The 54319-nt window shown below is 69.5% G+C and carries 56 protein-coding genes (2 of these 56 running past the window's edge); 34 read left to right on the forward strand and 22 right to left on the reverse strand.

Annotated features, from left to right (window positions below):
• The 6 genes from murB to lpxC form a co-directional block, all read left to right on the forward strand.
• Positions 1 to 902, forward strand: the 3' portion of a protein-coding gene (murB, locus tag BM214_RS07100; protein WP_090485177.1) for a UDP-N-acetylmuramate dehydrogenase. Its footprint begins 4 nt before the window's first position; the window shows 902 of its 906 coding nt (coding positions 5–906); the start codon falls outside the window, past its left edge; it ends in the stop codon at positions 900 to 902.
• Positions 899 to 1834: a D-alanine--D-alanine ligase gene (locus BM214_RS07105; protein WP_090484952.1), complete on the forward strand. Its 936-nt coding sequence runs from the start codon at positions 899 to 901 to the stop codon at positions 1832 to 1834. The genes murB and BM214_RS07105 overlap by 4 nt, the downstream gene beginning before the upstream one ends.
• Before the next feature lie 62 nt (positions 1835 to 1896).
• Positions 1897 to 2613 (forward strand): cell division protein FtsQ/DivIB, encoded by a 717-nt coding sequence (locus tag BM214_RS07110; RefSeq protein ID WP_244887887.1) that lies wholly within the window; start codon positions 1897 to 1899, stop codon positions 2611 to 2613.
• Between the two features lie 63 nt (positions 2614 to 2676).
• A complete protein-coding gene (gene ftsA / locus BM214_RS07115) occupies positions 2677 to 3912 on the forward strand; it encodes a cell division protein FtsA (RefSeq protein WP_090484956.1) in 1236 nt (411 codons plus the stop codon).
• Positions 3913 to 4017: 105 nt separating this feature from the next.
• Positions 4018 to 5232, forward strand: a complete 1215-nt coding sequence (ftsZ, locus tag BM214_RS07120; protein ID WP_090484958.1) for a cell division protein FtsZ — start codon at positions 4018 to 4020, stop codon at positions 5230 to 5232.
• A gap of 221 nt (positions 5233 to 5453) precedes the next feature.
• The gene (lpxC, locus tag BM214_RS07125; protein ID WP_090484960.1) at positions 5454 to 6371 is read left to right on the forward strand and encodes a UDP-3-O-acyl-N-acetylglucosamine deacetylase; all 918 of its coding nucleotides are present in this window, start codon (positions 5454 to 5456) and stop codon (positions 6369 to 6371) included.
• Positions 6372 to 6383: 12 nt separating this feature from the next.
• Here the strand turns inward: lpxC and BM214_RS07130 are convergent, their stop codons facing one another.
• Entirely contained in the window at positions 6384 to 6791 is a 408-nt protein-coding gene (locus tag BM214_RS07130; protein ID WP_177217612.1) for a DUF721 domain-containing protein, read from the reverse strand.
• A 177-nt stretch (positions 6792 to 6968) separates the two neighbouring features.
• On the opposite strand from BM214_RS07130, the gene secA reads away from it, so the two are divergent.
• Genes secA through BM214_RS07145 form a run of 3 tightly spaced genes read left to right on the forward strand, consistent with a single transcriptional unit; the run spans position 6969 to position 12047 of the window.
• Entirely contained in the window at positions 6969 to 9785 is a 2817-nt protein-coding gene (gene secA / locus BM214_RS07135; protein ID WP_090484964.1) for a preprotein translocase subunit SecA, read from the forward strand.
• Positions 9786 to 9793: 8 nt separating this feature from the next.
• Positions 9794 to 11011, forward strand: a complete 1218-nt coding sequence (argJ, locus tag BM214_RS07140) for a bifunctional glutamate N-acetyltransferase/amino-acid acetyltransferase ArgJ (RefSeq protein WP_090484966.1) — start codon at positions 9794 to 9796, stop codon at positions 11009 to 11011.
• Between the two features lie 58 nt (positions 11012 to 11069).
• Complete coding sequence (locus tag BM214_RS07145) at positions 11070 to 12047, forward strand: Nudix family hydrolase (protein ID WP_090484968.1); 978 nt, start codon at positions 11070 to 11072, stop codon at positions 12045 to 12047.
• Positions 12048 to 12108: 61 nt separating this feature from the next.
• Here BM214_RS07145 and zapD read toward each other — a convergent pair whose 3' ends face one another.
• The 8 genes from zapD to BM214_RS07185 all read right to left on the reverse strand — a co-directional run bounded on the left by zapD (position 12109) and on the right by BM214_RS07185 (position 20772).
• Positions 12109 to 12951 carry a cell division protein ZapD gene (gene zapD / locus BM214_RS07150; RefSeq protein WP_177217613.1) on the reverse strand — a complete coding sequence of 281 codons (843 nt, stop codon included), beginning with the start codon at positions 12949 to 12951 and terminating at the stop codon, positions 12109 to 12111.
• 27 nt (positions 12952 to 12978) lie between these two features.
• Positions 12979 to 13620: a dephospho-CoA kinase gene (coaE, locus tag BM214_RS07155; protein WP_090484972.1), complete on the reverse strand. Its 642-nt coding sequence runs from the start codon at positions 13618 to 13620 to the stop codon at positions 12979 to 12981.
• Positions 13620 to 14498: a prepilin peptidase gene (locus tag BM214_RS07160; protein WP_090484974.1), complete on the reverse strand. Its 879-nt coding sequence runs from the start codon at positions 14496 to 14498 to the stop codon at positions 13620 to 13622. Before BM214_RS07160 ends, coaE begins: the two co-directional genes overlap by 1 nt.
• The gene (locus tag BM214_RS07165) at positions 14495 to 15703 is read right to left on the reverse strand and encodes a type II secretion system F family protein (protein ID WP_090484976.1); all 1209 of its coding nucleotides are present in this window, start codon (positions 15701 to 15703) and stop codon (positions 14495 to 14497) included. Before BM214_RS07165 ends, BM214_RS07160 begins: the two co-directional genes overlap by 4 nt.
• Before the next feature lie 3 nt (positions 15704 to 15706).
• Entirely contained in the window at positions 15707 to 17422 is a 1716-nt protein-coding gene (gene pilB / locus BM214_RS07170; RefSeq protein WP_090484978.1) for a type IV-A pilus assembly ATPase PilB, read from the reverse strand.
• A gap of 68 nt (positions 17423 to 17490) precedes the next feature.
• Entirely contained in the window at positions 17491 to 18834 is a 1344-nt protein-coding gene (locus tag BM214_RS07175; RefSeq protein WP_090484981.1) for a sigma-54-dependent transcriptional regulator, read from the reverse strand.
• A gap of 21 nt (positions 18835 to 18855) precedes the next feature.
• A complete protein-coding gene (locus BM214_RS07180) occupies positions 18856 to 20496 on the reverse strand; it encodes a sensor histidine kinase (RefSeq protein WP_090484984.1) in 1641 nt (546 codons plus the stop codon).
• A 36-nt stretch (positions 20497 to 20532) separates the two neighbouring features.
• Positions 20533 to 20772 (reverse strand): PP0621 family protein, encoded by a 240-nt coding sequence (locus BM214_RS07185; protein ID WP_090484986.1) that lies wholly within the window; start codon positions 20770 to 20772, stop codon positions 20533 to 20535.
• Positions 20773 to 20899: 127 nt separating this feature from the next.
• Between BM214_RS07185 and sucC the strand changes: the two genes are divergently transcribed.
• The 4 genes from sucC to BM214_RS07205 all read left to right on the forward strand — a co-directional run bounded on the left by sucC (position 20900) and on the right by BM214_RS07205 (position 25131).
• Positions 20900 to 22063, forward strand: a complete 1164-nt coding sequence (gene sucC, locus BM214_RS07190) for an ADP-forming succinate--CoA ligase subunit beta (protein WP_090484988.1) — start codon at positions 20900 to 20902, stop codon at positions 22061 to 22063.
• 68 nt (positions 22064 to 22131) lie between these two features.
• Positions 22132 to 23001, forward strand: a complete 870-nt coding sequence (gene sucD, locus BM214_RS07195; RefSeq protein WP_090484989.1) for a succinate--CoA ligase subunit alpha — start codon at positions 22132 to 22134, stop codon at positions 22999 to 23001.
• Positions 23002 to 23105: 104 nt separating this feature from the next.
• Positions 23106 to 24740, forward strand: a complete 1635-nt coding sequence (locus tag BM214_RS07200) for an NAD+ synthase (protein WP_090484991.1) — start codon at positions 23106 to 23108, stop codon at positions 24738 to 24740.
• A gap of 52 nt (positions 24741 to 24792) precedes the next feature.
• Positions 24793 to 25131, forward strand: coding sequence for a P-II family nitrogen regulator (locus BM214_RS07205; protein WP_090484993.1), 339 nt, complete (start codon positions 24793 to 24795; stop codon positions 25129 to 25131).
• Between the two features lie 12 nt (positions 25132 to 25143).
• On the opposite strand, the gene BM214_RS07210 is transcribed toward BM214_RS07205, so the two are convergent.
• Both BM214_RS07210 and BM214_RS07215 read right to left on the reverse strand, forming a co-directional pair.
• A complete protein-coding gene (locus BM214_RS07210; RefSeq protein ID WP_090484995.1) occupies positions 25144 to 25665 on the reverse strand; it encodes a nitroreductase family protein in 522 nt (173 codons plus the stop codon).
• 25 nt (positions 25666 to 25690) lie between these two features.
• Entirely contained in the window at positions 25691 to 26479 is a 789-nt protein-coding gene (locus tag BM214_RS07215) for an outer membrane protein assembly factor BamD (RefSeq protein WP_090484998.1), read from the reverse strand.
• 92 nt (positions 26480 to 26571) lie between these two features.
• On the opposite strand from BM214_RS07215, the gene rluD reads away from it, so the two are divergent.
• From rluD to mgtE (BM214_RS07235), 4 genes are all read left to right on the forward strand, one after another.
• Positions 26572 to 27543 carry a 23S rRNA pseudouridine(1911/1915/1917) synthase RluD gene (gene rluD / locus BM214_RS07220; protein WP_090485000.1) on the forward strand — a complete coding sequence of 324 codons (972 nt, stop codon included), beginning with the start codon at positions 26572 to 26574 and terminating at the stop codon, positions 27541 to 27543.
• Positions 27544 to 27941: 398 nt separating this feature from the next.
• Positions 27942 to 28316 (forward strand): magnesium transporter MgtE N-terminal domain-containing protein, encoded by a 375-nt coding sequence (locus BM214_RS07225; protein ID WP_090485001.1) that lies wholly within the window; start codon positions 27942 to 27944, stop codon positions 28314 to 28316.
• Positions 28317 to 28421: 105 nt separating this feature from the next.
• Entirely contained in the window at positions 28422 to 29777 is a 1356-nt protein-coding gene (gene mgtE / locus BM214_RS07230; RefSeq protein ID WP_090485003.1) for a magnesium transporter, read from the forward strand.
• A 61-nt stretch (positions 29778 to 29838) separates the two neighbouring features.
• On the forward strand, positions 29839 to 31188 hold the full coding sequence (gene mgtE, locus BM214_RS07235; RefSeq protein ID WP_090485179.1) for a magnesium transporter: 1350 nt from the start codon (positions 29839 to 29841) through the stop codon (positions 31186 to 31188).
• A 270-nt stretch (positions 31189 to 31458) separates the two neighbouring features.
• Here the strand turns inward: mgtE (BM214_RS07235) and BM214_RS07240 are convergent, their stop codons facing one another.
• Positions 31459 to 32391: a carbohydrate kinase family protein gene (locus BM214_RS07240; protein ID WP_090485005.1), complete on the reverse strand. Its 933-nt coding sequence runs from the start codon at positions 32389 to 32391 to the stop codon at positions 31459 to 31461.
• Between the two features lie 305 nt (positions 32392 to 32696).
• Here BM214_RS07240 and trhA point away from each other — a divergent pair, with 305 nt between their 5' ends.
• Positions 32697 to 33356, forward strand: coding sequence for a PAQR family membrane homeostasis protein TrhA (gene trhA, locus BM214_RS07245; protein WP_090485007.1), 660 nt, complete (start codon positions 32697 to 32699; stop codon positions 33354 to 33356).
• Here trhA and BM214_RS07250 read toward each other — a convergent pair.
• Both BM214_RS07250 and BM214_RS07255 read right to left on the reverse strand, forming a co-directional pair.
• Positions 33326 to 34354: a PA2778 family cysteine peptidase gene (locus tag BM214_RS07250; protein WP_177217614.1), complete on the reverse strand. Its 1029-nt coding sequence runs from the start codon at positions 34352 to 34354 to the stop codon at positions 33326 to 33328. The genes trhA and BM214_RS07250 overlap by 31 nt on opposite strands.
• Before the next feature lie 25 nt (positions 34355 to 34379).
• Positions 34380 to 34778, reverse strand: a complete 399-nt coding sequence (locus BM214_RS07255) for a DUF6627 family protein (RefSeq protein ID WP_090485011.1) — start codon at positions 34776 to 34778, stop codon at positions 34380 to 34382.
• Between the two features lie 180 nt (positions 34779 to 34958).
• Here BM214_RS07255 and BM214_RS07260 point away from each other — a divergent pair, with 180 nt between their 5' ends.
• The 3 genes from BM214_RS07260 to BM214_RS07270 all read left to right on the forward strand — a co-directional run bounded on the left by BM214_RS07260 (position 34959) and on the right by BM214_RS07270 (position 37157).
• Complete coding sequence (locus BM214_RS07260) at positions 34959 to 36257, forward strand: MFS transporter (RefSeq protein WP_090485013.1); 1299 nt, start codon at positions 34959 to 34961, stop codon at positions 36255 to 36257.
• Positions 36258 to 36287: 30 nt separating this feature from the next.
• Positions 36288 to 36767, forward strand: coding sequence for a pantetheine-phosphate adenylyltransferase (gene coaD / locus BM214_RS07265; protein WP_090485015.1), 480 nt, complete (start codon positions 36288 to 36290; stop codon positions 36765 to 36767).
• 135 nt (positions 36768 to 36902) lie between these two features.
• Positions 36903 to 37157: a YfhL family 4Fe-4S dicluster ferredoxin gene (locus tag BM214_RS07270; RefSeq protein WP_090485017.1), complete on the forward strand. Its 255-nt coding sequence runs from the start codon at positions 36903 to 36905 to the stop codon at positions 37155 to 37157.
• 81 nt (positions 37158 to 37238) lie between these two features.
• Here the strand turns inward: BM214_RS07270 and mutM are convergent, their stop codons facing one another.
• From mutM to rpmB, 5 genes are all read right to left on the reverse strand, one after another.
• The gene (gene mutM / locus BM214_RS07275; protein WP_090485019.1) at positions 37239 to 38054 is read right to left on the reverse strand and encodes a bifunctional DNA-formamidopyrimidine glycosylase/DNA-(apurinic or apyrimidinic site) lyase; all 816 of its coding nucleotides are present in this window, start codon (positions 38052 to 38054) and stop codon (positions 37239 to 37241) included.
• Positions 38047 to 39036: a chorismate transformation FkbO/Hyg5 family protein gene (locus tag BM214_RS07280; protein ID WP_090485182.1), complete on the reverse strand. Its 990-nt coding sequence runs from the start codon at positions 39034 to 39036 to the stop codon at positions 38047 to 38049. The genes mutM and BM214_RS07280 overlap by 8 nt, the downstream gene beginning before the upstream one ends.
• Positions 39037 to 39093: 57 nt before the next feature.
• Positions 39094 to 40302, reverse strand: coding sequence for an EAL and HDOD domain-containing protein (locus BM214_RS07285; protein ID WP_090485021.1), 1209 nt, complete (start codon positions 40300 to 40302; stop codon positions 39094 to 39096).
• A 249-nt stretch (positions 40303 to 40551) separates the two neighbouring features.
• The gene (gene rpmG, locus BM214_RS07290; RefSeq protein ID WP_090485023.1) at positions 40552 to 40719 is read right to left on the reverse strand and encodes a 50S ribosomal protein L33; all 168 of its coding nucleotides are present in this window, start codon (positions 40717 to 40719) and stop codon (positions 40552 to 40554) included.
• Between the two features lie 13 nt (positions 40720 to 40732).
• The gene (gene rpmB, locus BM214_RS07295; protein ID WP_090485025.1) at positions 40733 to 40969 is read right to left on the reverse strand and encodes a 50S ribosomal protein L28; all 237 of its coding nucleotides are present in this window, start codon (positions 40967 to 40969) and stop codon (positions 40733 to 40735) included.
• 139 nt (positions 40970 to 41108) lie between these two features.
• Between rpmB and folB the strand changes: the two genes are divergently transcribed.
• Both folB and folK read left to right on the forward strand, forming a co-directional pair.
• Positions 41109 to 41468, forward strand: a complete 360-nt coding sequence (gene folB, locus BM214_RS07300; RefSeq protein ID WP_090485027.1) for a dihydroneopterin aldolase — start codon at positions 41109 to 41111, stop codon at positions 41466 to 41468.
• Complete coding sequence (folK, locus tag BM214_RS07305) at positions 41465 to 41980, forward strand: 2-amino-4-hydroxy-6-hydroxymethyldihydropteridine diphosphokinase (protein ID WP_244887888.1); 516 nt, start codon at positions 41465 to 41467, stop codon at positions 41978 to 41980. Before folB ends, folK begins: the two co-directional genes overlap by 4 nt.
• A gap of 12 nt (positions 41981 to 41992) precedes the next feature.
• On the opposite strand, the gene BM214_RS07310 is transcribed toward folK, so the two are convergent.
• A complete protein-coding gene (locus BM214_RS07310; protein WP_090485029.1) occupies positions 41993 to 42757 on the reverse strand; it encodes a pteridine reductase in 765 nt (254 codons plus the stop codon).
• 105 nt (positions 42758 to 42862) lie between these two features.
• On the opposite strand from BM214_RS07310, the gene BM214_RS07315 reads away from it, so the two are divergent.
• A complete protein-coding gene (locus BM214_RS07315) occupies positions 42863 to 44047 on the forward strand; it encodes a class I SAM-dependent methyltransferase (protein ID WP_090485031.1) in 1185 nt (394 codons plus the stop codon).
• 4 nt (positions 44048 to 44051) lie between these two features.
• On the opposite strand, the gene BM214_RS07320 is transcribed toward BM214_RS07315, so the two are convergent.
• Both BM214_RS07320 and BM214_RS07325 read right to left on the reverse strand, forming a co-directional pair.
• Positions 44052 to 45281, reverse strand: coding sequence for a multifunctional CCA addition/repair protein (locus BM214_RS07320; RefSeq protein WP_090485033.1), 1230 nt, complete (start codon positions 45279 to 45281; stop codon positions 44052 to 44054).
• A gap of 5 nt (positions 45282 to 45286) precedes the next feature.
• Complete coding sequence (locus BM214_RS07325; RefSeq protein ID WP_090485035.1) at positions 45287 to 46216, reverse strand: NAD-dependent epimerase/dehydratase family protein; 930 nt, start codon at positions 46214 to 46216, stop codon at positions 45287 to 45289.
• A 167-nt stretch (positions 46217 to 46383) separates the two neighbouring features.
• On the opposite strand from BM214_RS07325, the gene BM214_RS07330 reads away from it, so the two are divergent.
• From BM214_RS07330 to ruvB, 10 genes are all read left to right on the forward strand, one after another.
• A complete protein-coding gene (locus BM214_RS07330) occupies positions 46384 to 47748 on the forward strand; it encodes an NAD-dependent succinate-semialdehyde dehydrogenase (protein WP_177217615.1) in 1365 nt (454 codons plus the stop codon).
• Between the two features lie 8 nt (positions 47749 to 47756).
• Entirely contained in the window at positions 47757 to 48359 is a 603-nt protein-coding gene (locus BM214_RS07335) for a DedA family protein (protein ID WP_090485039.1), read from the forward strand.
• Positions 48360 to 48473: 114 nt separating this feature from the next.
• A complete protein-coding gene (locus tag BM214_RS07340; protein WP_244887889.1) occupies positions 48474 to 49682 on the forward strand; it encodes a BamA/OMP85 family outer membrane protein in 1209 nt (402 codons plus the stop codon).
• A 44-nt stretch (positions 49683 to 49726) separates the two neighbouring features.
• Entirely contained in the window at positions 49727 to 50173 is a 447-nt protein-coding gene (gene nudB, locus BM214_RS07345) for a dihydroneopterin triphosphate diphosphatase (RefSeq protein WP_090485043.1), read from the forward strand.
• The gene (locus BM214_RS07350; protein WP_090485044.1) at positions 50166 to 50810 is read left to right on the forward strand and encodes an alpha/beta fold hydrolase; all 645 of its coding nucleotides are present in this window, start codon (positions 50166 to 50168) and stop codon (positions 50808 to 50810) included. Before nudB ends, BM214_RS07350 begins: the two co-directional genes overlap by 8 nt.
• Positions 50811 to 50869: 59 nt before the next feature.
• Complete coding sequence (locus tag BM214_RS07355; protein ID WP_090485046.1) at positions 50870 to 51619, forward strand: YebC/PmpR family DNA-binding transcriptional regulator; 750 nt, start codon at positions 50870 to 50872, stop codon at positions 51617 to 51619.
• Positions 51620 to 51650: 31 nt separating this feature from the next.
• Positions 51651 to 52157, forward strand: coding sequence for a crossover junction endodeoxyribonuclease RuvC (gene ruvC / locus BM214_RS07360; RefSeq protein WP_090485048.1), 507 nt, complete (start codon positions 51651 to 51653; stop codon positions 52155 to 52157).
• A complete protein-coding gene (gene ruvA / locus BM214_RS07365) occupies positions 52154 to 52765 on the forward strand; it encodes a Holliday junction branch migration protein RuvA (protein WP_090485050.1) in 612 nt (203 codons plus the stop codon). Before ruvC ends, ruvA begins: the two co-directional genes overlap by 4 nt.
• 39 nt (positions 52766 to 52804) lie before the next feature.
• Positions 52805 to 53527, forward strand: coding sequence for a ZIP family metal transporter (locus BM214_RS07370; RefSeq protein WP_244887890.1), 723 nt, complete (start codon positions 52805 to 52807; stop codon positions 53525 to 53527).
• Positions 53528 to 53600: 73 nt separating this feature from the next.
• Positions 53601 to 54319, forward strand: partial view of a Holliday junction branch migration DNA helicase RuvB gene (ruvB, locus tag BM214_RS07375; RefSeq protein WP_090485054.1) — the 5' portion only. The gene runs 349 nt beyond the window's last position; the window shows 719 of its 1068 coding nt (coding positions 1–719); its start codon is at positions 53601 to 53603; its stop codon lies beyond the right edge, outside the window.

The raw sequence follows: 54319 nt of genomic DNA on the forward strand, positions 1-54319 counted from the left end.
CAGAGACGAACGGGCTGCGCGGGGAGCTGCGCCGCGACGAGCCCATGGTGCGCCACACCCTCTGGCGCGTGGGCGGTCCGGCGGACCGCTGGTACCGCCCCGCGGATACCGAGGACCTGGCCCGCTTCCTGGCCCGGCTGCCCGCCGATGAGCCCCTGTTCTGGTTGGGGCTGGGCAGCAACCTGCTGGTGCGCGACGGCGGTTTGCGGGGCACGGTCCTCACCCCCGGACGGGGCATGGATCAGCTGCAGTTCCTGGAGGGAAACCGGGTCCGGGCCGGGGCCGGGATCGGCGTCCCCCGCCTGGCCCGGCTTTGCGCGGATCGGGGCCTCTGCGGCCTGGAGTTCCTGGTGGGGATCCCCGGGACCCTGGGGGGGGCGCTGGCCATGAACGCCGGGGCCTTTGGCGACGAGATCTGGTCCCGTGTGGAGTCGGTGCTGTGCATGGACCGCCGTGGCGGGCTGCACCGGTACGACCGTGGGGCCTTCACCGCCGGCTACCGCCATGTGCAGGGCCCCCGGGAGGGGGGCTTCGTGGAGGCGGTGCTGCGCCTGGAACCGGGGGACCCCGAGGCGGCGCGCCAGCGCATGCAGGCATTGCTGCAACGGCGCAACCGTACCCAGCCGGTGGGCGTGCCCACCTGCGGTTCGGTGTTTCGCAATCCCGAGGGGGACCACGCCGGGCGGCTCATCGAGGCGGCGGGTCTCAAGGGGCTGGCCATCGGCGGGGCGCAGGTATCGCAACGCCACGCCAACTTCATCGTCAATACCGGCGGGGCCCGCGCCGCGGACATGGAGGCCCTGATGGAAGAGGTGCGCCGGCGGGTGCGTGCGCACCACGGCGTGGACCTGCAGCCCGAGGTGTGCATCCTCGGCGAGCCGGCGGAGGTGTGCGTGCCATGACGCGGCGGGATCCTGCGGATTACGGCCGGGTGGCGGTGCTCATGGGGGGGTGGTCCGCGGAGCGGGCCATCTCCCTGCGCAGCGGCCAGGCGGTGCTGCACTCCCTGCGCACGGCGGGGGTGGACGCCCACGGCGTGGACGCGGACCGGGATGTGCTCCAGGTGCTGCAGCGGGGGCATTTCGATCGTGTGTTCATCGCCCTGCACGGCCGCGGCGGTGAGGACGGGGTGGTGCAGGGGGCCCTGGAACTGGCGGGGATCCCCTATACCGGCAGCGGCGTGGCCGCCTCGGCCGTGGCCATGGACAAGCTCATGAGCAAGCGCCTGTGGCGCGGCGCCGGTCTGCCCACGCCGGAGTTTTGCGTGCTGCAGCCGGGGTTCGATCCGGGGGCGGTGGTGGCGGCCCTGGGCCTGCCGCTCATCGTCAAGCCGGCCCTGGAAGGCTCCAGCATCGGCATGACCCGGGTGAACCGGGCCGAGGAGCTGGTACAGGCCCATGCCACGGCGGCGGCCTGCGGCGGCCCCGTGCTGGCCGAGGCCTGGATCACGGGCCAGGAGTACACGGCGGCGATCCTGGACGGCGAGGCCCTGCCCCTGATCCGGCTGGAGACGCCGCGGGCCTTCTACGACTACGAGGCCAAGTATCTCGCCGGGGACACCCGCTACCTGTGTCCCTGCGGGCTGCCCCCCGAGGAGGAGGCCCGGTTGCAGACCCTGGCCCTGGAGGCCTTTGCCGCCGTCACTGCCAGGGGGTGGGGCCGGGTGGACCTGATGCGGGACGAATCGGGTCAAGCCTGGCTCATCGAGGTGAACACCGTGCCCGGGATGACCGATCACAGCCTGGTGCCCATGGCCGCCCGGGCCGCGGGCCTGGATCTTGAGGACCTGGTGCTGCGCATCCTGGACACCACGTTTGTGCACGGGGAGGCGTGATGGCCCGGCGCGGACAGGGTATGGCTCGGCGCAGGCGGCCCCGCACCCCTTGGTGGCAACGGGTGTCCTGGGGGCGCCTGGGGCGGACCCTGGGGGGGACGGGGCTGCTGGTGGCCCTGGCGGGGACGGTCTGGACCCTGACCGGGTATCTGGACCGGGTGGATACCCTGCCGGTGGAGCGGGTGACGGTGGAGGGGGAGCTGCGCCATCTGCCCCGGGAGACGGTGCAGGAGGTGGTCTCGGCGCACCTGCCCGCCGGGTTCTTCACCCTGGACCTGGCGGCGGTGCGGCGGGACCTGGAGGCCCTGCCCTGGATCCGCAACGCCTCGGTGGAGCGGGTCTGGCCCGATGGGGTGCGCCTGCGGGTGGACGAGCAGGTGCCGGTGGCCCGCTGGGGGGATGCCGCGGTGCTCAATCAGTACGGCGAGCCATTCCGGCCGGGGGCGGGCACGTTGCCCCCGGGGCTGCCGGCCCTGGAGGGGCCGCCGGGACGGGAGCGGGTGCTCATGGAGCGGCTGCTGGCGGTGCAGGCCCGCCTGGCGGATGTGGGACTGGAGGTGGCGGGGCTGACGGAGGACGCGCGCCGTTCCTGGACCGTCTACCTCGCCGATGGCAGCCGGGTGCTCATGGGCCGGGGCATGGACCCGGCGCGGCTGGACCGCCTGGTGCGTATGTATCCGCGCCTGCGGGCCTACCGTGAGGCCCCCATCCGGCGCATCGATATGCGTTACGCCAACGGCATCGCCGTGGCCTGGGTCCCGGCGGGGGTGGAGGGATGAACAAGGTGCAGGTCCCGGTGCGGCAGAGATTCAGCAGGGTCACGTTCGTGGAGATGAGGATTCATGCCCAAACGCTCGGATAGAGGAATGATCGTCGGTCTCGACATCGGCACCTCCAAGGTGGAGGCCATCGTGGGCGAGATCACCGATGACGGGGGCATCGAGATCGTCGGCATCGGCAGCCATCCCTCCCGCGGGCTGAAGAAGGGGGTGGTGGTGAACATCGAGTCCACCGTGCAGTCCATCCAGCGGGCGGTGGAGGAGGCGGAGCTCATGGCCGGTTGCCAGATCCACTCCGTGTTCACCGGCATCGCCGGCAGCCACGTGAAGAGCCTCAACTCCACCGGGGTGGTGGCCATCAAGGATCAGGAGGTGACGCCGGCGGACGTGGAACGGGTCATCGACGCCGCCCGCGCGGTGGCCATCCCGGCGGATCAGCGCATCCTCCATGTCCTGCCCCAGGAATTCATCATCGACGAACAGGAGGGGATCCGCGAGCCGGTGGGGATGTCCGGGGTGCGTCTGGAGGCCAAGGTACACCTGGTCACCGGCGCGGTGTCGGCGGCGCAGAACATCACCAAGTGTGTGCGCCGCTGCGGCCTGGAGGTGGACGACATCATCCTGGAGCAGCTGGCCTCCAGCCACGCCGTGCTCACCGAGGACGAACGCGAGCTGGGGGTGTGTCTGGTGGATATCGGCGGCGGCACCACCGATATCGCGGTGTTCACCGACGGGGCCATCCGCCACACGGCGGTGATCCCCATCGCCGGCGATCAGGTGACCAACGACATCGCCGTGGCCCTGCGTACCCCCACCCAGTACGCCGAGGACCTGAAGATCCGCTACGCCTGCGCCCTGCGCCAGCTGGCGGATCCGGAGGAGACCATCGAGGTGCCCGGGGTGGGGGACCGGCCGCCGCGGCGGCTCTCCCGCCAGACCCTGGCGGGGGTGGTGGAGCCCCGCTACGAGGAGCTGCTCTCCCTGGTGCAGGCGGAACTGCGCCGCTCCGGCTGCGAGGAGATGGCCGCTGCAGGGGTGGTGCTCACCGGGGGCTCCTCGAAGATGGAGGGGGTGGCGGAGCTGGCGGAGGAGGTGTTCCACATGCCGGTGCGTCTGGGCGTACCCCAGGGGGTCACCGGTCTGGTGGACGCCGTGCGTCACCCGGTGCATTCCACCGGCGTGGGGCTGTTGCTTTTCGGCCATCGCAGCCGCCAGGAAGGTTCGGCGGAGGGGCTGCGCGGAGGCGGTATGAAAACGGTATGGGCACGCATGCGCAACTGGTTCCAGGGGAACCTGTGACGGCCCGGGGGAGAAACAAACTCAGTCTACGGCGGCGGGTGACGCCCAGCGGGCGGCCTGCAAATCAATCGGATGCAACGCAAGGGTTGTTAGGAGGTAGCAGTCATGTTTGAACTTATGGATACCTATCCGCAGAACGCGGTGATCAAGGTGATCGGCGTCGGCGGTGGCGGCGGCAATGCCGTGCAGCACATGGTCAACGCCTCCATCGAGGGCGTGGACTTCGTCTGCGCCAACACCGATGCCCAGGCCCTGAAGCGGGTGGATGCCAAGACCCTGCTGCAGATGGGCGCCCACATCACCAAGGGGCTGGGGGCCGGTGCCGACCCGGGCGTGGGCCGCGAGGCCGCCCTGGAGGACCGGGAACGCATCCAGGAGGTGATCGACGGGGCCGACATGGTCTTCATCACCGCCGGCATGGGCGGCGGCACGGGCACCGGGGCCGCCCCGGTGGTGGCGCAGATCGCCAAGGAGATGGGGGTGCTGACGGTGGCCGTGGTCACCAAGCCCTTCCCCTTCGAGGGCAAGAAGCGCATGCAGGTAGCCCAGTCGGGCATGGAGAACCTGGCCAAGTACGTGGACTCGCTCATCACCATCCCCAACGACAAGCTGCTCTCGGTGCTGGGCAAGAACGTGACCCTGCTGGATGCCTTCAAGGCCGCCAACGATGTCCTTCTGGGAGCCGTGCAGGGGATCGCTGAACTCATCACCCGTCCGGGGCTGATCAACGTGGACTTCGCCGACGTGCGCACGGTGATGTCCGAGATGGGTATGGCCATGATGGGCACCGGCACCGCCTCCGGTGGAGACCGGGCCCGGGTGGCGGCCGAGGCGGCCATCTCCAGCCCGCTGCTGGAGGACGTGAACATCGCCGGGGCCCGCGGCATCCTGGTGAACGTCACCGCCGGCATGGACATGTCCATCGGTGAATTCGAGGAGGTGGGCGCCGCAGTGAAGGAGTTCGCCTCCGAGGATGCCACCGTGGTGGTGGGTACGGTCATCGACCCGGACATGAACGACGAACTGCGGGTCACCCTGGTGGCCACCGGTCTCGGCGCCCAGTCTCAGGTCGCCCGCCCGGCGCGGGAGAAGCCCAATGTGAAACTGGTGGAAACCCGCCAGCAGGTGGCCGCCGCAGGGGGCGGTGCCGTGGCCACCCAGGCGGATCCGGAGCTGGAGATGATGGATTACGGCCAGGGCGAGCGCCCCGCGGCATCCGCACGCCGCAGCAAGCCCCAGGGGCAGACCTACGACGGCTCCGGCAAGTCCAACATGGACTACCTGGACATCCCCGCCTTCCTGCGCAAGCAGGCGGACTGAGGATGCCTGCACGCAGCGGCCGCCCCGGTCCGGGGCGGTCCGGCTGTCCCTCCAAAGGCCCCTCCGGGCGGGGCCATCCCCCGGAATGCCTGCATGCTGCGCTGCAACATGGTGACAGCTGTGGTATTGTTACCGACTTTTTACGGGCCAGGTCATGATTTGCCGCGGCGGGAACGGCAGGAGGGCCGTCCAACCCGCTCGCCCATCCGAGGACACATACCTTGATCAGACAGCGTACGCTCAAGAACACGATCCGGGCCACCGGGGTCGGGCTCCATACCGGGGAGAAGGTCTACCTGATGTTGCGGCCGGCCCCGGTGAACACCGGTGTGGTCTTTCGCCGCGTGGACCTGGAGCCTGCGGTGGAGATCCGGGCCCATCCGGAGGGGGTGGGGGACACCTGCCTCTCCACCTCCCTGGTGCAGGACGGGGTGCGTGTCTCCACGGTGGAACACCTGATGTCGGCGGTGGCCGGCCTGGGGGTCGACAACCTCTACGTGGATCTCAGCGCCGCCGAGGTCCCCATCATGGATGGCAGCGCCGGACCCTTCGTCTTCCTCATCCAGTCCGCCGGCATCGTCGAGCAGAACGCCCCGAAGCGCTTCATCCGCATCCGCAAGCGGGTGGAGGTGCGGGAAGACGACAAATGGGCCCGCCTGGATCCCTTTGACGGCTTCAAGGTGGCCTTTTCCATCGGTTTTGAGCATCCCATCTTCAAGGATGGCATCCAGAGCGCCGAACTGGATTTTTCCACCACGTCCTTCGTCAAGGAGGTGAGCCGCGCCCGCACCTTCGGGTTCATGCGGGACATCGAGGCCCTGCGCAGCAAGCGCCTGGCCCTGGGGGGGAGCCTGGACAACGCCGTGGTGCTGGACGACTTCCGCGTGCTGAATGAGGACGGTCTGCGCTACCGGGACGAGTTCGTCAAGCACAAGATCCTGGACGCCATCGGCGACACCTACCTGCTGGGGCACAGCCTCATCGGCGCCTTCACCGGCCATAAATCGGGTCATGCCCTGAACAACTGCCTGACGCGCAAGCTGATCCAGGACCCGCAGGCCTACGAGATCATCACCTTCGAGGAGGAGGGAAAGCGCGTGCCCATCTCCTACGCCCAGCCGGCCGCCGCCCCCATCTGAGCCCGCCCCGCCTCAGCGGTCGGCCAGGCGGCGCAGGCTGCGCCTCAGATCCGGGTCCGCCACCGCCCGCGCGGCGTGCTGCAGGGCCTCCCGTGCACGCGGGCTGAGGGGGGGCGGCGGTGTGCCCTGGCCAGTATCCAGGGCCCGCATGGCCGGCTGCACCCGGATGCGCACCGTGCGTGCCGTGACGCCATGGTGGTCCCGCACCTGCTTGAGGATCTCCCGGCGCATGTAGCGCAGGGGATAGGCCCAACTCCCCCCGTCCGTCACCAGCACCAGTTCCCCGTCCCGCAGATTGCCCACCCAGCAGTGGGGCCGCAGCTGTGGCGGCAACAGTTCGCGCACGCTGCCGGTCAGGGCCTCCAGGCGGCGGGCATGCTCCAGCATATGGGGATCGAGATAGGTCCTGGGGGCTCTCATGGGGCGCGGTGGGGCGGCTTGGGATGGACAGATCGAGTCTAGCAATGCCCAAGGGGGGAACACCATGCCCGCACCCTCCCGCTGTACTGGGGGGCGCCGTCCCGCTGCCCCCTGCGTGGCGGTGTCGGATCGGTTATCATCGTCCCCTGTCTTTGGGCAACCCGACGTAGAGCCTTCATGGTCAAGTCCCTGGTAAGAAAGATCTTCGGCAGCCGCAACGACCGCCTGGTCAAGCGTTACGGCAAGGTGGTGGAGCAGGTCAACGCCTTCGAGGAGGAGGTCCGAGGGCTCTCGGATGAGGCCCTCAAGGGGCGCATGCAGACCTTCCGGGAGCGCCTCGACCGGGGCGAAACCGTGGACGACTTGCTCCCGGAGGTCTTCGCCGTGGTGCGTGAGGCGGCGCGCCGGGTCATGGGGATGCGTCACTTCGACGTGCAGCTCATCGGCGGCATGGTCCTCCACGACGGGCGCATCGCCGAGATGCGCACCGGCGAGGGCAAGACCCTGGTGGCCACCCTCTCGGCCTGCCTCAACGCCCTGCCCGGCCGGGGGGTGCACATCATCACGGTCAACGACTACCTGGCCCGCCGCGACGCCGCCTGGATGGGCCGCCTCTACCACGCCCTGGGGCTGAGCGTCGGGGTCATCAACTCCTCCGGCGGGCGGGGCGTGGACAGCGCCTCCTATGTCTTTGATCCGGAATTCCCCGGTTCCGAAGAGGCCCCGGTCCACCTGCGACCCGTGACCCGGCGGGAGGCCTATGCCGCGGATATCACCTACGGCACCAACAACGAATTCGGCTTTGACTACCTGCGGGACAACATGGCTTTCCGCCCGGAGGACCGGGTGCAACGGGACCTGGCCTACGCCATCGTGGACGAGGTGGACTCCATCCTCATCGACGAGGCGCGCACGCCCCTGATCATCTCCGGACCCACCAGTGAGAACTCGGACCTCTATCTGCGCATGAAGGACATCGTGCCGCAGCTCACCCCCCAGGCCGATGAGGAATCCGAGGGGGATTATTACGTCGAGGAGAAGGTCAAGCAGGTCTTTCTGTCCGAGGAGGGGCAGGAAAAGGCCGAGCGCCTGCTGCGGGAGGCGGGGCTGCTGCGGGAGGACCAGGCCCTTTTCGATGCCGCCAGCATCCCCGTGCTGCATCACCTGAACGCCGCCCTGCGGGCCCATGCCCTGTTCCAGCGGGACGTGCACTACCTGGTGCGGGACAACAAGGTCCTCATCATCGACGAGTTCACCGGCCGCATCATGCCCGGCCGGCGCTGGTCCGAGGGCCTGCACCAGGCCATCGAGGCCAAGGAAGGGGTGCCGATCCAGAACGAGAACCAGACCCTGGCCTCCATCACCTTCCAGAACTTCTTCCGCCTCTACGACAAGCTCTCGGGCATGACCGGCACGGCCGACACCGAGGCCTACGAATTCCAGCACATCTATGCCCTGGAGGTGGTGGTCATCCCCACCAACAAGCCCATGATCCGGGATGACCTCCAGGACGTGGTCTACATGACCCAGAAGGAGAAGTACAAGGCCATCATCGAGGAGATCCAGGACTGCGTGCAGCGGCGCCAGCCGGTGCTGGTGGGGACCGCCTCGGTGGAGGCCTCGGAGACCCTCTCGGGGATGCTGAAGAAGGCCGGCATCCACCACGAGGTGCTCAACGCCAAGCAGCACGAACGGGAGGCCCATATCGTCGCCCAGGCGGGCCGGCCGGGGGCCGTGACCATCGCCACCAACATGGCCGGCCGCGGGACCGACATCGTCCTCGGAGGCAGCCTGGACGCGGAACTGGAGGCCCTGGGGGAGCATCCCGATCCGGCCCAGGTGGAGCGGATCAAGGCCGAGTGGGCCAAGCGCCATGAGGCGGTGCTGGATGCCGGCGGTCTGCACATCATCGGCTCCGAGCGCCATGAGTCCCGCCGTATCGACAACCAGCTGCGGGGCCGTGCAGGCCGCCAGGGGGACCCGGGTTCGAGCCGCTTCTTCCTCTCCCTGGAGGACAACCTCATGCGCATCTTCGCCTCCGACCGGGTGAAGACGGTGATGCAGCGCCTGGGCATGAAGGAGGGGGAATCCATCGAGAACCCCTGGGTGACCCGTGCCATCGAGAACGCCCAGCGCAAGGTGGAGGGGCACAACTTCGACATCCGCAAGAACCTGCTGGAATACGATGACGTGGCCAACGACCAGCGCCGCGTCATCTACGAGCAGCGCCGTGAGGTCCTGGATGCCGACGCCATCTCCGACACCATCGCCTCGGTACTGGACGACGTGGTGGACGGGGTCTTCGCCAGCCATGTGCCCCCGGGGAGCGTGGAGGAGCAGTGGGACGTGCAGGGTCTGACCCAGACCCTGGAGAAGGACTTCGCCCTGCAGGCGGATGTGGCCGCCTGGCTGGAGGCGGACGACGATCTCCACGAGGAGAGCCTGCGGGAACGGCTGCGGGAGCGCTTCAAGCAGGCCTTGAAGGACAAGGAGTCCGTGGTGGGGCCGGAGATGATGCGGCGCATCGAGAAGGACGTGATGCTGCAGGTGCTGGACAGCCACTGGAAGGAGCATCTGGTGGCCATGGACTACCTGCGCCAGGGGATCGGCCTGCGCGGGTATGCCCAGCGCAACCCCAAGCAGGAGTACAAGCGCGAGGCCTTCGCCATGTTCGAGTCCCTGCTGGAACGGGTGAAGCACGACGTCATCTCCATGCTCATGCGCCTGCAGGTGCACTCCGCCGAGGACGCCGCCGCCCTGGAGACCCAGGGCCGCAGCGCCCGCCCCCAGGAGATGGAGTTCCAGCACGCCGAGCCGCAGGCCGCCCTGTCCCAGCAGGCGCAGGAGGAGGCGCCGGAGGGGGCCCGCACCGGGGAAGAGGCGGGTGAACCGGAGCGGCCCTACCGTCGTGAGGGGCCCAAGCTGGGGCGCAACGATCCCTGCTGGTGTGGTTCCGGCAAGAAGTACAAGCACTGCCACGGCCGCCTGGAGTGAGCCAGGCCATGGCCGTGCACCTGCATGAACCCGAGACCCTGCTGCCCGTCCCCGGGGTGCGCCTGTCGGCGGTGGCCGCCGGCATCCGCTACCAGGGGCGGGACGACCTGGTGCTGATGGAACTGGCCCCGGGGACCGCCTGCGCCGCGGTCTTCACCCGCAATGCCTTCTGCGCCGCCCCGGTGCAGGTGGCCCGCAGCCATCTGCAGCACTCGCGCAGCCCCCGCTACCTGCTCATCAACGCCGGCAATGCCAATGCCGGTACCGGCGAGGCGGGCAGGGTGGCGGCCCTGGACTGCTGCCGGGCGGTGGCCGGGGAGGGGGATTGCGCCCCCGAGGCGGTACTGCCCTTCTCCACCGGGGTGATCGGGGAACCCCTGCCGGTGGGGCGCATCACCACGGCGCTGCCGGCGGCCCGGTCCGCCCTGTCCGCCCAGGGCTGGATCCCGGCCATGCGCGCCATCATGACCACCGACACCGTGGGCAAGGGCATCAGCGAGCGGGTGACCCTCTCCGGTGGCGAGGTGACCCTCACCGGCATCGCCAAGGGTTCGGGCATGATCCACCCGGACATGGCCACCATGCTGGCCTTTGTGGCCACCGATGCCCGTGTGCCCGAAGAGACCCTGCAGGACCTGCTCCAGGGCTGCGTGGACACCAGCTTCAACGCCATCACCGTGGACGGCGATACCTCCACCAACGATGCCTGTGTCCTGGCGGCCACCGGGGCCTCCGGGGTGGGCCTGGCGGGAGAGGCCGACGTGGCGGCCTTCGCGGCCGCCCTGGACCGCGTCTGCCGCCACCTGGCCCAGGCCATCGTGCGCGACGGCGAGGGGGCCACCAAGTTTGTCACCGTGCGGGTGGAATCTGCCCGGGACATCGCCGAGGCCCGCCGCGTGGCCACCACCGTGGCCCTCTCCCCCCTGGTGAAGACGGCCCTGTTCGCCAGCGATCCCAACTGGGGGCGCATCCTGGCGGCGGTGGGCCGGGCCGAAGTGGCGGACCTGGACGTGGGGGCGGTGTGCATCCATCTGGACGAGGTGTGCATCGTCCGCAATGGGGGGCGCGACCCGGGATACCAGGAGGCGGACGGGGCCCGGGTCATGGCCCGGGACGAGCCGGTGATCAGCATCCATCTGGGGGGGCGGGGTACGGCCTGCACCGAGATCTACACCTGCGATCTTTCCTTCGAGTACGTGCGCATCAACGCCGAGTACCGCTCCTGAGGGGATCCCCCCATGCCGCGGCGGGTCCGCGGAGCTGCAAAGGCCTTTCTCCATACCCATGACCGCACCCCGTTGCCTTGACGTCGCCATCGGCGTGATCCTGGATCCATCCGGGGCCTGTCTCGTGGCCCGCCGTCCCCGGGATCTGCCCCAGGGTGGGCGGTGGGAGTTCCCCGGCGGCAAGGTGGCCCCGGGGGAGTCACCGGCCCGGGCCCTGGCGCGGGAGCTGGACGAGGAGCTGGGGATCCTGCCCCGGCGGGCGGCGCCGCTGATCACCGTGGCCCATGATTACCCCGAGGGGTGCGTGCGTCTGCACGTGTTCACGGTCCATGGCTACGCCGGCAGCCCCCGGGGCCGGGAGGGACAGCCCCTGCGCTGGGTGCCCGTGCAGGACCTGCCGGGGCTGGAGTTCCCCGCCGCCAACCGGCCCATCCTGCGGGCCCTGAGCCTGCCGGACCGCTACCTGATCACCCCGGATCATCCGGATCCGGAGGCGGTGCTGCGGGGGCTGGCCCGTACCCTGGAGAAGGGGACGGTGCGGCTGGTGCAGTTGCGGGCCCCGGCCTGGACGCAGGCAGAGGTGCTGGCCCTGGCGCGGGAGGCGGTGCCCCTGTGCCACCGCCATGGGGCCCGGATCCTGGTCAATGCCGACCCGCAAACGGCCGCTGCGGCGGGGGCCGACGGGGTCCATCTCAACGGGGTACGGCTGGCGCAGTGGGCGGCAAAGGGGGCGCGCCCCCAGGTGGGGGATGGGCAGCTCGTGGCCGCCTCCGTGCACGACGCGGATTCCCTGGGGCAGGCCCGGGGCCTGGGATGTGATTTTGTCGTAATCTCCCCGGTGGCCCCCACGGCCACCCATCCGGGGGCCAGGCCTTTGGGCTGGAACCGGTTCGCGGAACTGGCGCGGGCCGCGGGTTGCCCCGTTTATGCCCTGGGGGGGATGACCCCGGCGCACATCCCCCGGGCCCGGGCTCGGGGCGGCCAGGGCGTGGCGGGGATCCGCGGCCTGTGGCAGGGGGAAGGGGTCGGCGGGTGATCCCGGGCTACGGGGGCCGCGCCCACGGCCGGGCCCATCTCCGGGGAGGATGCACCGGGGTCTACAGGGCGCAGCAGGTGAGGACGAACTCCACGTCCCGGTTGCATTGCGGGGCGCGGTTGCGCAGGTCCCCGGGTTCCAGGAAACGCACGTTGAACCGCTGCCGGCCGGCGCTGATCTCGGGATAGCAGGGGGCGTTCTGCGGCAGGGCGATGCGGATCATCTGCCAGGGCTGGCCGGGATCCAGGGTCTGCTCGTGGAAGCCCTGGGGCGCCGTCAGCTCCTTGGGGTTGCCGCTCTCGCGCACCAGCTTGAGGATCAGGGCCACCGCCTCCTGCACCACGGAGAAGGGGGCCGCCCATTCCTCCAGCTGCCGCCGGCGTTCCGCCGCCGGGCGCATGAGCCAGAAGTGGTAGGCCGGCAGGTCGAAGTCACAGGTCCCCCCGGGGATGGCCGCCCGCTGGCGGATGCTGTTGAAGAAGTCGCTGCCCTTGACCGCCTGATCCAGCTGGCCGCTCAGGGTGTGGATGGATTCGATGAGGCGGCGCTGCTGTTTCATCACCGACTGCAGCCGCCGGGGGTCCACCCCGGGGTCCTCCCCCAGCCGGCTGAAATGGGCCACCTGGCGTTCCAGTTCCTTCATGAGCTCACGCTTGAGATCCACCCGGTGGGTGAGGTTGATCAGTTCGATCAGGGTGAGCAGGCAATGGTGGGTGTCCGGACCGCTGTCCTGCTGCAGGCTGTGCCGGAAGCGCTGCATGAGCACCTCCAGGCGCATGAACAGACGCATGCGCTCATGCAGGGGCTGTTCGTAGATGACGGAACCCTTCACGGCTGGACCCGCTGGCGGTGGCTGGGGCGCATGATCTCTATTTTCCGTTCTGCGTCCGAAATTCACAAACATGTCGTCCCCTCGGCCCGGGGAGGGCGGTCATGGATCCCCGGCGGAGGCGGCCCGTTCCAGGTAGCGGCGGTGCAGGGCCTCCACCCGCGGCTCCAGTTCGCTGGGTGGGCCGCTGTTGTCGATGACATCATCCGCGGCCTGCAGCCGGAGTTCCCGGGGGGCCTGGGCCTCCAGGATGGCCTGGATCTGCTGCGGTGATACGCCGTCCCGCGCCCCGGCCCGCTGCCGCTGCAGGTCCTGGGGACAATCCACCACCAGCACCCGGTCCACCCGGTGCTGCATCCCGGACTCGACCAGAAGGGGGGCCACCAACAGGCAGTAGGGGGCCTTAGTTGTTGATTTTTGGCGATCTATTGCCTCCCAGATCATAGGGTGAAGGATTCCCTCCAGTCTGTGACGGGCTTGGCTGTTCCGGAATACCCGGTCCCGGAGGGCGGCCCGATCCAGCTGTCCCCGCGGATCCAGGATGTCCTCGCCGAAGGCCTCCACCAGGGCCCGCAACCCGGGGGTGCCCGGGGCCACCACCTGCCGGGCCACCCGGTCGGCATCGATGATCCCGGCGCCGCGGGCCTCGAACAGGCGGGCCACGGTGGACTTGCCGCTGCCGATGCCGCCGGTGAGACCGACGGTGAAGGGGGCCGTGGGGGAGGCGGCGGGTGTGGGGATCATCACCAGGCCAGGCCCGCACCGCGCAGGTAGGCCGTCACCAGGGGGTCGCCCCAGAGCAGGGCGATCCAGCCGGCGGCGGCCAGGTAGGGACCGAAGGGGATGGGCAACTCCCGGTCGCGTCCGCGCAGGACGATGAGGGCGATGCCCACCAGGGCCCCCACCAGGGAGGCCAGGAGGATGACCAGTGGCAGCATCTGCCAGCCCAGCCAGGCCCCCAGCAGGGCGAAGAGCTTGAAGTCGCCATAGCCCATGCCTTCCTTGCCGGTGAGCAGGCGGAAGGCCTGGTACACGCCCCACAGGCTGAGATAGCCGATCACCGCCCCCAGGAGGCTGCTGGTGGGGTCGGTGAAGAGGGTCCCCAGATTGACCAGCAGCCCGAGCCAGAGTACCGGCAGGGTGAGGGCATCCGGCAGCAGGGAGGTGCGCAGGTCGATCACCGCCAGGGCCAGCAGGCTCCAGGTGAGGGCCAGGGCGGCCGCCCCGGCCCAGGTGACCCCGAAATGGGCCACCACCACCACGGACAGCACCGCCGTCACCCCCTCCACCAGGGGGTACTGGGGGGAGATGCGGGCGCGGCAGGCGGCGCAGCGTCCGCGCAGCACCAGATAGCTGAGCAGGGGGATGTTCTCCAGGGGGCCGATGCGGTGTCCGCAGGCGGGGCAGCGGGATCCGGGCACCAGCAGGTTGAAGGGGCCATGGGCCTCTTCCCCGGCCGCGTCCTCGTTCCCCAGCCAGGCGCGGGCCTCGCGCTGCCATTGGCGTTCCATCATCACCGGCAGGCGGTGGATGACCACATTGAGGAAGCTCCCTATCACCGCCCCCAGCAGGGCGGCGGCAGCGAGGATCCAGGCGGGGTGCAGGCCGAGCAGATCCGTCATACCACCGACCCCAGCTGGAAGATGGGCAGGTACATGGCGATCACCAGGCCGCCCACCACGATCCCCAAAAAGGCCATGATCATGGGCTCCATGAGGCTGGAGAGGGCATCCACCATGTTGTCCACCTCCTCCTCGTAGAAGTCCGCCACCTTGCCCAGCATCTCGTCCAGGGAGCCGGATTCTTCACCGATGGCCACCATCTGCACCACCATGTTGGGGAATACGTTGGTGTCGCGCATGGCCTGTTGCAGCTGGGTGCCGCCGGCGGTCTCATCGCGCATGCGCATGGTGGCCTCGTAGTAGAGGGCGTTGCCGGTGGCCCCGGCCACCGACTGCATGGCCTCCACCAGGGGGACGCCGGCGGAGAACATGGTGGCCAGGGTGCGGGCGAAGCGGGCGATGGCCGCCTTGCGCAGCAGTTCCCCCACCACCGGGATGCGCAGGGAGAGCAGGTCCAGTTGCCGGCGAAAGCCCGGGGAGCGCTTGCGCGCCTGGGTGAAGGCGACCCCGGCCAGGGCGATGCCGCCGAAGACGGCCCACCAGTAGGCCTGAAAGAACTCGGAGATGCCGATGACAAAGCGGGTGAAGACCGGCAGGTCGGCGCCGAATCCCCGGAACAGGTCCTGGAACTGGGGCACCACGAAGATCAGCAGGATGGCGGTGACGATGAAGGCCACCACGATCACCGCCGCCGGGTAGAACATGGCCTTCTTGATCTTGGCCTTGAGGGATTCGGTCTTCTCCTTATAAGTGGCGATGCGGTTCAGCAGGGTCTCCAGGGCCCCGGACTGCTCGCCGGCGCTCACCAGGTTGACCACCAGGTCATCGAACTGCAGGGGGTGCCTGCGCAGGGCGCTGGCGAAGGTGGAGCCGCCCTCCACATCCGACTTGATGCGGATGATCAGCTCCTGCATGGAGGGGTTCTCGTGCCCACGCCCCACGATCTCGAAGGCCTGCACCAAGGGGACGCCAGCACTCATCATGGTGGACATCTGACGCAGGAACACGGCCACGTCCTTGGGCGTGATCTTCTTCTTGGCGCCGAACAGGGGCTTGGGTTTCTTTCGGATCTTCAGGGGGTTGATGCCCTGGCGCCGCAGCTCGGCCTTGGCCAGGTTCTCGCTGGTGGCGCTGGTCTCCCCCTTGACCCGCACCCCCTTCTTGTCCACCCCTTCCCAGATGAAGATCGTGGTTGACTCGGCCATGGTTTAATCCTTGGTGACGCGGTTGATCTCTTCGAGGCTGGTGATGCCCGCCTTGACCTTGAGCAGCCCGGCGCGGCGCAGGTCGTCCACCCCCTCGCTGCGCGCCTGTTCCGCCAGCTGCATGGCGTTGCCCCCCTCCAGGATCAGACGCTGCATGGACTCGGACACGGGCAGGACCTGGTAGATGCCCACCCGGCCCTTGTAACCCTGGGTGCAGCGGTCGCAGCCCACGGGCTTGTACAGGGTGATCCCCTGTTCCACTTCTTCCTCGGTGAAGCCCTCCTCCAGCAGCACCTCCTTGGGCACCTCCTCCGGGGCCTTGCAATGATTGCACAGGCGCCGTGCCAGACGCTGGGCAATGATCAGCAGGATGGAGGAGGCGATGTTGTAGGCGGGCACGCCCATGTTGGCCAGCCGGGTGAGGGTCTGGGGGGCGTCGTTGGTGTGCAGGGTGGAGAGCACCAGATGTCCCGTCTGCGCCGCCTTGATGGCGATTTCCGCCGTCTCCAGGTCGCGGATCTCCCCCACCATGATCACGTCCGGGTCCTGGCGCAGGAAGGCGCGCAGGGCGCTGGCGAAGGTGAGCCCCACCTTGGTGTTGACGTTCACCTGGTTGATGCCGGGCATGTTGATCTCCGCCGGGTCCTCGGCGGTGGAGATGTTGCGGTCCGGGGTATTGAGGATGCCCAGGCCCGTGTACAGGGACACGGTCTTGCCCGAACCCGTGGGGCCGGTGACCAGGATCATGCCGTAGGGCTTGCTCAGGGCATTCATGTAGAGCTCTTTCTGGTGGGGCTCGTAGCCCAGTTCGTCGATGCCCAAAAAGGCGCTGGTGGGGTCCAGGATACGCAGCACCACCTTCTCGCCGTAGAGGGTGGGGCAGGTGTTGACGCGAAAGTCGATGGCGCGGTTGCGCGAGAGCTGCATCTTGATGCGCCCGTCCTGGGGGATGCGCCGCTCGGAGATGTCCATGCGGGAGAGGACCTTGATGCGGGCGATGATGCGCGGCGCTAGGTTCACCGGGGGATGGGCCACCTCGGTGAGCACCCCGTCCATGCGAAAGCGCACCCGGAATTCCCGCTCGTAGGGTTCGAAGTGGATGTCCGAGGCCTTCTTGTTGATGGCATCCAGCATGACCTTGTTGACGAAGCGCACCACCGGGGTGTCGTCCAGCTCGCTCTCGGAGACCTCCGGTCCCTTGTCGTCCTCATCGCTCTTGAGCTGGAGGTCGTCCAGGTCCTCGTCCATGAGGCCTTCCATCATGCTGCGGGAGTCGTTGAGGCTGTCTTCGATGAGCCGGGTGAGCTTGTCCTGTTCCACCAGCACCGGCTCGGTGGCGATGCCGGTGTTGAACTTGATCTCATCCAGGGCGGTGAGGTTCATGGGATCGGCCAGGCCCACGAACAGCCGGTTGCCCCGGCGGTACAGGGGCAGGGCCTGGTGCTGGCGCACCAGCTTCTCGTCCACCAGGTTGCGGGGCAGGTGCTCCCGGTCCAGGGCCTCCAGGTCGAATACGGGGGTGCCGAATTCCTCCGAGGCCGCCTGGGCCAGGTCGCGGGCGTTCACCAGCTTCTCGTCCACCAGGCAGGCCACCAGGGGGACGCGCTTCTTGCGCGCCTGTTCCATGGCCCGGTTGGCGTCGGATTCGTTGAGGAGTCCGTCCTGGACCAGTCTGCGGGCGAGGCCGCTGAGGGGCAGGGAGCTGGCGGGTGTCGACATGGTGGACCGTTCTGGGTATGGATTGGGGGCGGGGGCTTCACACGGCCGTGGTCGCGTGTCCGGCGGCGTCAGTCATGGTGAAGCCCCAACTGTCTCAGGCGAAAACGCATCTGGCGCCGGGTCAGGCCCAGCAGACGGGCCGCGGCGTCGGCCTCGCCGCCACTGCGCTCCAGGGCCTGGAGGAGGGCCTGTTTCTCCTCCGATGCCAGCCGTGCCTCCAGGGGTTCCCCGCAGGCCCGGGCAGGGGGGGGCTCCACGGCACTGGGAAACTGCAGGTCCTGGGGGCCGATGAGCGCCCCGTCCGAGAGGGTAGCCGCCCGCTCCAGGATGTTTTCCAGCTCGCGCACGTTGCCGGGATAGTCGTAGCGCTCCAGCCGCGCCAGGGCCTCGGGGCTGAGCCGCCGGCGCCCCTCCGCCGCGCGTTGCGCCAGGCGCTCCAGGATATGTTCCGCCAGTTGCGGCAGGTCCTCCATGCGCTCCCGCAGGCTGGGCACCCGCAGCTCGATCACATTGAGCCGGTAGAAGAGGTCCTGGCGGAACCGGCCCGCCTGGACCTCCTGGGTGAGGTCTTTGTGGGAGGCGGAGAGGATGCGCACGTCCGTGGCGGTCTCCGTCTGGGCCCCCACCGGCCGCACCGCCCGTTCCTGGATGGCCCGCAGGAGTTTCACCTGCATGTGCAGGGGCAGTTCCGCCACCTCGTCGAGGAACAGGGTACCGCCGTGGGCGGCCTGGAAGAGCCCGGGCCGGTCGGCGGTGGCCCCGGTGAAGCTCCCCTTGACGTGGCCGAAGAACTCGCTCTCCATCAATTCGGTGGGGATGGCGCCGCAGTTCACCGGAACGAACGGCTGGTCCGCCCGCGGACCCCGGCGGTGGATCTCCCGGGCCACCCGCTCCTTGCCGCTGCCGGACTCCCCGAGAATATAGACCGGGGCCTGGCTGCGCGCCAGCTTGGTCAGGGTCTCCTTCAGCCGGCGCATGGCCGGGGCATCCCCCAACAGGGGTTCCCCCTCCCCCTCGCCGGGCGATGGCGTGCCCTTCCCTTCCCCGGAGAGCTTGAGCGCCGTGTGCACCAGGTCCCGCAGGGTCTTGAGTTCCACCGGCTTGGAGACGAAATCGAAGGCCCCGGCCTTGAGGGCCTGTACCGCGGTGTCCACGCAGCCGTAGGCCGTGATCACCGCCACCGGTAATCGGGGATGGCGTTCCTGGATGTATTGCACCAGTTCGATGCCGTCCCCGTCCGGCAGGCGCATGTCGGTGAGGCACAGGTCAAAGTGGTCGCTCTCCAGAAACCCCCGGGCTTGGGACAATGAGTTGGCGGCGCGGGTCTGCAGTTTCATCCGCCCCAGGGTGATCTCCAGCAACTCCCGGATGTCGGGTTCGTCATCGATGATCAGAACGTTGCGGATGCCCATAGGGGTGACGTCGGCCTTGGCTCAGGCGGGCGGGACGGACCCGCGCGGCTCCTGTGCGGGGAAGCGGATGCGAAAGCAGCTGCCGCCCGTGGGCAGCGGGAGGTATTCCAGTGTCCCCCCGTTGTTTTCGCACAGCTCCCGGGCAATGTACAGACCGAGTCCCGTACCCCGGGTGCCGGAGGTGACGAAGGGCTCGAAGAGCTGGCGCAGGATGGCGGGGCGGACCCCGTGGCCTGCGTCCTGGACGTCCACGAAGGGGCGGGAAGCGGGGGTGTCCATGCCCCCCTGGATACGGATCTGTGGCGGCTCCCCATCCCGGGTGCCGTAACGCAGGGCATTCAGGCACAGGTTCCAGAGCACCTGGTGCAGTTGTTCCGGGTCGAAGCGCGCCTGCAGGACCTCGGGCCCGAGGCGCACCTCCAGCTGGGCCGGTGTCAGGTGATGATGGGCGCGGAAGTCCCGTGCGAAGGTCTCCAGCCAGGGGCCCAGGTCCAGGGTCTCCGAGCGGGGGGCGGCGCGCCGCGACAACCCCAGGACGTTCTCGATGAGGCGGTTCATGCGCCGGCTCTGGTCCTGGATGATCCCCGCCAGCCGGCGGTCCGGGGCCTCCAGGGTTTCGGACTCCCCCAACAGCTGCGCGGCGTGGCTGATGGCCCCCAGGGGGTTGCGGATCTCGTGGGCGATGCTGGCGGTCAGGCGCCCCAGGGAGGCCAGTTTCGCCGCCTGCATCTGGCGGCGAAGCTCCGCCGTGTCCTCCATGAAGATGAGGGTGCCCACGGCCCGGTCCACCCCCAGTCGCGTGAAGCGCACCCGCAACTCCGGGCCCCGGGCGTCGGCGGGGATGGTGTGCAGGTCCTGGCCCGCGGGGGCCGCCTGCAGCCAGCGGCGCCAGGCCGCCTCCACCCCGGGGGCGAGTCGCGCCAGGCGATGCGGCGTTGTGGCGGCCGGGTGCCCCAGCAGGGCCCAGGCCGCCTCGTTGATGAGATAGACCTGGCCGTCGTCGTTGACCACGATGATGCCCGACTGCATGCGTTCGATGATGTGGGCGTTGAGTTCGGCCAGGTTGGCCAGGTCAATGCTGTGGCGCCGCGCCAGGGCCTCGCTCTCCCGCGCCCGCCGCGAGAGCACCAGGGCCAGCAGGGCGGTGGCGAAGAGCCCGGCCCCCAGCAGGCCGGCCTGGGTGAGTCCGGCGTCCTCGGAGGGCTGGGTCAGGCCGATGCGCAGCTGGGAGATCAGCAGCGCCAGCGAGGCCAGGGCGGCGAAGAAGAGGGCGGGGCGGCCCGGTGCCAGCAGGGCCAGGCCCGCCACGGCCGGGATGGCCAGCATGCCCAGGCCACTGTCGACGCCGCCGCTGGCGTGGGTCAGGACGGTGATCAAGAGCACATCGGCCGTGCCCTGGAGGGGGATCTGCAGATCCGCTGCGGGACGCCGCAGGCGGGCCCCGGTGCCGAAGGCCAGGCTCAGGGCCACGTAGAGGGCGGCGGCGGCGAGGAAGAGGCGCGGGTGGCTGCTGCCCAGGGCCTCCGGGCCCGTGCCCAGGAGCATCAGGGCCAGCAGGAGTCCGGCGACGAAGAGGCGATAGAAGGAAAACAGGCGCAGTGCCCGCCAGGTCTCCTCCGGCGAGCGTCCCGCGGTGAGGCCCTGGGGCGTGTCGCCGCGCATGGCCCGGATGCGTTCGAGGGGTGGCGGCAGGGGCCGTTATTCTCGTGTAGACTCTGGGGTCATGGCGAGACGGCGGTGGTCCTCGGAGCAGTATGCCCGATCGCCGTCGCGCACGGCCTCCTCCTCGGGCACATGCAGCCCGCAGTAGTCGCAGCGCACCATCCTGCGGCTGCCCAGCTGGCCCGGCGTGGGTCGCTTCACATCGGGGGTGCGCAGCAGCAGGCGGACCACCATGAACAGCAGCACGAGAGAGGCGATGAGAAACAGGATGTGCATCGGTCGCGTGAGCCGGTTTGAGTGATGTGGCAAAAGGTACTACAGAAACGGCGTTGGCGGTGAATCCCCCGGCCGGGACGTGGTCGGTGGTTGTCAGCAAAATCCATCCCTTGGATACTGCGAATCCATGAACCTGCACGAGTTTCAGGCCAAGGCCCTGCTGGGCCGCTACGGCATCCCGGTGCCGCAGGGGGTGTGCGTGGACGATGTCGCCGAGGCGGAGGCGGCCGCCCGTCGGCTGGGGGGGGATGCCTGGGTGGTCAAGGCCCAGGTTCATGCCGGAGGCCGCGGCAAGGCCGGGGGTGTGCGCCGGGTGTCCGGTCCCGGGGCCCTGCGCGAGGCGGTGGATCAGCTGCTGGGCAGCGATCTGGTCACCCCCCAGAGCGGTGGCCGGGGCTTGCCGGTGGACCAGGTCCTGGTGGAGACCCTCACCGACATCCGCCGGGAACTCTATGTCAGCCTGCTGGTGGACCGAGGTCCCGGACGGGTGGCGGTGGTGGTCTCCGATGCCGGGGGCATGGACATCGAGGAGGTGGCCGCCCGCACCCCGGAGCGGCTGCTGACCCTGCATGTGGATCCGGTGACCGGGCTCATGCCCTACCAGGGACGCCGCGCCGCCTTCGCCCTGGGGCTGGAGGGGGGGCAGGTGGCCGCCTTCACGGACCTGCTCACCCGCCTCTATGAACTGTTCATCTCCAGCGACGCCAGCCTGGTGGAGATCAACCCCCTGGTGGTGACGGGGGACGGGGCGCTGGTGGCCCTGGACGCCAAGGTCAACGTGGACGACAACGCCCTGTACCGCCGTTCCGACCTGGCTTTGCTGCGGGATATGCGTCAGGAGGACCCCCGCGAGGCCCGGGCCCGGGAGCACGAACTCAACTACGTGCGCCTGGACGGCAACATCGGCTGCATGGTCAACGGCGCCGGTCTGGCCATGGCCACCATGGACCTGATCCAGTTGCACGGTGGTGCCCCCGCCAACTTCCTGGACGTGGGTGGCGGCACCACCGCGGCCCGAGTGAGTGAGGCCTTCAAGCTGATCCTCTCCGACGATGCGGTGCGTGCCGTCTTCGTCAACATCTTCGGGGGCATCGTGCGCTGCGACCTCATCGCCGAGGGCATCATCGCCGCGGTGCAGGAGGTGCACGTGGAGGTGCCGGTGGTGGTGCGCCTGGAGGGCACCAAGGTGGAGGAGGGGCGGCGCCTGCTGGCGGAGAGCGGGTTCAACATCATCACCGCCCGGGGCCTCACCGACGGGGCCCGCCGGGTGGTGGAGGCGGCCGGGGGCTGATCCGGGGCGCGACACACCCAGGGCGGCGCCCGTGCCGCATGCGACGACGAGGCCGACGCGGACCTTCCATGAGCATCCTGATCGACAAGCACACCCGGGTCATCTGCCAGGGCTTCACCGGCCGGCAGGGGACCTTCCATTCCGAGCAGTCCATTGCCTACGGCACCCGCATGGTGGGGGGGGTCACCCCCGGCAAGGGGGGGCAGCGTCACCTGGGACTGCCGGTGTTCGATACCGTGTACGAGGCCGTGGAACAGGCCGGGGCCGAGGCCACCATGATCTATGTGCCGGCCGCCTTCGCCGCCGACGCCATCCTGGAGGCGGCGGACGCCGGCATTCGGGTCATCGTCTGCATCACCGAGGGGATCCCGGTGCTGGACATGCTCCAGGTGCGCACCGCCCTGCAAGGGCGGGAGGTACACCTCATCGGACCCAACTGCCCCGGCATCATCACCCCCGGGGAGTGCAAGATCGGCATCATGCCGGGCCATATCCATACCCCCGGCCGGGTGGGCATCGTCTCCCGCTCCGGCACCCTCACCTACGAGGCGGTGCAGCAGACCACGGAGACCGGGCTCGGCCAGAGCACCTGCGTGGGCATCGGCGGCGATCCCATCCAGGGCATGGATTTCGTGGACTGCCTGGAGCGCTTCCAGCAGGACGAGGGCACCGAGGGGATCATCCTGGTGGGGGAGATCGGCGGCACCGCCGAGGAGGCCGCCGCCGATTACATCCGCGCCCATGTCACCAAGCCGGTGGTGGCCTACATCGCCGGCGTGACGGCACCCCCGGGGCGGCGCATGGGCCATGCCGGGGCCATCGTCTCCGGGGGGCAGGGCACGGCAGACCAGAAGTTCGCCGCCCTGGAAGCGGCCGGTGTGACGGTGGTGCGCTCCCCGGCGGACATGGGTCGGCAGATGCAGGCCCTGCTGGCCTGATCCCCCCGCAACCGGCCCGCAACTCCGGTCCCGATCCCGTTCCCGGGTGGGGCCCTATCCTCCCTTGACTGCATACCGCCATGGACCGATCCCCTGACCCGCACATGCCCCAGACGATCCGGATCGCCCTGGCCCAGGTGAACCTCCTGGTGGGCGACGTGGAAGGCAATGCCGAGCGCATCATCGCCGCCGCCCGCGAGGCCCGGGACCGGGATGGGGCCACCCTGGTGATGTTCCCCGAACTGGCCCTCACCGGCTATCCACCGGAGGATCTGCTGCTGCGCAAAAGCCTGTTGCAGCGGGTCTCCCGTGCCCTGGAACAGCTGGCCCGGGAGACTCGGGGCATCGACTGCCTGCTGGGGCTGCCCATGGAGGATGAACAGGGACTGTTCAATAGCGCCGTGCTCCTGCGGGATGGGGGCGTGGTGGCGCGCTATGACAAGCAGATCCTGCCCAACTACAGCGTCTTCGACGAGAAACGCTACTTCCATCCAGGACGGGAGGCCTGTGTCGTGGAGATAGGCGGTATCCCCATGGGGGTGACCGTCTGCGAGGACATCTGGGCACCGGGGCCGGCGACCCGGGCCCGGGAGGCGGGGGCCGAACTGATCCTCAATATCAACGCCTCGCCCTATCACCTGGGCAAGCACGATGAACGGGTCCAGGTGTTGCAGGCCCGGGTGCGGGAGACGGGTCTGCCGGTGGTCTACGTCAATCTGGTGGGGGGGCAGGACGAGCTGGTGTTCGACGGTCATTCCCTGGCCATGGACGCCAGCGGCCAACTGTGCCTGGCGGCGCCCCCCTGGCGGGAACACCGGGCACTTTTGGAGGTGCACCGGGAGGACGGGCGGGTGCATCTCCGCGGCGGGGTGATGGCCCCGCCCCAGCCCCCCGAGGCCAGCCTCTACGACGCCCTGGTCCTGGGGGTGCGGGACTACGTCAACAAGAACGGCTTCAAGGGGGTGGTACTGGGGCTCTCCGGCGGCATCGATTCGGCACTGGCCCTGTGCATCGCCGTGGACGCCCTGGGGCCGGAGGCGGTGGAGGCCATCATGATGCCCTACCGCTACACCGCCGACATGAGCCGGGAGGATGCCCGCGCCCAGGCGCGGCTGCTGGGGGTGCACTTTCGCGAGATCCCCATCGCCCCCATGGTGGAGGCCTTCATGGACAGTCTGGCGGAGGCCTTCTCCGGGCTGGCGGCGGACACCACCGAGGAGAACATCCAGGCCCGCTGCCGGGGCACCATCCTCATGGCCTTCTCCAACAAGACCGGGCGCATGCTCCTCACCACCGGCAACAAGAGCGAACTGGCCGTGGGCTATGCCACCCTCTACGGGGACATGGCCGGGGGATTCGCCCCCCTCAAGGACGTCTCCAAGCTCTGGGTCTACCGCCTGGCCCGGTTCCGCAACGCCCGGGGGCCGGCCATCCCCCAGCGGGTCATCGATCGCCCGCCCTCGGCGGAACTGGCCCCGGGGCAGCAGGACGAGGACAGCCTGCCGCCCTACGCAGTGCTGGATCCCATCCTGGAGCGCTTCGTGGAGCAGGACCAGTCCTTCGGCCAGATCGTCGAGGCGGGCTTCGATGCGGCCGTGGTGCGCCGCGTCATCGGTCTGGTGCTGCGCAATGAGTACAAGCGCCGCCAGGCCCCGCCGGGGGTGCGGGTGACGCGCCGCGCCTTCGGCAAGGACCGGCGCTATCCCATTACATCCGGCTATGGGCGGCTGCTAAAATAATCCGCTTGTGGCATGTTGGCCGCTTCCATGACTGCTCAGGAAAACCAATTCCATGAAGAAGATCGAAGCCATCATCAAGCCGTTCAAGCTCGAGGACGTGCGCGAGGCGCTGATGGAGATCGGCGTCACCGGCCTCACCGCCACCGAGGTGAAGGGCTTCGGGCGGCAGAAGGGCCATACCGAGCTCTATCGCGGTGCCGAATACGTGGTGGATTTCATCCCCAAGGTGAAGCTGGAGATCGGCGTGGATGACGGCCTCGTGGATGCCTGCGTCGAGGCCATCATCAAGGCCGCGCGCACCGGCAAGATCGGCGACGGCAAGATCTTCGTCAGTGACATGGAGCGGGCCATCCGCATCCGCACCGGCGAGGAGAACAGCGACGCCCTCTGAGGGCGGGGCCGCCTAGCGGCGGCTCACCACCTCATCCAGGGGCCGCCGGTGGGACTCCTCCGGCAGCTCCGCCGGGTAGCCGATGCACAGCAGGGCCACGGGCCGCAGCCCCGGTTGCAGTTCCAGCGCCTGCAGCACGGCCGCCTCGTCGAAGAAGCCCACCCAGGTGGATCCGAGGCCCGCGGCCACGGCGGCCAGCTGGGCGTAGGCGGCGGCGATGGTGGCGTCCTGCAGGGCGAACAGGTCCCGCCCCCGCTGGCCGTACTGTTGCCCGGCACGCTCGGCATCGGTGCAGAAGACCAGGGTGACCGGGGCCTGGGCCACGAAGTCCTGGCCATTGGCGGCGTGCATGAGCCGCTCGCGCAGCTGCGGGTCGCTCACGCTGACGATACGGTAGGACTGCAGGTCCCCGGCCGAAGGGGCGGCCACCGCCGTCTCCAGGATGGCATGCAGCTTTTCCGGCTCCACCGGCATGTCCGTCTGATAGCGGCGCACGGAATGGCGGTGCCGGACCGTCTGAAAGAAATTCCACATGCCCGCGTTCTCCTCGTGGTGTGGGTCAGCCTTCATCCTGCGCGGTGGAGCGGGCCGCCTGCCGCAGCCTTGAGGCCCGCTCCGGGAAGTTCTCCTCCAGGACCCGCAGGGCGTCCTGCGAAAGGTCCTCCAGGCCCAGGTGCCGGTAGGCCCGCACCATGACCTCCAGGGCATCGGGCACTGCCTCGGCCCCGGCGTAGTGTTCCACCACGTAGGCCCCGCGCCGGGCTGCGGCCAGCCAGGCGCCGCGGCGCATGTAGTGCTCGGCCACGTGGATCTCGTGGGCCGCCAGCTGGTTGCGCAGGTGGATCATGCGCGCGCGGGCGTCTTTGGCATAGCGGCTGTCCGGATAGCGGCGTACCACGATACCGAAGTCCTCGAAGGCCTGTTGCAGGGGGTGGGCATCGCGCCGCGCCGGGTCGCGGTTGAACAGGCGGTCCAGGATGCCTTGCTCGGGGCCGGCGTTCACCCGTCCCCGCAGGTAGTAGGCATAGTCCACATGGGGGTGGCGGGGGTTCATGCGCAGGAAGCGGTCGATGGCGGCCAGGGCCATCTCCGGCTCCTGGGCCTTGTAGTAGGCGTAGGCGATCTCCAGTTGCGCCTGCTGGGCATAGGGCCCGAAGGGGTAGCGGGCCTCCAGGGTCTCGTAATGGGATACGGCCTGCTCGTAATTGCCCCGCTCCAGGGCGGCCTGGGCCTCCTGGTAAAAGCGCTGGGCGGACCAATCCTCCTTGGGGTCCTGGCCCATGGCGGCACAACCCACCGCTAGGAGCGGCAGCAGGGCCAAAAAGATGAGGCGTGCAACAGCAGACATGGGAACCATGGGATGCGAATGATCGAGATCCACGAGTATAACCGACCTGCGGCATCGCGGTCTTCAGGCCCTGGGGCGGGAGAGGGCAGGGCATGAGCACCGAACGCATCGAACTGGATGCCCGCATCCCCGAGGACCTGGCCGGGCAGCGACTGGACGCGGCCCTGGCCCGGGTCTTCCCCGACTATTCCCGCAGCCGCATCCGCCAGTGGATCGATACCGGCCGGGTGCAGGTGGCGGGGCAGGTGCGCCGTCCCCGCGACCGGGTGGCCGGTGGTGAGGTGGTGGCCATCCGGGCGGTCCTGGAGACCGCCGCGCAGGATCCCGCCGAGGACCTGCCCCTGGATATCGTGCACGAGGACGCGGCCCTGCTGGTGATCCACAAGCCGGCGGGTCTGGTGGTGCATCCGGCGGCGGGGCATCCCAGCGGCACCCTGCTCAATGCCCTGCTGCACCACGCCCCGGAGGTGGGTGCCTTGCCCCGGGCGGGTCTGGTGCACCGCCTGGACAAGGATACCTCCGGGCTGCTGGTGGTGGCCCGTACCCTGGAGGCCCACACCGAGCTGGTGCGCCAGTTGCAGGCCCGCACCATGGGGCGGGAGTACCTGGCCCTGGTGCAGGGGGAGCCGGTGGCTGGCGGCCGCATCGAGGCCCCCGTGGGGCGCCATCCCGTGGACCGCAAGCGCATGGCCGTGGTCGCGGGGGGGCGTTTCGCCGTAACCCATTACCGGGTGGAGGCCCGTCTGAACGGTTTCACCCTGCTGCGGGTGCGCCTGGAGACGGGGCGTACCCACCAGATCCGGGTGCACATGGCCCACCTGCGCCATCCCATCGTCGGCGATCCCGTCTATGGCGGACGCATGCGCCCGCCCCCGGGTCTGGGGGAGGCGGCCCTTGCGGCCCTGCAGGGTTTTCACCGCCAGGCCCTGCACGCCGCCCGCCTGAGCCTGGAGCATCCCCTTTCGGGGGAGCGGGTGAGCTGGGAGGTGCCCCTGCCCGGGGACATGGCCGGCCTTTTGGCGGCCCTGGGGGAGGGACTTCCAAACCCCGCCCACGGGAGGTAAGATTCCGCTTCCGGCGGAGTGTCCGCCGGGACTTCTGAGGCAACAGAGGCTTGATTGTCGATGGACAGTTGTTGTAGCCGCATGCGTGGCGAGGCCGTCCAGGGCCTTCTGCCGGCGTGCCGCACGCATCTCCAGGGGGCCTCCCGGACGCGGTGATCCCGCCCCACGGGCGCCCTGGACGATCCGGCACGGCCGGTTCCGGGGAAGCCCGAACTTCTCTCGAGGTATGCATCACAGGCTCCGCGGGCCCAACCGCGGGGCGGGTGGGGATGACACCGTCCCTTTCCCGTGCAGCCCTTTCCCCGGAAAACCCGGACCTCTCCTCCCGCGCATGCCCTGCGGCCCGTGTGGCTGCGCGTCGTCACCGCAACCCGCCTGAGGCGGCGGAGGAGAGCACCATGACCCGAATCACCCACAACATCACCCGCATCTTCGGTCCGTTGCGCCGTTCCCCGGCGGCTGCCACCGATCCGGCCCGGGCCGCACCCCTGGAGCCGCAGGCGGAGGAGGTGACCCGCGCCTGGCGCCGAGGCGCCTTCGGCACGGCGCGCCTCGCCTTCCTGGCGCTGGCGGAGGCCTCGCAGATCCGGGTCCTGCACTCCATGGAGCCCGATGAGCTGCGCAGGCTGGGCAGCGGGCTGCCGGCGGCCACCGTGATCCGCCTGTGTGAGCGGCTGCCGCAGGAGCGGCGGCGTCCCCTGCTGCAGGCCTTGCCGCGTCAGCGGCGGCGTGCCCGGGACGGGCTGACGGAGAGACGGCCTTCCCGTGTTTGAGGCGGGGCCATCCTCCCGTCATGCCACCGTGGCATCCTGTGCTGGGGACTTCCTCTGCTCCGATGCCTCCCGTGAACGCCGTCCGCCTGAATCCGGTACATCGCCATGCCAGCCCCCCACGAACATGATCTGGATGTGGTCCTTGAATGCCTGGAGCAGGCCGATCTCACCGGTCTGCGTCAACGTCTGGACGAGATGCGCATCCAGGACATCGCCCATGTGCTCATGGCCCTGGAGCCGGATCCCCGCCGCGAGGTCTTCCGCCTCCTGGCCCCGGGGCGGCGCGTGGACGTGTTCTCCTATCTGGACCCCCATCATCAGCTGCAACTGATCGAACAGATCTCGGCGGCGGAGGGGCGCTTCCTCCTCTCCGAGATGTTGCCGGATGACCTCACCGCCCTGTTGGAGGACCTGCCAAAAGAGCAGGTGCGCCGCCTGTTGCGGTTGCTGCCGTTTCGTTCCATCCGCCGTGCCCTGACCCTGCTGGGCTATCCGGAGGACAGCTGCGGACGCCTCATGACCACGGCGGTGGTGAGCGTGCGCCCGCACTGGACCATGGCCCGGGCCCTGGAGCATCTGCGCGACCAGGTGGAGGTGGGGGAGACGGTGAACCTGGTCTATGTCACCGACGAGGACGGGGTGCTGCAGGGGGTGTTGCCCCTCAAGTATTTCCTCAAGGCGGATCTGGACAGCCCCGTGGAGGGCCTCATGGCCCGCAACCTGGTGTCCATCCGTGCCGATGAGCCCCAGGAGGAGGCCCTGCGCACCATGCGCCACTACGATCTACCCGCCCTGCCGGTGGTGGACGAGGCCGGAGAGCTCCTGGGGGTGATCACCGTGGACGATGTCTTCGACGTGGAGCAGGAGGAGACCACCGAGGATTTCCACCGCATGGGCAGCGTGGGGACCATGAGCCTGAGCCTGCGGGATGCCCACCCCGGGCTGCTGTACCGCAAGCGCATCTTCTGGCTGCTGGTGCTGGTGGCGGTGAACATCCTGGGGGGCATGGTGATCTCCGCCTATGAGGCGGCCATCGAGGCGGTGGTGGTGCTGGTGTTCTTCCTGCCCCTGATCATCGCCGGTGGCGGCAATGCAGGCGCCCAGTCGGCCACCCTCATGGTGCGATCCCTGGCCACCGGCGAGGTGCAGCCAAAGGACTGGCTGCGCCTTTGGGGGAAGGAACTGGGGGTGGCCGCGGCCCTGGGGGGGACCATGGCCCTTACCGTGGCGGCCCTGGGGTTCTGGCGCGGCGGGGGGGAGATCGCCCTGGTGGTGTCCCTGGCGATGCTGTTGGTGGTGCTGGTGGGCAGCATGGTGGGCATGATCCTGCCGTTTGTGCTGTCCCGCCTGAGACTGGATCCGGCCACTTCCAGTGCCCCCCTGGTGACCTCCATCGCCGACGTGGCGGGGATCTTCATCTATTTCGGCCTGGCCACGGCCGTGCTGGGCCTGGGGGGGTGAAGTGGCCCGCCTCCATGCCTGAGAATCCTGGACCCAAGACTGCGGGAAGATGCCGGTGGAGATGACCGAACCCCTGGATTTCGAGGACCTGAGGCGGCGGCTCGGGGAGGAGGCGCGTGCGGAACTGGCCCCCCTGTTGGAGGGGCTGCAGGACCAGGACGTGGCCGCCCTGGCGGCCGGGCTGGCCCCGGAGGAGGGGGTCCGGCTGATCCGTGCCCTGGCCCCGGAGCGGGCGCCGGATGTCTTTTCCTATCTCCCCCTGGAGCAGCAGCGGGGTTTGCTGGAGATCCTGAACGACGACGAACGGACCCGGATCCTGGCGCGGGTGTCCTTCGATGATGTGGCGGCCCTGCTGGATGGCCTGCCGGAGTCGGAGACCGCGGCCCTGCTGGCGCTGCTGCCGGGGGATCGCCGGCGTCTGGTGCGCCAGTTGCTTTCCTATCCCCGGGAGAGCGCGGGCCGGCGCATGACCCCGGGGTTCCTGGCGGTGCGTCCCGGCTGGACCCTGGGCCAGGCCCTGGATCACCTGCGCAGCGAGTACGAACAAAGCGAGACGGTCAATGTGGTCTTCGTCACCGATGACGCGGGGCACCTCCTGGGGACGGTCCGGCTCCGGGATCTGCTGGTGGGCTCGCCGCGGCGGCGGGTGGACAGCCTGCTTCAGGAGGAGGTGATCTCCACCCGGGTGGATACGGACCAGGAGGAGGCGGCTTGGCTCATCCGTCATTACGACCTGGAGGTCCTGCCGGTGGTGGATGCACGGGATGTGCTGGTGGGGATCCTCACCGTGGACGATGTCATGGATGTGGTCACCGAGGAGACCACGGAGGATTTCCTGCGCATGGGCAGCGTCGGGCCCATCGCCCCGGGGTTGAAGGATGCCGCCCTGGGGCTGCTCTACCGCAAGCGGGTGGGGTGGCTGATCATCCTGGTATTCGTCAACCTGATCAGCGGGGCGGTGATCTCCCTGTTCGAGCGTTCCATCGAGGCGGTGGTGGCCCTGGTGTTCTTCCTGCCCCTGGTGATCGCCACCGGCGGCAACGCCGGCTCCCAGGCCTCGACCCTGTTGGTGCGATCCCTGGCCACGGGGGAGGTCCAGTCCCGGGATTGGTTGCGTCTGCTGGGCAAGGAGTTGCTGGTCTCCGGTGCCCTGGGTCTGACCCTGGGGGGGACGGTGTGGCTTGCGGCGGTATGGTTGGCCGGGCCCCAGGTGGGGCTGGCGGTGGCCGTGGCCATGGTGCTGGTGGTGGTCCTGGGCAGTCTGGTGGGGCTGCTGCTGCCGCTGGTGCTGACCCGCCTGAGGCTGGATCCAGCCACGGCCAGCGCGCCGCTGGTGACGTCCATCTCCGACGTGGGGGGGATCCTGCTCTATTTCGCCGTGGCCACGGCGATCCTGGCCTTGGGCGGATAGGTTCAGTGCAGCGCCCCCGCGCAGGGGGCCCTTTAAGGGCGGATCGCGCCGTGGGGTAGGAGGTCGAGCCGGGTCCCTGGAAGCGGGCGTGCGCCGCAGGGAGGCGGCGCGCGAGCCTACAGGGAGGTATTCACGGCGTCCCGCTGGAAGGGACCCGGCTCGACCGTGCCGGCCAAAAGGCACACCCGTCGCCCTGAGGGCCCCCTGCGCGGGGGCGCTGCATCTGGGGGGAGATGCCCCGGCCATGCCGGGGACACCTCCCCTTGGGCATCACATCTCGCGGCCGAAGGCCTCCTTGAAGCGGGCCTCGATGTCGGCGCGGCTGGGGGCGTGGTTCTGCGGCCCCAGGTGCTCGATCTTGATGGCCCCCATGAGGGAGGCGACCCGGCCCGTGGTCTCCCAGTCCAGGCCGTTGAGCAGGCCCCAGAGCAGTCCGGCGCGGTAGGCATCGCCGCAGCCCGTGGGATCCTTGATCCCCTGGATGGGGGCGGAGGGGATCTGGATCTGCTGCCCCTCGGTGTAGATGGTGGAGCCGTCCCCCCCGCGGGTGATGATCAGGGCCTTCACGTGGCGGGCCAGCTCTTCATGGCTCCAGCCGGTGCGCTCGCTCATGAGCTGGGCCTCGTAGTCGTTCAGGGTGACGTAGGTGGCCTGTTCCACGAAGCGGCGCAGGTCGTCGCCATCGAACATGGGCATGCCCTGGCCCGGGTCGAAGATGAACGGGATCCCCGCCTCGGCGAACTGCTGGGCATGCTGGATCATGCCGTCGCGGCCGTCGGGGGAGACGATGCCCAGGGTGATGCCGCTGGCATCGGTCACGCGATTGCGGTGGGATTCCCCCATGGCGCCGGGGTGGAAGGCGGTGATCTGGTTATCGTCCTGGTCGGTGGTGATGAAGGCCTGGCCGGTGTAGTGCTCCGGCACCACCGTGATGTGCTTCTGCTGGATGCCGCACTTGTCCAGCCACTCGGCGTAGACATCGAAATCCGCGCCGACGGTGGCCATGGGAACCGGGTCCCCCCCTAAAAGCTTCAGGTTGTAGGCAATGTTGCCGGCGCATCCGCCAAATTCCCGCCGCATCGCCGGGACCAGGAAGGACACGTTGAGCATGTGCACCTTCTCCGGGAGGATGTGGTTCTTGAAGCGGTCGGGGAAGACCATGATGGTGTCGAAGGCGTAGGAACCGCAGATGAGAGCAGACATTGGAACTCCTGATGTGGGTTGGAAGCGGACGGGCGCCCGGGGCAACGGCCCGGGTACGATGTGACGCGCTCCGCCGGCGTCGGTCGGGCCGTGATGGGGCCCGGTGCCCATGAGACATGGCCGGGGGAGGATGCGGATGCCGCGGGTCCGCCGCCGCAGTTGGGCGGGGCGCCCGGAGGTGTTGCAGGGGGCACATGATAGAGGTCTTGGCGGTCAATTGCGAATCCGGACCCGGCGGGTGTATGTTCATACGGCCGCCGCAGGCCTGCGGCGGCCACCCAGAACCAGGCGGGAGAACGCGCATCATGGTGTCCACGGAAGCCTTCCCCGAACGTCCCTATACCCGGGGCGAGGAGCTGGCCAATACCTTCAGCCACGGCCTGGCCCTGCTGGCGGCGTTGGCGGGGATCCCCTTCCTGCTGCTGGAGGCGGTTGGTACCGGCAGCGCCGGGTTCGTCGTGGGGGCGGCGATCTTTTCCACCACCATGGTCCTGCTCTACCTGGCCTCCACCCTCTATCACGCCGTGCCACCGGTGGGTCGGGCCAAGCGGGTCTTCCGCGTCCTGGACCACTCGGCCATCTTCCTGCTCATCGCTGGCACCTACACCCCCTTCACCCTGGGGATCCTGGGCGGTCCCTGGGGGTGGACCCTATTCGGTCTGGTCTGGACCCTGGCGGGCCTGGGGGTGCTGCTCAAGTCCTTCAACGGCATCCCCCATCCGGTGCTCTCCACCGGCCTCTACCTGCTCATGGGCTGGCTGGTGCTCATCGCCATCGTGCCCCTCTACCGGCTCATGCCCCTGCCGGGTCTGCTCTGGCTGCTGGCGGGGGGGCTGGCCTATACCGGCGGAGTGGTCTTCTTCGCTTTAGACCGGTACCTGCCCTACGGGCATTTCGTCTGGCACCTGTTCGTCATGGCCGGTACGGTATGCCACTACTTCGCGGTGCTCTGGTACGGGGCCTGATCCTGCTCGTCGGCAACGGGTACGGGGCAGGGCGGCAGGGCGGGGCAGGGTGCGGCGCAGGCTCCGCCCCCGGCCGCTGCCAGCGCCGTCCGGGTCTGGCGGTACACCGGATCCTCCGGTGCCAGCATCAGGGCGCAGCCCGCCGCCTGCCGCGCCGTTTCCGGGCATCCGGCCGCTTGCAGGGCATGGGCCAGATTGTTCCAGGCGGACGCGGTGTCCGGGGCGTTTTGGATGAGCCGCCGATAGGCCGCCGCGGCCGCGGCGGGGCGCTTGAGGGCGTGGAAGGCGTTGCCCAGTGCGAACCAGGACGCCGGCTCCCCGGGCCATCGGGTCACGGCGGCGGCGTAGGCCCGCAGGGCCTGCCGGCGCTGGCCCGTCTCCTCCAGTTCCAGGGCGGCCCGCAGCCAGGGGAGGGGTCGGGCGGAGACGGGGGGTGAGCCCGGGTCCCGGATCACGATCCCCCATCCCCCACCCCGTTGCCAGGTGCGCTCGAAGGTGGACAGGGCCGTGACATGACGGCGGCGCGTGCCGGAGCGCAGGAGGATGCGGCGCCGCTCCAGGTCGAAGCCCACCACCACGGCATAATGCCAGCGGGGCAGGGCGCTCAGCCCCAGGTTCTGCAGCACCAGCACCGGCTCGCCGGCGGCCACCTCCGTCAGCAGCGCCTCCAGGCGGGGAGGGAGCGGATAGGGCACCAGCCCCCGGGCGCGCACGGCGGCCCGGATCTCCGTCTGCAGGCTGCCCCGCCGGCCGGGGACGTAGATCTCCCCCCGCAGGGCCTCGGGATCCGCCGCCCGGCCCCGGGCCTGCAGCACGGTGGCCAGGGCGGCGGGGCCGCACTGGTAGCGCGATTGGGGATGAAAAGGAACCTGCTCCAGCTCCACCGCCGTCGGCAGGTCCCGGGGCGGGGCCTGTTCCAGTTGGCGGGTCTGCGGGGCCGTGGCGCACCCGGCCAGCAGCAGCACGGCGATCGGGATCAGGGCCCGCAGGCCGGTCAAACCGCAGCTCCTGCGATGGTACGGGTCAGTCCACCGGGCGCACGAAGGGGAAGATGTCCGTGGCGCCGATGACATCCGTGACGATGAACACCACGAAGATGAAGGCGGCCACCCCCAGGATGCTGGAGCCGCCGGCGGGCATCTCCTCCATGCGGCGGTTGAGCTCGGCCACCTCGGCATCGCTCAGCCGGGCGACCCGTTCCGCGGCTTGGTCGGGATCCACCCCCAGGGCGGACAGCTGTTCGCGCACCGCCTCCCGGTCCAGGGCCTGCAGCAACTGCGCCCGTTCCCAGCGGGCCTCTTCGCCCTGCAGCATCTGTTCGGTTCCCACCATGGCCGCATGTACGGGGGCAAAGACCAGGGGCAACGCGGTGAGCAGGCAGACGAGGGCGGCGGCCCAGCGGGTCTTGGGTCTTGGGGTCATGGCATCGTTCTCCTCGGGAGGTCGGGAATCCTTGGGATGGATGGCGCTACGCCGGGTATTGTTGTCTTTGGGCCGTGGCGGGTCAATCGACACGGCTCACACCCCGGGGGCATGCGCCGCGCTTGCGCCCCCGGGGCCGCCCCCCTAGGCTGACACGGCGCAAGAGGCGAGGGTCGGGGTATGCACAAGGCCGAGCGGCGGGAGATCCTGGGCTGGGCGATGTACGATTTCGCCAGCCAGGCCTACACCCTGCTGATCATCACCGTCATCTTCGGTGACCTGTTCACGCGGGTGATCGTGGGGGATGCGGCCAACGACTATCGCCTGGGGAACCTGCTGTGGAGCCTGTCCCTGGCCGCCAGCTACCTCCTGGTGGTGCTCACCGGGCCCCTGGCCGGGGCCATCATGGACTTCTCCGCCGCCCGCAAGCGGTTCCTCTTCGGTAGCTACGCCCTGAGCGCGGTGACCACGGCCCTGTTGTACTTCGTCGCCCCCGGCTGGGTGTGGCTGGGGGTGGTGCTGATCATCCTCTCCAACTTCGCCTTCTCCATGGGGGAGGCCTTCATCGCCAGCTTCCTGCCGGATCTGGGGCCCCCGGAGGCCCTGGGGCGCATCTCCGGCTTCGGCTGGGCCATGGGCTACCTGGGGGGGCTTTTGGCCACCGCCTTTGCCCTGGCGGTGCTGGGAGAGGTGAGCGCGGAGAATTTCGACCGGGTGCGCTGGGTGGGGCCCTTCGCCGCCGCCTTCCTGCTGCTGGCGGCCCTGCCCACCTTCCTCTGGTTGCAGGAACGGGGCCGGGGGCGGCGGCTGGGCCATCTGCGCGCCTATGTGATCATGGGCCGGCGGCGTGTGCGCAGGACGGTGAAGGCCCTGGGTCACCGGCGCGATCTGGGGGTGTTGCTGCTGTCGGTCTTCTTTGCCATGGCCGCCATCTATATCATTATTGCCTTTACCTTTATCTACGGGGCCCAGGTGATCCGCTGGGACGAGTCCGTGCGGGTGACCATGTTCGTCATCGTCCAGATCACCGCCGCCGCCGGGGCCCTGGGCTTTGGACACCTGCAGGACCGTCTGGGGGCCCGGCGCGTCTACCTGGCCACCCTGGTCCTGTGGATGCTGGCGGTGGGGCTGATCTCCCTCACCCCCTGGCTGGGGCACCGGCTGGGGGTGGAGGGGCAGCACGTCTTCCTGGTGGTGGGCGCCCTGGCGGGGGCCTGTCTGGGGGCAACCCAGTCCGCCGGCCGTACCCTGGTGGGGCTCATGGCCCCGGCGGGGCGGGTGGCGGAGTGCTTCGGCTTCTGGGGCGTGTCGGCCAAGGCCGCCGCCATCCTGGGCCTGGTGGCGGTGGGGGTGTTGCAGGCCCTGGTGGGGCTGCAGCTGTCCATCCTGCTGTGCATGGTCCTGTTCGGCCTGGCCTTCTGGGTGGGCCTGGCCCTGGAGGATCCCGGCCCGGGGCGGCGAGTGGCCCATGCCCCGTAATCCATTCCTTGCATCCATGCGGAACCCGACATGTCAGTGACCGTCGTCTATCCCGGGACTTTCGATCCCATCACCCACGGACACACGGATATCGTGCGCCGTGCCCAGCGGCTCTTCGACCAGGTGCTGGTGGCCGTGGCCGCGAATCCCTCCAAGCGCCCCACCTTCAGCCTCGAGGAGCGGGTGGCCATGGCCCGGGAGACCCTGGCGGATATGGAGCACGTGCAGGTGGTGGGTTTTGATGGCCTGCTGGCCCGGTTCGCCAAGGAGCAGGGGGCGCGGGTGCTGCTGCGGGGGCTGCGCGCCGTTTCGGACTTCGAGCATGAGTTCCAGCTGGCGGGCATGAACCGGCATCTGGCCCCGGATCTGGAGACCATCTTCCTCACCCCCGCGGAGGAGTATGCCTACGTATCCTCAAGCCTAGTAAGGGAAATTGCCTTGTTGGGCGGGGATGTTTCACACTTCGTCTCCGGCAACGTGGAGGCTGCGCTGCGGGCGCGCTTGCGCTAGCATGGGCGGTTGTCCGCCGGGGCGGTGTTGTTCAGGACGGGCAACGGTCACGGGCCGCGTGTCCGCCACCGGCCGCTCGACCCGATACGGATCTGGAACCAGATCTTGACGAGATGAAGAAGAGGAAAATGCCTTATGGCCCTGATGATTACCGATGAGTGCATCAACTGTGACGTGTGCGAGCCCGAGTGCCCCAACGGCGCCATCACCCCGGGGGACGAGATCTACGTGATCAACCCCGACCTGTGCACCGAGTGCGTGGGCCATTTCGATGTCCCCCAGTGCGTGGAGGTCTGCCCGGTGGACTGCATCGTCAAGGATCCGGATCACGAGGAGTCCCAGGAGGAGCTCATGGCCAAGTTCCAGCGCATCACCGGCGGCACGGCCTGACGCACCTGCCGGGGATCCCCGCAGGATGCATCCAGGAGGGGCCCGCGGGCCCCTCCTGGCGTTTGGGGCCTCGGCCGGGCTTCAGCGCTGGCAGCGGGGGCAGTAGTAGCTGGAGCGCCCCTGTTGTGGGATGCGCCGGATGGGGGTTTGGCAGACGGGGCAGGGATGGTCGGCCCGGCCGTAGGCCCGCAGGGACTGGGCGAAATAACCCGGGCGACCGTCCTCCCGCAGGAAGTCCCGCAGGGTGGTGCCCCCCTGTTCCAGGGCCTCCTCCAGCACCCGGCGCAGGGCCGCCGCCAGACGCTCGGCCTCCGCCCGGGTGATCCGCCCGGCGGCCCGGCGCGGTCGGATGCCGGCCAGGAAGAGGGCCTCGGTGGCGTAGATGTTGCCGATCCCCGCCACCACCTGGGCGTTCATGATCAGGGCCTTGATGCTGCTGCGCCGCCCCCGGGAGATGCGATACAGGTAGGGGCCGTCGAACCCCGGCTCCAGGGGTTCCGGCCCCAACCGGGCCAGCAGGGGATGGGGTGGGCCCGCCGCCTCGAACCAGTGCAGGCTGCCAAAGCGGCGGGGGTCGTGCAGGCGCAGGACCATGCCCGACTCCAGGCCCAGGTCCACGTGGTCGTGGGGCCCCGCCGGGGTGTCCTGCGCCACCAGGCGCAGGCTGCCGGACATCCCCAGGTGCAACAGGGCGATGCCCGGCGGGGCATGGATCAGCAGGTACTTGCCCCGCCGGGTGAGGGCCTGCACGGGGCGCCCCGTCAGGTGCTGCGCCAGGTCCGGGGGCACCGGCCAGCGCAGGCGCGGCTCGCGCACCCGGATGTGCGTGAACCGCTGTCCCACCAGGTGGGGGGCGAGTCCGCGGCGGGTGGTCTCCACCTCCGGCAGTTCAGGCATACAGGCCCTCGATCTCCACCAGCAGGTCCTCACGGCAGACGTCCCCCCGCAGCAGCAGCAGGGGCGGGACGGGGTCCAGGGCGGCCTCCAGCCCGGCCTGCACCCACTGGGCGTCCGCCGCGTGGCGGACATAGGCCTTGAGCAGGGAGAGGCGTTCCGGGCCGGCCTCCGGGGCCGCCAGGGGTGGCTCCCCCGTGGCCCGCATCACCGCCTTCAGGTTCGCCAGGATCTCGCGCAACTGGGCGCTGACCTCGTCGTGACAGGTCTCGTGGCCCACGATGCTGGCGGTGCCGGAGATGTAGAGGTGAGGACCGCCCGACCAGTGGCGCAGGGTGGCCCGGGAGAAGGAGGGGCTGCGGGGGCCGTAGCGCGCCGGATAATGGAAGGCGCTCACCTGCCGCGGGTTCTCGATCTGCCTGCCTGGCTCCCGGCCGGCGAGGAAATAGATCAACACCCCCGGGGCCCGGGTGCCGATGGCGGTGGCGGCGGGCAGGTCCCCCTCCTCCAGGGGGATCCGTTCCAGGGCCCGGTGCCGTCCGAGGCAGAAGTTCTGGTAGCGGTCCAGGCCGTGGTGGCGCTCGTGCAGGCGCGGGAAGTAGTTCCACACCCGTAGCAGGGCGGGGAAGCCCATCTCCCGGTGGAAGGCCAGGAGCCGTGCATAGGCGTGTTCCGCGGCCGCGGCCAGGTCGTCGCCGAAGCGGTCTTCATCCAGGTGCATCCAGCCGAACAGGACCTGCTGCGTGCAGGTGTAGCCCACCCCGTCCCGGAAGCCGCCGTGCACCGGTTCCGTCGCCCGCCACACCTCCACCGGGGCGTTCGGGGCGAGGGGGGGCAGGGCCAGGTCCAGGGTGTCCGGACAGGTGGGATCGGAACGGTTCGCCGCGCCGAAGCGGATCCGGGCCAGGCGGTAGGGGTCGTGCTCCGGCACCCGTTGCGGGTCTTCCAGGCGGATGCTCAGGGGGGGGCTGGGGGTCTGTGGCATGGGCTCCATGGTACCAGTTGCGCACGTTCATCTCGTTGCGCGAGGGGTCTGCCGGTCTCAGGGGGTCAGTTGCTGTTCCAGGTCATATGCCCAGGCCACCGCCTCCAGATAGAGGCGGCTGGTGGTCTCCTCCGAAAGGCCACGGAAACCGCGGGGGCGGTGCGGGTCATCGGTCTCGAAAGCGCGGGCGCAGTCCAGGGCCTCCCCCATGGGGCCGGCCTGCCGCAGCAGGGCCTGTTTCACCTCCTCGCTCAGGGGCAGGTCTTGCAGGGCCTCTTCCATGGGCCGCTGGATGAGTTGGTCCAGGATGGAGAACAGGCCCACGGTGAAGAAGCTGTCCAGGCGACCCATGCCCGCCGCACGGGCCAGGGTCTGGCAGGTGCGCGCCCGGATCAGGGCCGTGGGCATGGCCTGGGGCGGGATGTTCTCCAGGCGGCGCAGGGCGATCAGGCTGATCCACTTGCGGATGGCCCGGGTTCCCAGGTAGACCACCGCCCGGTGGATGGATTCCACGGGGCGCACCAGGCCGAAGAACGGGGAGTTGATGAAGCGCAGGAGCTGGTAGCTCAGGGAGACATCGCTGGCGATGAGCTGTTCCAGTTCCCGGGGGTCCAGGTCCGGCTGGTGGATGCGGGCCATGAGCTGCATCACCACCAGCTGGTTGGCCATGAGCCGGGGTCCCCGCACCACGTTGGGCCGGCTGAGGCCATAGCCCTGGAAGTAGTCGAACCCCAGGTCGCGGCAGAAGGTGAGCTGCTCGGGGGTTTCCACCTTTTCCGCCAGCAGCTGCACCCGGTAGGGCCGCAAGCGGCCCACCAGGGTCCTCAGCTCCTTTGGACTCCACTGCAGCACGTCCAGCTTGACGATGCTGGCCAGGTGCAGCAGGGGCGCGTGGGTCTCGTCGAAGACGTAGTCATCCAGGGCGATGCGGTATCCGGCCCGGGTCAGGCGGGCCACCGCGGCGATGAGTTCACCGTCCACGGGGATATCCTCGATCACCTCCAGCACCACCCGTTCCGGCGGCAGGGCCATGGCGATCTCCCCGGTGAGGAAGTTGCGGGTGAGGTTGATGAAGGCGAGGCACTGACCCACCAGGCGGTCCAGGCCCAGGTCGATGAAGGCGCTCTGGATCACCTCTGAGGTGGCCGTGTCCCCGTCGGGGAAATGGGCCTGGTTCGCCGCGCTGTCCCGGAACAGGAGTTCGAAGGCCTGGACGCGGAACTCCCGATCATAGATGGGCTGTCTTCCTACGAAGGCCTCTGACATGGGGCGGGGCGGCATCCGGCCGATGCGCTAGTAAGGGCGAGATGCTAAGAGTAGCAGGGTCGATTCATCCGGCACATCCCTGCAAGGGATGGGACATGGCTCCGGATGGGGCGCGGCCTGAGGGCACGCTCCGGGGATGGGGGAGACGTCATTGGGGGATCGGGAGGGGCCGGAACCGATCCGGCCCCCCAGGGGGCGGCCGGAGGGAGCGCCCCGCAAGGGGCGGCGATCAGCCCGGTAGGAGAGGCCTTACTTGATCTTGGCTTCCTTGTACATCACATGCTTGCGCACGACGGGATCGAATTTCTTGATCTCCATCTTCTCGGGCATGTTCCGCTTGTTCTTGGTGGTCGTGTAGAAGTGACCGGTGCCGGCGCTGGAGACCAGTCGGATCTTTTCCCGGATGCCTTTTGCCATCGTCTTGTCTCCTTCAGATTCGTTCGCCGCGGGCCCGCAGCTCCGCCAGGACGCTGTCGATGCCCTTCTTGTCGATGATGCGCATCCCCTTCTGGCTCAGGCGCAGCTTGACGAAGCGGTTCTCGCTCTCCACCCAGAAGCGGTGTTCGTGCAGGTTGGGCAGGAAGCGGCGGCGGGTCTTCCTGTGCGCGTGGGACACGTTGTTCCCGCTCATCGGGCGCTTACCCGTGATTTGGCAGACTCGGGCCATGGGGTGTTCTCCGGAAAAACCAGGCTGATTGGAAAGGCGCAAGACAGTAGCAGATACCCCCACCGGGGGCAAGTCCCGTGGGGCCCCGTGCCAGGCCGGGACTGGTCCGCGAAGGGGCCGGCGTATATAGTCGCTTCCCATGGATATTGTCTATATTCGCGATCTGAGGGTCGAGACCACCGTCGGCATCTTCGACTGGGAGCGCAGCATCCGCCAGCAGGTGCGCATCGACCTGGAGATGGGCACGGACATCCGCGCCGGGGCCGGCAGCGACCGGATCCAGGATGTGCTGGACTACAAGACGGTGGCCAAGCGGGTCATCGCACTGGTGGAGGGGAATCAGCGGGAGCTGGTGGAGGCCATGGCCGAGGACATCGCCGACATGCTCCTGCGGGAGTTTTCCATCCCCTGGCTGCGCCTCACCCTGGGCAAGCCCGGGGCCGTGCGCGGGGCGCGGGAGGTGGGGGTGGTCATCGAGCGCGGGGAGCGCACCCCGTGACCGCCGGGGGGATCCTGCGCCGGGCCTATGTGAGCATCGGCTCCAACGTGGACCGGGCCCGGTACGTGCGCATCGCCGCCGACGAGCTTCGGGCGGCCTTCGGGGCGGTGACGTTCTCCCCCGTCTACGAGACCGGGGCGGTGGGCTTCGACGGCCAGCCCTTCTATAACCTGGCGGCGGGGTTCGATACCCGGCTCCCCCCCGCGGATCTGGTGCAGCGGCTCAAGGCTATGGAGGCACGCCACGGCCGCAGCCACGGCGCTGCCCGTTTCGCCGACCGGACCCTGGATCTGGACCTGCTGCTTCTGGGGGACTGTGTCCAGGAACGGCCGCCGCTGCCCCGGGGGGATATCCTCCGCCACGCCTTTGTCCTGCGCCCCCTGGCGGATATCGCCCCGGACCTGCCCCATCCCGTTGTGGGGCGCAGCATCGGGGAACTCTGGGCGGGTTTTGAACCCGGCGGGCAGTGGTTGCGCCGGGTGGAGTTTTCCTGGGACGAGCCCCCCCGCTGAGCGGGGCCGGAGTCACTGGGTGGTGGTGCGCCCGCCGTCCACGGGGATGAGCTGGCCGGTGATGTAGTGGGCGTCGCGGATCAAAAACAGCGCGGTGCGGGCGATGTCCTCCGGCGAGCCCTCGCGCTTGAGGGCCGTGCGCTGGATCATCTCCTGGTGGGTGGCGGCGTTCTCCTCCGCCTCGGGCCAGAGGATGGCCCCGGGGGCGATGCCGTTGACCCGCACCCGCGGCCCCAGCTCCCGCGCCAGGGCCTGGGTGAGCATCCACAGCCCCGCCTTGGCGGCGCAGTACAGGGGATAGCCCTGCAGGGGGCGCAGGGCGTGGATGTCCACGATGTTGACGATGCAGCCGCCGCTGCGTTCCAGGGCCGGGGCCAGGGCCTGGGAGAGGAACAGGGGGGCCTTGAGGTTGGTCCCCATGAGGTCGTCCCAGTGGGCCTCGGTGATCTCCCCCAGGGGGGTGGGGTAGAACGTGGAGGCGTTGTTCACCAGCACGTCCACCCGCCCGAAGGCCGCCTCCGCCGCCTGGGCCAGGCGCTGCGGTCCGCCCGCCTCCAGGAGTTCCCCGTCCACCAGGTGCACGGAGCCCGGGCGCCGGGCCTCCAGTTCCGCCTGCAGGTGGCGGGCCGCCTCGCCGGAGCGGCGGTAGTGGACCACCAGGTCCATGCCCTCTTCGTGCAGGCTGCGGGCGATGCTGGCGCCGATGCGCCGTGCCCCGCCCGTGATCACCGCCGTGCGCCCCTGCAGGGGGCTTTCCGCTCTCTGTTCCACGCTCATGACTCCCTCTTGCGGCCTTGGGGCAGGTCACCGCGCCCTTGAGCCCCATCGTTCCCGGGGCGACAATCCCGCCCCATCTTCCCGAGCCTTTGTTGGACCGTGCCCATGTCCGTGGATTCCCCCTTGCCCGAACCCGATCCCGAGGCCCTGCGGGTCAGCCAGCGGCTGGTGCGGCAGATCCAGGAGGAGAGTAACGCAGGAGGCGGCTGGCTGTCCTTCCGCCGCTACATGGAGCTGGCCCTGTATGCCCCGGGGCTGGGCTACTACGCCGCCGGCAGCCACAAGCTGGGGCGGGGCGGGGATTTTGTCACCGCCCCGGAGGTGTCGCCGGTCTTCGGCCAGTGCCTGGCGCGCCAGTGTGCCCAGGTGCTGCGGGCCCTGGACGGCGGTTCCATCCTGGAGTTCGGCGCCGGCAGCGGTCGCCTGGCGGTGGACATGCTCCGGGCCCTGGACGACTTGGGGACCCTGCCGGAGGCCTACGCCATCCTGGAGCCGAGCCCGGATCTGCGCCAGCGCCAGGAGGCCGCGGTGACAGAACTGCCCCCGGATCTGCGCCGTCGGGTGTGCTGGCGGGACACCCTGCCCGATCCCGGCAGTTTCCGGGGCGTGATGCTGGGCAATGAGGTGCTGGACGCCATGCCGGTGGAGGTCTTCCGCTGGGATGGAGCCCAGGTGCAGGAGCGGGGGGTCTGCATGGGCGAACGCGGACTGGCGTGGGCCGAGCGCCCGGCGGGGGAGGCCCTGGCGGAGCGGGTAGCGGCGCTGCGGGCCGAGCAGGGGGACACCTGGCCGCCGGATTACATCTCGGAATGGAACCCGGGGCTGGGGCCCTGGGTGCGCGCCCTGGGGGAGGTCCTGGAGCGGGGTGTGGTGCTGTTGTTGGACTATGGCTATCCCCGCGCCGAGTACTACAGCGCGCAACGCCGCCGGGGCACCCTCATCGCCCACTACCGCCATCGCGCCCTGGAGGACCCCCTGGCCTGGCCCGGCCTGATGGACATCACCGCCAACGTGGATTTCACCGCAGTGGCCGAGGCGGGCCGGGCGGCGGGCCTTGCGCTGCTGGGCTACACCACCCAGGCGTGGTTCCTCGTGGGGGCGGGGCTGGAGGCGGTGCTGGCCGCCCGCGCCAGCGAGGATCCCGGGGCGCAGGCGGCCCTGGCGGCCCAGGTGCGCATGCTCACCCTGCCCTCGGAGATGGGGGAGCGGTTCCAGGTGATGGCCCTGGGCCGGGGGGTGTCCCAGCCCCTGGACGGGTTTACCGGCCGGGATCTGAGCCGGCGGCTCTGAGTCCTCAGGTCCGGGGTTCCTTTCGCAGGCTGCCCACGGCCTGCACCCGGCGCCGGTGCATCTCCTTGCGGATAGCGGGCCCCCGGAAGCCATCCGCCATCACCTTCCGGGCCTGTACCGACTGGCAGCGTTCCAGGGCCTGGCGCACGTGATCCGCCTGGGGATAGGGGCGCGACTCGAAGCCGGTGCGGCCGCGGTAGTCCGCCTCACAGGCCAGGAGGATGGCGTCCAGGCGTTCGGGGCGGCGGAAGGCATCCAGGTCCTCCAGGGTGCGTACCAGGGTCTCCGGGCGCAACTCGAAGGCCCGGTGGATGTGGCCGTGGTAACGGGACATGGCCCGGGCCGTGTCGCGGTAGCGGTTGGGGATGCGGTAGCGCGCGCAGAGGGCGTCGATCAGACCCACGCCCCGCTGTTCGTGCCCCCGGTGGCTGGGCAGGATCTCGGCCGGCGTGGTGCCCTTGCCCAGGTCGTGGGTGAGGGCGGCGAAGCGCACCACCGGGTCCGGGGACAGTGCGGCGGCCTGCTCCAGCACCATGAAGGTGTGTACGCCCGTGTCCACCTCCGGATGGTAGCGGGGGGGCTGGGGGACACCGAACAGGGCCTCCAGCTCCGGGAAGAGCACGCCCAGGGCCCCGCAGGCCCGCAGCACCCGGAAGTAGACCGCGGGGGCGTCGCTGGTCAGGGCCTTCTCCGTCTCCTGCCAGACCCGCTCCGGGGTGAGGCTGTCCAGTTCACCGCTGGCGGTCATGCGCCCCATCAGGGCCAGGGTCTCGTCCGCCACGCGAAAGCCCAGGGGGGCGAGGCGGGCGGCGAAACGGGCCACCCGCAGCACCCGCAGCGGGTCCTCGCTGAAGGCGGGGGAGATATGGCGCAGCAGCCGATCCTCCAGGTCCCGCTGGCCGCCAAAGGGGTCCACCAGGTGCCCCCGGGCATCCCGGGCCATGGCATTGACGGTCAGATCCCGCCGGGCCAGGTCCTCCTCCAGGGTGACGCCGGGATCGGCATGCACCTGGAAGCCCCGGTGGCCGGGACCCGTCTTGCGTTCGGTGCGCGCCAGGGCGTGCTCCTCGCCGGTCTTTGGATGGAGGAAGACGGGGAAATCCCGCCCCACCTGGCGAAAGCCGAGGTTGCGCATGGCCTCCGGGGTGGCCCCCACCACCACCCAGTCCCTTTCCTTCACCTCAAGGCCCAGGAGTCCGTCCCGGACCGCACCGCCCACCAGATAGGTCTCCATGGGGGTCAGTGGGGCCGGCTGCGCAGCTGCTGCAGGCGGCCCTGCAGATCGCTGGGGACCAGCACATCGGCCACCACGGCCTCCAGGGGGGTGGGGCAAGGGTCCCCCGCCGGGCACTGCGCCCCCACCTGCAGGGTGCGGTGCCGGTCCAGGCCGGTGTGCCCGCCGGGCAGGTGGCCCGTCAGCCAGGCCCGGGGGGCGGCCAGGGCGTCCGGCAGCGGCAGGATGCGGCACGGGCGGTTCAGGGTGTGGGCCACATAGGCGGCCAACTCCCCCAGGGTGTAGGTCCGGGGACCGCACAGGTCGTGCCGGTCACCGCCCCGGTGGGGGCTGAACAGGGCCTGTACGAGCCGTTCCACCACGTCCATGACGTAGACCGGGGCCAGCCGCGCCCCGGCGTTGGCCAGCAGGAGGCGCCGGTGTTCCTGGATGCGGGCCGCCAGGGGGGTGAGCAGGGCGTCCCCGCGGCCGAAGATGGGGGCGGGACGGAAGCTGGTCACCCGCACTTCTTCGGCCATGGCATGCACCAGGTCCTCGCCGGCCCCCTTGGTGCGCAGGAAGGTGCTGGCGCCGCCATGGGCATCGGCGTGCAGGGCGCTCATGTAGACAAGGCGCTGCACCCGCGCCAGCCGTGCCGCCTCCACCACGGTGCGGGGCAGGTCCACGTGCACCCGGCGCTGCAGCTTGGCATGGCCGTCGGGGATCCCCACCAGGTGGATGATGGCGTCACTGCCCTCGAAGGCATGCTGCAGGTCGGTGACGTTGCCGTAGTCCGTTTCCACCAGCACCACACCGGGCAGGACCAGCAGGGGGCGGGCCCGCTGCACACGGCGCGTGAAGACCTTGACCTGCAGGCCGGCCGCAGACAGGGCCTTCACCAGGTGGCGACCGACAAAGCCGGTCCCTCCGAGGACACAGACCGTCCGGATGTTCATCGGAAGACGTTCCTTTTTGGTTGCATGACGCGCGGGCGTCCCGGGCGACGGCGCCCGCACGGCCGGGGCAGGGCCGGCGGAAATGGAACCGGGTTGATCATTCCGATCCCCCCGGTGGGGCGCAATATATTATGGTAAGGCTTCAACATTTGCAGAGGAGTTCACCCGTGCCCATGAGTTCTGTCAATCCCGCCAACGGTTCCGTGCTCGAGGTGTTCGAGACCTGGGACCAGGTGCGAATTGACAAGGCCCTCGCCACGGCGGCGCGCGCCGCCGCCAACTGGCGGGCCCTGCCCCTGGAGGAGCGCGTGGCGTTGCTGCGCCGCGCCGCCGGCCTCCTGCGCGAGCGCCGCGAGCCCCTGGCGGGGAGGATCACCCGGGAGATGGGCAAGCTCCTGCGGGAGGCCCGCACCGAGATCGACCGCTGTGTCACGGTGTGCGACTACTATGCCGATCACGCCGCCACCTTCCTGGGGGACGAGCCCATGGAGGTGGCCTGGGGGCGCGCCCTGCGGGTGCACCAGCCCCTGGGGACCATCCTCGGGGTCATGCCCTGGAACTTCCCCTTCTGGCAGGTCTTCCGCTTCGCCGCCCCGACCCTGCTGGCGGGGAACACCGTACTGCTCAAACACGCCTCCAACGTCCCCCGCTGCGCCCTGGCTATTGAAGAGGTCTTTCGTGACGCGGGCCTCCCCGACGGGGTCTTCCAGAGCCTGATGGTGCCCGCCAGCGCCGTGGCCGGGATCCTGGCCGACCCTAGGGTATACGGTGTCAGCCTCACCGGCAGCGAGAAGGCGGGCCGGGCGGTGGCCGCCGCCGCGGGCGAGGCCCTCAAGCCCTCGGTGCTGGAACTGGGGGGATCGGACCCCTTCATCGTCCTGGAGGACGCCGACCTGGATCGGGCGGTGGAACAGGCCCTGGTCTCCCGTTTCCAGAATGCCGGTCAGAGCTGTATCGCGGCCAAGCGCTTCATCCTGCTGCCGCAGGTGGCGGATGCCTTCCTGGAGCGGCTCCGGGCCGGTGTCGAGGCCCTGGTCCCCGGGGATCCGGCCCGGGAGGAGACCACCCTGGCCCCCATGGCCCGGGAGGATCTGAGGGATGAGTTGCATGCCCAGGTGGAGCAGTCCATCGCCGCCGGGGCCGTGGCGGTGACCGGCTGCCGCCCCCTGCCCGGTAAGGGGGCCTGGTACGCCCCCTCCATCCTGGATCGGGTGACGCCGCAGGCCCGGGCCTATCACGAGGAGCTCTTCGGCCCCGTGGCCACGGTGATCCGGGCCCAGGACGAGGCGGATGCCGTGCGCATCGCCAACGAGACCCGCTTCGGCCTGGGGGGCAGCGTCTGGACCCGGGACCTGGAACGGGGCGAGGCGGTGGCGCGCCACCTGGTCTGCGGCAACGCCTTCGTCAACGCCCTGGTGAAGAGCGACCCGGCCCTGCCCTTTGGCGGGGTGAAGGATTCCGGCTACGGGCGTGAACTGGGGCGGGATGGCATGCTCGCCTTCGTCAATCTCAAGACCCTGCGCCTGGGCTGAAGGGGCCCATGTCCCCGGAGGATCTGTCCACGGAGGTGATGCGCGAATACGGCTACTGGGCCCTGGGGGTGCTCATGCTGGTGGTGGCCCCCGAGGCCCTCATGCCCTTCGTGGGCTTTCTGGCGCACCAGGGGATGCTGGGTTTCTGGCCCTCGGTGCTGGCGGGTACGGCCGGCGGCACCGCCGGTTCCCTGATCATCTATGCCGTGGTGCGCCGCGCCGGCGAGGCCCGGGTGCGGGCCTGGATGGTTCGTCGTGGTCACTGGCTGCTGCTGCACGAGTCCGACCTGGACCGTATCCTCCGGCTGTTCGCCCGGCGCGGCCGCTGGTTCGTGGCCCTGGGGCGGCTCCTGCCCAGCATCCGTAGCCTGGTGAATATCCCGGCGGGTCTGCTGCCCATGCCCCTGGCGCCCTTCCTCTGGCTGACCCTGCTGGGCACCCTGGGTTGGAACCTGGTGCTGACCCTGGCGGGGTACTGCCTGGGGGCCCAGTGGAGCCTGCTGGAGCCCTACCTGGGTTTCTATGGCACCCTGGTGATCGTACTCTTGGTGCTGCTGGCCGGGATCTTCACGGTCCGGCGGCTGCTGCGGCGGTCCCTGGGCGGACGCTAGACTGGGAGAGGGATGGGCATGGGACGCTGCACGGTCCGGGGATGGCGGTCCAAGGGGCTTGTGCTGCTCCTGTGGATGTCCGGCCTATGCGGGGCCGGGGCGCAGGAGGCCGTCGTGGTGGACTCGATCCGCTTCGAGGGCAACGAGGTTACCCGGGAGCAGGTGTTGCGCCAGGAACTCCTCTTTCGTGAGGGGGATCCCCTGGATCGCGAGGCGGTGGAGGAGACCCGCCAGGCCCTGATGAACCTGGGGCTGTTCCAGTCCGTGCAGGCCCGGGTGGAGACCCGCGGGGAGACGGCCGCCGTCGTCTATCACCTGGAGGAGAAGTACTACTTCTTCCCGCTGCCCCGCCTGAGCCGCACCTCCGATGGGGATGTGCGCTACGGCGGCGACCTGCGTTTCGATAACTTCCTGGGGCTGAACCAACGGCTGCGCCTCCTGCTGGAGTGGGAGGACGCGGGCAGCGATGCCTCGGCGGAGGGTTCCCGGCGCCTGGATCTGAGCTACGAGGTGCCGCGCCTGCCGGGGTCCGCCTGGGGGGTGGCCCTGGACGTCAAGGACGAGCACCTGAACGAGTCCGGGGTGGATGAGCCGGAGCACGTGCCCTATGACGAGTCGATCCAGCGCCTGGGGGTGTCCGTCTCCCGCTGGCTGGATCGCCGGGGTCCCAGTTCCGGTTGGCGCGCCGGTCTGGGTGTGGCCTGGGAACAGCGCCGGTATGAACGCCTGCAGGTCCCCGGTCCGATCCCCGACGGGGCCCGGGACATCACCTGGAGCGGCAGCCTGCGCTATACGGACGTGACGGACCTGGGGGTGCGCCGCGAGGGGGTGGCCTATGGCGCGGGACTGTCCTGGGGCAGTCCCGCGCTGGGGTCCTCCCGGGGGCATCAGTCCTTGTCCCTGGACTACCGGGCCTACCGTACCTTGGGGGAGGGGCCCCTGCCCTCGAATCTCAATTACCGTATGCGCCTGGCGCTGGCCAGCGGCAGCCCCTTTGGCGGCGAGCCCCATTCCCTGGGGGGCAGCGATCAACTGCGGGGTTATCCCCGGGATTACCGCAAGGGGGACGTGCTCGCCCTGCTCAACATCGAGTACCTGCGTCCGGTCCTGGGCAAACCGGAGTTGCGCGCCGTGGGCTTTGTGGACGTGGGCGGGGTCTGGCCCCGACGCCATGTGGATCTGTCCGACCTGCATGCCGGGGTGGGGGTGGGGCTGCGCATCAACCTCAAGTGGTTCGTGCGCACCAACCTGCGGCTGGATTATGCCTATGGCATCGATGCCCGTGACAGCAAGGTGTATGCCGGCACCAGCCATACCTTCTGAAGCCTCCTTTTCCTGTGGGCCGATCCCCTGTAAAGTATTGATCCATGGTCTTTAAGCGTCCCGAGTCGGTGCTGGTGGTGGTGCATGATGCCGCCGGTCGGGTGCTGCTGTTACGCCGCTGCCGGCCCGCGGGCTTCTGGCAGTCGGTCACCGGCAGCCTGGAATGGGGGGAGTCCCCCGGGGAGGCCGCACGCCGGGAGCTGCGGGAGGAGACCGGTCTGGATCCCGCCGCCCTGGTGGATCGGCACCGGCAGGTGCGCTTTCCCATCGCAGGCCCCTGGAAGGCACGCTATGCCCCGGGGGTGTGCGAGAATCTGGAACACCAGTTCACCCTGCAGACGGAGGAGGCGGCCAAGGTGACCCTAAGCCCCCTGGAACATGATGCCTGCCTCTGGCTGCCCCGCGGGGAGGCCGCCGCCCGGGCCTCTTCCTGGAGCGACGCCGAGGCCATCCTCCGGTTCGTACCCGAGGCGGCGGATCGCCATGCGTGAGGCGGTGGTCTGCCTGCACGGCCTGTGGATGACGGGTCTGGAGATGGGCCTGCTGTGCCGCCGCCTGCGGGGGGAGGGCTTCGCCGTGCACCGTTTCCGCTATTCCAGTATCCTGGCCAGCCCCCGGGTCAACGCCGCACGGCTGGACGCCTTCCTGCAGTCCCTGGATGCCGACGTGATCCACCTGGTGGCCCACAGCCTGGGGGGGATCGTGGTGCTGCACCTCTTCCACCATCACCCCGTGCAGAAGCCGGGGCGGATCGTCATGCTGGGCACCCCCGTGTCCGGCAGCCGGGTGGCCGCGGCCCTGGCCAGTACGCCGCTGACCCGCTGGGTCCTGGGACGCAGTATCCAGGGGGGGCTGTTGGGCGATGCCCCCCGCTGGAAGGGGATCCGGGAGCTGGGCATGATCGCCGGTTCCCGCGGCATGGGGATGGGCCGGCTCATGGGCAAGGGGCGCAAGGCGCGCGGGGATGGCACCATCGCCGTGGAGGAAACCCGCATCAGCGGGTTGCAGGCCCATCTCACGGTGCCCTGCAGTCACTTCGGCCTGTTGTTCTCCCGGCCCGTGGCCCGGGCCGTGGCCGCCTTCCTGCGGGCCGGCACCTTCGAACACCGCCCCCCTTCGCGTCCCTGAGGGCGCTCCAGGCAGGGATTTCCCAGACACCTTACGAACGCTAATGAACGAGAGGGCACATGGCCGGACACAGTAAGTGGGCGAACATCCAGCACCGCAAGAATGCCCAGGACGCCAAACGCGGCAAGCTGTTCACCAAGCTGATCAAGGAGATCACCGTGGCCGCCCGCATGGGTGGTTCCGACATCAACGCCAATCCGCGGCTGCGCCTGGCGGTGGACAAGGCCCTGGACGCCAACATGACCAAGGATACGGTGGAGCGGGCCATCAAGCGCGGCGCCGGGGAATTGGAGGGGGTGAACTACGAGGAGATCCGCTACGAGGGTTACGGCCCCGGCGGAGCCGCCATCATGGTGGACTGCATGACCGACAACCGCAACCGCACCGTCTCGGAGGTGCGCCATGCCTTCAGCAAGTGCGGCGGCAACCTGGGTACCGACGGTTCCGTGGCCTATCTCTTCAACAAGACCGGGGTGCTCACCTACCCGCCGGGATCGGACGACGAGCGCATCATGGAGGCGGCCCTGGAGGCCGGGGCCGAGGATGTGGTGGTCAATGACGACGGCTCCGTGGAGGTCCTGGCCGAACCCGATCAGTACGATGACGTGCGCCAGGCCATGATCGACGCGGACCTGAGACCCGAGCGCGGTGAGGTGACCATGCGCGCCGCAACCGCCAGCCCCCTGGACCCGGACAGCGCCCATCAGGTGCTCAAACTGCTGAACATGCTGGATGACCTGGACGACGTGCAGAACATCTATACCAACGCCGACTTCCCGGACGAGGTCATGCAGGACGCCGCCGGATGAGGGGCTCATCCCGGCTGGTGGGGCGGCGCTGATGCGCATCCTCGGCATCGATCCCGGCTCCCGCGTCACCGGCTATGGTGTAGTGGACAGCGACGGCCGGCGCAGCCTCTGGGTGGACAGCGGCTGCCTGCGGGTGCAGGGGGACGGCCTGCCCGAACGCCTGGGTTGCATCTTCCGCCGCGTGCAGGACCTCATCCGCGAGTACCGGCCCGAGGTCATGGCCATCGAACAGGTCTTCGTCTCCCGCAACCCGGACTCCGCCCTGAAGCTGGGCCAGGCCCGGGGCGCAGCCATCTGTGCCGGGGTGCAGGAGGGGCTGGCGGTGGCGGAATACGGCCCCCGGGTCATCAAGCAGGCGGTGGTGGGCACCGGCGCCGCCACCAAGGAACAGATGCAGCACATGGTCACCCTGATCCTCTCCCTGTCCCGGCGGCCCGCCACCGATGCCGCCGACGCCCTGGCGGTGGCCCTGTGTCATGCCCATACCCAGGCCACCCTGGCCCGTCTGCCGGCGGCCCTGGCCGGGAGGGGACGATGATCGGGCGCCTGCGGGGCATCGTGGCGGTGAAGCAGCCGCCCCAGCTGCTGCTGGAGGTGAATGGCGTGGGCTATGAGCTGGAGGCCCCCCTGTCCACCTTCTGTGAACTTCCGGAGGTGGGCGGGGAGGCGGTGCTGCACACCCATCTGCACGTGCGCGAGGACGCCCATATCCTCTACGCCTTCGCCAGCCCCCGGGAGCGGGCCCTGTTCCGCAGCCTCATCCGGGTCAGCGGCGTGGGGGCGAAGATGGCCCTGGCCATCCTCTCGGGCATGAGTGCGGAGGCCTTCCACCGCTGTGTCGTGGACAACGACACCGCCACCCTCACGCGCCTGCCGGGCATCGGCCGCAAGACCGCCGAGCGCCTGGTGATCGAGATGCGCGACCGGGTGGGGCTGGCGGAGGACGGCCAGACCGCTGCCCTGCCCGCGGGGGCCCCGCCCCCGGCATCCCCGGACCCGGCGCAGGAGGCGGTGGCCGCGCTGGTGGCCCTGGGCTACAAGCCCCAGGAGGCCAGCCGTCTGGTGTCCAAGGTGGAAGGGGAGGCCGAGGGCAGCGAGGAGATGATCCGCCTGGCCCTGCGCCTCACCCTGCGGGCCAGCGGATGAGGGCCTTATCCGGGCTGCGGTATGGGCATGGGGACTGAGATGGCGATGCCCACCCTGCTGGAGGCCCTGCTTCTGGGAGGATTGGCGGGCCTGGCCATCCCCCTGGGGGGGCTTCTGGCGGCGGTGGAGCGGCTGCAGCCTGACTGGCTGGAGGATGAGTTGCGCCATGCCGTACTGGCCTTTGGCGCCGGTGTACTGGTGGCCGCCGTGGCCCTGGTGCTGGTGCCCGAGGGCAGCCGTCACCTGGGGATGGCCGGTGTGGCCCTGGCCATGGCGGGTGGCAGCCTGGCCTTCATGGCCTTGGACCGCTGGCTCGCGGCAAGCGGAGGGGAGCGTGGCCAGTTCATGGCCATGATGCTGGATTTTCTGCCGGAGGCGGCGGCCCTGGGGGCGCTGCTGGGCAGCGGCGCGAAGACGGCCCTGTTGCTGGCTCTACTCATGGCCCTGCAGAATCTGCCCGAGGGCTTCAACGCCTACCGGGAACTACGGGCCGGCAGTCTGTGGTCTCCGCGGCGTATCCTGCTGTCCTTCGCCGGGATCATGCTCCTGGGGCCCTTGGCGGCTTTGGGAGGGCTCACATGGTTGGTGCACTGGCCGGCCGTGCTGGGGTGGATCATGCTGGCCGCCAGTGGAGGTATTCTCTATCTGGTGTTCCAGGATATCGCCCCGCAGGTCCCCTTACAGCGCCATTGGGCGCCGTCCCTGGGGGCGGTGTTCGGTTTTCTTTTGGGACTTTTGGGGCATTTATGGGTCGGTGGGTGAGCCTCCCGGTCAGGATATGCGCGTTGCGGCGCGATTCAATACAATCACCCTTCGACTCCTATCCAGGTCACCCATGACGGACCGTATCATCAGCCCCGACGCCCTCGCGGCCGACGACGAGGCCCTGGAGCGTTCCATCCGTCCCCGGCGCCTGGCGGACTACGACGGCCAGCCCGCCGTTCGCGAGCAGATGGAGATCTTCATCTCCGCCGCCCGGGGGCGCGATGAGGCTTTGGATCATGTCCTCATCTTCGGCCCGCCGGGGCTAGGCAAGACCACCCTGTCCCATATCATCGCCCAGGAACTGGGGGTGAACCTGCGCCAGACCTCCGGCCCGGTGCTGGAGCGGCCGGGGGACCTGGCGGCCCTGCTCACCAATCTGGAGCCGCGGGACGTCCTCTTCGTGGACGAGATCCACCGCCTCTCGCCGGTGGTGGAGGAGGTGTTGTATCCGGCCCTGGAGGACTTCCAGCTGGACATCGTCATCGGCGAGGGGCCGGCGGCCCGCTCCATCAAGATCGACCTGCCCCCCTTCACCCTGGTGGGGGCCACCACTCGTGCCGGCCTGCTCACCTCGCCGCTGCGGGACCGGTTCGGCATCGTCCAGCGCCTGGAGTACTACGGCACCGACGACCTGGCACGCATCGTCACCCGCGCGGCCGGCATCCTGGGGGTGACCGTGGATCCCTCCGGGGCGCGCCAGATCGCCCGCCGCGCCCGGGGCACGCCGCGCATCGCCAACCGGCTCCTGCGCCGGGTGCGGGACTACGCCCAGATCCGGGCGGATGGGGT

Source organism: Ectothiorhodospira mobilis (genome assembly GCF_900114895.1).
Lineage (GTDB): Bacteria > Pseudomonadota > Gammaproteobacteria > Ectothiorhodospirales > Ectothiorhodospiraceae > Ectothiorhodospira > Ectothiorhodospira mobilis_A.

Coding starts and splice junctions, on each gene's coding strand:
- sucD (WP_090484989.1), top strand. CDS start 22,132: ATGAGCATCCTGATCGACAAGCACACCCGGGTCATCTGCCAGGGCTTC.
- sucC (WP_090484988.1), top strand. CDS start 20,900: ATGAACCTGCACGAGTTTCAGGCCAAGGCCCTGCTGGGCCGCTACGGC.
- trhA (WP_090485007.1), top strand. CDS start 32,697: ATGGTGTCCACGGAAGCCTTCCCCGAACGTCCCTATACCCGGGGCGAG.
- BM214_RS07145 (WP_090484968.1), top strand. CDS start 11,070: ATGACCGCACCCCGTTGCCTTGACGTCGCCATCGGCGTGATCCTGGAT.
- rpmG (WP_090485023.1), bottom strand. CDS start 40,719: ATGGCAAAAGGCATCCGGGAAAAGATCCGACTGGTCTCCAGCGCCGGC.
- nudB (WP_090485043.1), top strand. CDS start 49,727: ATGGTCTTTAAGCGTCCCGAGTCGGTGCTGGTGGTGGTGCATGATGCC.
- coaD (WP_090485015.1), top strand. CDS start 36,288: ATGTCAGTGACCGTCGTCTATCCCGGGACTTTCGATCCCATCACCCAC.
- BM214_RS07370 (WP_244887890.1), top strand. CDS start 52,805: ATGGCGATGCCCACCCTGCTGGAGGCCCTGCTTCTGGGAGGATTGGCG.
- mgtE (WP_090485179.1), top strand. CDS start 29,839: ATGACCGAACCCCTGGATTTCGAGGACCTGAGGCGGCGGCTCGGGGAG.
- BM214_RS07205 (WP_090484993.1), top strand. CDS start 24,793: ATGAAGAAGATCGAAGCCATCATCAAGCCGTTCAAGCTCGAGGACGTG.
- BM214_RS07210 (WP_090484995.1), bottom strand. CDS start 25,665: ATGTGGAATTTCTTTCAGACGGTCCGGCACCGCCATTCCGTGCGCCGC.
- BM214_RS07325 (WP_090485035.1), bottom strand. CDS start 46,216: ATGAACATCCGGACGGTCTGTGTCCTCGGAGGGACCGGCTTTGTCGGT.
- BM214_RS07335 (WP_090485039.1), top strand. CDS start 47,757: ATGTCCCCGGAGGATCTGTCCACGGAGGTGATGCGCGAATACGGCTAC.
- BM214_RS07285 (WP_090485021.1), bottom strand. CDS start 40,302: ATGTCAGAGGCCTTCGTAGGAAGACAGCCCATCTATGATCGGGAGTTC.
- BM214_RS07105 (WP_090484952.1), top strand. CDS start 899: ATGACGCGGCGGGATCCTGCGGATTACGGCCGGGTGGCGGTGCTCATG.
- coaE (WP_090484972.1), bottom strand. CDS start 13,620: ATGATCCCCACACCCGCCGCCTCCCCCACGGCCCCCTTCACCGTCGGT.
- ftsZ (WP_090484958.1), top strand. CDS start 4,018: ATGTTTGAACTTATGGATACCTATCCGCAGAACGCGGTGATCAAGGTG.
- BM214_RS07240 (WP_090485005.1), bottom strand. CDS start 32,391: ATGTCTGCTCTCATCTGCGGTTCCTACGCCTTCGACACCATCATGGTC.
- BM214_RS07200 (WP_090484991.1), top strand. CDS start 23,106: ATGCCCCAGACGATCCGGATCGCCCTGGCCCAGGTGAACCTCCTGGTG.
- BM214_RS07165 (WP_090484976.1), bottom strand. CDS start 15,703: ATGGCCGAGTCAACCACGATCTTCATCTGGGAAGGGGTGGACAAGAAG.
- BM214_RS07130 (WP_177217612.1), bottom strand. CDS start 6,791: ATGAGAGCCCCCAGGACCTATCTCGATCCCCATATGCTGGAGCATGCC.
- BM214_RS07355 (WP_090485046.1), top strand. CDS start 50,870: ATGGCCGGACACAGTAAGTGGGCGAACATCCAGCACCGCAAGAATGCC.
- BM214_RS07270 (WP_090485017.1), top strand. CDS start 36,903: ATGGCCCTGATGATTACCGATGAGTGCATCAACTGTGACGTGTGCGAG.
- ftsA (WP_090484956.1), top strand. CDS start 2,677: ATGCCCAAACGCTCGGATAGAGGAATGATCGTCGGTCTCGACATCGGC.
- BM214_RS07255 (WP_090485011.1), bottom strand. CDS start 34,778: ATGACCCCAAGACCCAAGACCCGCTGGGCCGCCGCCCTCGTCTGCCTG.
- mgtE (WP_090485003.1), top strand. CDS start 28,422: ATGCCAGCCCCCCACGAACATGATCTGGATGTGGTCCTTGAATGCCTG.
- BM214_RS07350 (WP_090485044.1), top strand. CDS start 50,166: ATGCGTGAGGCGGTGGTCTGCCTGCACGGCCTGTGGATGACGGGTCTG.
- BM214_RS07160 (WP_090484974.1), bottom strand. CDS start 14,498: ATGACGGATCTGCTCGGCCTGCACCCCGCCTGGATCCTCGCTGCCGCC.
- pilB (WP_090484978.1), bottom strand. CDS start 17,422: ATGTCGACACCCGCCAGCTCCCTGCCCCTCAGCGGCCTCGCCCGCAGA.
- argJ (WP_090484966.1), top strand. CDS start 9,794: ATGGCCGTGCACCTGCATGAACCCGAGACCCTGCTGCCCGTCCCCGGG.
- BM214_RS07260 (WP_090485013.1), top strand. CDS start 34,959: ATGCACAAGGCCGAGCGGCGGGAGATCCTGGGCTGGGCGATGTACGAT.
- BM214_RS07315 (WP_090485031.1), top strand. CDS start 42,863: ATGTCCGTGGATTCCCCCTTGCCCGAACCCGATCCCGAGGCCCTGCGG.
- rpmB (WP_090485025.1), bottom strand. CDS start 40,969: ATGGCCCGAGTCTGCCAAATCACGGGTAAGCGCCCGATGAGCGGGAAC.
- BM214_RS07215 (WP_090484998.1), bottom strand. CDS start 26,479: ATGTCTGCTGTTGCACGCCTCATCTTTTTGGCCCTGCTGCCGCTCCTA.
- BM214_RS07280 (WP_090485182.1), bottom strand. CDS start 39,036: ATGCCACAGACCCCCAGCCCCCCCCTGAGCATCCGCCTGGAAGACCCG.
- rluD (WP_090485000.1), top strand. CDS start 26,572: ATGAGCACCGAACGCATCGAACTGGATGCCCGCATCCCCGAGGACCTG.
- mutM (WP_090485019.1), bottom strand. CDS start 38,054: ATGCCTGAACTGCCGGAGGTGGAGACCACCCGCCGCGGACTCGCCCCC.
- BM214_RS07225 (WP_090485001.1), top strand. CDS start 27,942: ATGACCCGAATCACCCACAACATCACCCGCATCTTCGGTCCGTTGCGC.
- zapD (WP_177217613.1), bottom strand. CDS start 12,951: ATGTTTGTGAATTTCGGACGCAGAACGGAAAATAGAGATCATGCGCCC.
- BM214_RS07310 (WP_090485029.1), bottom strand. CDS start 42,757: ATGAGCGTGGAACAGAGAGCGGAAAGCCCCCTGCAGGGGCGCACGGCG.
- secA (WP_090484964.1), top strand. CDS start 6,969: ATGGTCAAGTCCCTGGTAAGAAAGATCTTCGGCAGCCGCAACGACCGC.
- BM214_RS07320 (WP_090485033.1), bottom strand. CDS start 45,281: ATGGAGACCTATCTGGTGGGCGGTGCGGTCCGGGACGGACTCCTGGGC.
- BM214_RS07175 (WP_090484981.1), bottom strand. CDS start 18,834: ATGGGCATCCGCAACGTTCTGATCATCGATGACGAACCCGACATCCGG.
- BM214_RS07180 (WP_090484984.1), bottom strand. CDS start 20,496: ATGCGCGGCGACACGCCCCAGGGCCTCACCGCGGGACGCTCGCCGGAG.
- folB (WP_090485027.1), top strand. CDS start 41,109: ATGGATATTGTCTATATTCGCGATCTGAGGGTCGAGACCACCGTCGGC.
- ruvC (WP_090485048.1), top strand. CDS start 51,651: ATGCGCATCCTCGGCATCGATCCCGGCTCCCGCGTCACCGGCTATGGT.
- BM214_RS07185 (WP_090484986.1), bottom strand. CDS start 20,772: ATGCACATCCTGTTTCTCATCGCCTCTCTCGTGCTGCTGTTCATGGTG.
- ruvA (WP_090485050.1), top strand. CDS start 52,154: ATGATCGGGCGCCTGCGGGGCATCGTGGCGGTGAAGCAGCCGCCCCAG.